43 protein-coding genes (1 of these 43 running past the window's edge) are annotated in these 57,671 nt (G+C 44.5%); 22 read left to right on the top strand and 21 right to left on the bottom strand.

The genetic code is table 11. The features are described from left to right. Positions 1–2,044, top strand: partial view of a phosphoenolpyruvate carboxylase gene (gene ppc, locus WA381_RS11400; RefSeq protein ID WP_014977467.1) — the 3' portion only. The gene continues 578 nt to the left of window position 1, outside the view; the window shows 2,044 of its 2,622 coding nt (coding positions 579–2,622); its start codon lies off the left edge, out of view; its stop codon occupies positions 2,042–2,044. 146 nt (positions 2,045–2,190) lie between these two features. Here the strand turns inward: ppc and mdh are convergent, their stop codons facing one another. After that, the gene (gene mdh / locus WA381_RS11395) at positions 2,191–3,129 is read right to left on the bottom strand and encodes a malate dehydrogenase (protein WP_014950802.1); all 939 of its coding nucleotides are present in this window, start codon (positions 3,127–3,129) and stop codon (positions 2,191–2,193) included. 237 nt (positions 3,130–3,366) lie between these two features. On the opposite strand from mdh, the gene argR reads away from it, so the two are divergent. Further along, positions 3,367–3,831 (top strand): transcriptional regulator ArgR, encoded by a 465-nt coding sequence (gene argR, locus WA381_RS11390; RefSeq protein ID WP_014977468.1) that lies wholly within the window; start codon positions 3,367–3,369, stop codon positions 3,829–3,831. Between the two features lie 84 nt (positions 3,832–3,915). On the opposite strand, the gene WA381_RS11385 is transcribed toward argR, so the two are convergent. Next, a complete protein-coding gene (locus tag WA381_RS11385) occupies positions 3,916–4,599 on the bottom strand; it encodes a type 1 glutamine amidotransferase domain-containing protein (RefSeq protein WP_014977469.1) in 684 nt (227 codons plus the stop codon). A gap of 188 nt (positions 4,600–4,787) precedes the next feature. Then, a complete protein-coding gene (locus WA381_RS11380; protein ID WP_014977470.1) occupies positions 4,788–7,997 on the bottom strand; it encodes a TonB-dependent receptor in 3,210 nt (1,069 codons plus the stop codon). Positions 7,998–8,381: 384 nt separating this feature from the next. On the opposite strand from WA381_RS11380, the gene WA381_RS11375 reads away from it, so the two are divergent. From WA381_RS11375 to WA381_RS11355, 5 genes are all read left to right on the top strand, one after another. Beyond that, a complete protein-coding gene (locus WA381_RS11375; RefSeq protein ID WP_014977471.1) occupies positions 8,382–9,275 on the top strand; it encodes a PhnD/SsuA/transferrin family substrate-binding protein in 894 nt (297 codons plus the stop codon). Next, positions 9,275–10,228, top strand: a complete 954-nt coding sequence (locus WA381_RS11370; RefSeq protein ID WP_014977472.1) for a hypothetical protein — start codon at positions 9,275–9,277, stop codon at positions 10,226–10,228. The genes WA381_RS11375 and WA381_RS11370 overlap by 1 nt, the downstream gene beginning before the upstream one ends. 208 nt (positions 10,229–10,436) lie before the next feature. After that, complete coding sequence (gene udk, locus WA381_RS11365) at positions 10,437–11,060, top strand: uridine kinase (RefSeq protein ID WP_014950808.1); 624 nt, start codon at positions 10,437–10,439, stop codon at positions 11,058–11,060. A 12-nt stretch (positions 11,061–11,072) separates the two neighbouring features. After that, positions 11,073–12,284 (top strand): NupC/NupG family nucleoside CNT transporter, encoded by a 1,212-nt coding sequence (locus WA381_RS11360; protein WP_014950809.1) that lies wholly within the window; start codon positions 11,073–11,075, stop codon positions 12,282–12,284. 169 nt (positions 12,285–12,453) lie between these two features. Next, positions 12,454–13,293 carry an isopenicillin N synthase family dioxygenase gene (locus tag WA381_RS11355; RefSeq protein ID WP_014950810.1) on the top strand — a complete coding sequence of 280 codons (840 nt, stop codon included), beginning with the start codon at positions 12,454–12,456 and terminating at the stop codon, positions 13,291–13,293. A gap of 55 nt (positions 13,294–13,348) precedes the next feature. Here the strand turns inward: WA381_RS11355 and WA381_RS11350 are convergent, their stop codons facing one another. After that, positions 13,349–14,506 carry a tetratricopeptide repeat protein gene (locus WA381_RS11350; RefSeq protein ID WP_061486586.1) on the bottom strand — a complete coding sequence of 386 codons (1,158 nt, stop codon included), beginning with the start codon at positions 14,504–14,506 and terminating at the stop codon, positions 13,349–13,351. 285 nt (positions 14,507–14,791) lie between these two features. On the opposite strand from WA381_RS11350, the gene WA381_RS11345 reads away from it, so the two are divergent. From WA381_RS11345 to WA381_RS11335, 3 genes are all read left to right on the top strand, one after another. Then, entirely contained in the window at positions 14,792–15,298 is a 507-nt protein-coding gene (locus WA381_RS11345) for a fasciclin domain-containing protein (RefSeq protein ID WP_039228607.1), read from the top strand. 222 nt (positions 15,299–15,520) lie between these two features. Beyond that, positions 15,521–15,940, top strand: a complete 420-nt coding sequence (locus tag WA381_RS11340; RefSeq protein ID WP_061486587.1) for an MAPEG family protein — start codon at positions 15,521–15,523, stop codon at positions 15,938–15,940. A 134-nt stretch (positions 15,941–16,074) separates the two neighbouring features. Next, a complete protein-coding gene (locus WA381_RS11335) occupies positions 16,075–17,055 on the top strand; it encodes a GGDEF domain-containing response regulator (RefSeq protein ID WP_061486588.1) in 981 nt (326 codons plus the stop codon). A 32-nt stretch (positions 17,056–17,087) separates the two neighbouring features. On the opposite strand, the gene WA381_RS11330 is transcribed toward WA381_RS11335, so the two are convergent. The 4 genes from WA381_RS11330 to WA381_RS11315 all read right to left on the bottom strand — a co-directional run bounded on the left by WA381_RS11330 (position 17,088) and on the right by WA381_RS11315 (position 21,686). Next, the gene (locus WA381_RS11330; RefSeq protein ID WP_014980376.1) at positions 17,088–17,777 is read right to left on the bottom strand and encodes a 3'-5' exonuclease; all 690 of its coding nucleotides are present in this window, start codon (positions 17,775–17,777) and stop codon (positions 17,088–17,090) included. 4 nt (positions 17,778–17,781) lie between these two features. Beyond that, on the bottom strand, positions 17,782–19,611 hold the full coding sequence (locus WA381_RS11325) for a putative nucleotidyltransferase substrate binding domain-containing protein (RefSeq protein ID WP_061486589.1): 1,830 nt from the start codon (positions 19,609–19,611) through the stop codon (positions 17,782–17,784). 98 nt (positions 19,612–19,709) lie between these two features. After that, on the bottom strand, positions 19,710–21,416 hold the full coding sequence (locus WA381_RS11320) for a sodium:solute symporter family protein (protein WP_336132185.1): 1,707 nt from the start codon (positions 21,414–21,416) through the stop codon (positions 19,710–19,712). 3 nt (positions 21,417–21,419) lie between these two features. After that, positions 21,420–21,686, bottom strand: coding sequence for a DUF4212 domain-containing protein (locus WA381_RS11315; protein ID WP_014950817.1), 267 nt, complete (start codon positions 21,684–21,686; stop codon positions 21,420–21,422). A gap of 257 nt (positions 21,687–21,943) precedes the next feature. Between WA381_RS11315 and WA381_RS11310 the strand changes: the two genes are divergently transcribed. Further along, on the top strand, positions 21,944–25,387 hold the full coding sequence (locus WA381_RS11310) for a PAS domain-containing hybrid sensor histidine kinase/response regulator (RefSeq protein WP_014980379.1): 3,444 nt from the start codon (positions 21,944–21,946) through the stop codon (positions 25,385–25,387). Positions 25,388–25,434: 47 nt separating this feature from the next. Here the strand turns inward: WA381_RS11310 and WA381_RS11305 are convergent, their stop codons facing one another. Further along, complete coding sequence (locus WA381_RS11305) at positions 25,435–26,058, bottom strand: mechanosensitive ion channel family protein (protein ID WP_014950819.1); 624 nt, start codon at positions 26,056–26,058, stop codon at positions 25,435–25,437. A gap of 276 nt (positions 26,059–26,334) precedes the next feature. Here WA381_RS11305 and rimK point away from each other — a divergent pair, with 276 nt between their 5' ends. The 4 genes from rimK to WA381_RS11285 all read left to right on the top strand — a co-directional run bounded on the left by rimK (position 26,335) and on the right by WA381_RS11285 (position 29,830). Continuing rightward, positions 26,335–27,240, top strand: a complete 906-nt coding sequence (gene rimK / locus WA381_RS11300; RefSeq protein ID WP_061095924.1) for a 30S ribosomal protein S6--L-glutamate ligase — start codon at positions 26,335–26,337, stop codon at positions 27,238–27,240. 48 nt (positions 27,241–27,288) lie between these two features. After that, complete coding sequence (locus WA381_RS11295; RefSeq protein WP_061486590.1) at positions 27,289–28,320, top strand: succinylglutamate desuccinylase/aspartoacylase family protein; 1,032 nt, start codon at positions 27,289–27,291, stop codon at positions 28,318–28,320. Positions 28,321–28,337: 17 nt separating this feature from the next. Next, on the top strand, positions 28,338–28,772 hold the full coding sequence (locus WA381_RS11290) for an ATP-dependent zinc protease family protein (protein WP_014977481.1): 435 nt from the start codon (positions 28,338–28,340) through the stop codon (positions 28,770–28,772). A gap of 68 nt (positions 28,773–28,840) precedes the next feature. Further along, on the top strand, positions 28,841–29,830 hold the full coding sequence (locus WA381_RS11285; RefSeq protein WP_014977482.1) for a hypothetical protein: 990 nt from the start codon (positions 28,841–28,843) through the stop codon (positions 29,828–29,830). Here the strand turns inward: WA381_RS11285 and WA381_RS11280 are convergent. After that, on the bottom strand, positions 29,790–30,434 hold the full coding sequence (locus WA381_RS11280; RefSeq protein WP_014977483.1) for a response regulator transcription factor: 645 nt from the start codon (positions 30,432–30,434) through the stop codon (positions 29,790–29,792). The genes WA381_RS11285 and WA381_RS11280 overlap by 41 nt on opposite strands. Positions 30,435–30,452: 18 nt before the next feature. Further along, positions 30,453–32,399, bottom strand: a complete 1,947-nt coding sequence (acs, locus tag WA381_RS11275) for an acetate--CoA ligase (protein WP_014977484.1) — start codon at positions 32,397–32,399, stop codon at positions 30,453–30,455. A 245-nt stretch (positions 32,400–32,644) separates the two neighbouring features. Between acs and WA381_RS11270 the strand changes: the two genes are divergently transcribed. Then, positions 32,645–33,808, top strand: coding sequence for a DcaP family trimeric outer membrane transporter (locus tag WA381_RS11270; protein ID WP_014977485.1), 1,164 nt, complete (start codon positions 32,645–32,647; stop codon positions 33,806–33,808). A 93-nt stretch (positions 33,809–33,901) separates the two neighbouring features. Here the strand turns inward: WA381_RS11270 and WA381_RS11265 are convergent, their stop codons facing one another. The 3 genes from WA381_RS11265 to WA381_RS11255 form a co-directional block, all read right to left on the bottom strand. Next, positions 33,902–35,056 carry a Na/Pi symporter gene (locus tag WA381_RS11265; RefSeq protein WP_014977486.1) on the bottom strand — a complete coding sequence of 385 codons (1,155 nt, stop codon included), beginning with the start codon at positions 35,054–35,056 and terminating at the stop codon, positions 33,902–33,904. Between the two features lie 109 nt (positions 35,057–35,165). Beyond that, on the bottom strand, positions 35,166–36,218 hold the full coding sequence (locus WA381_RS11260) for an aldo/keto reductase (RefSeq protein ID WP_014977487.1): 1,053 nt from the start codon (positions 36,216–36,218) through the stop codon (positions 35,166–35,168). An 82-nt stretch (positions 36,219–36,300) separates the two neighbouring features. Then, entirely contained in the window at positions 36,301–37,359 is a 1,059-nt protein-coding gene (locus tag WA381_RS11255; protein ID WP_014977488.1) for a hypothetical protein, read from the bottom strand. A 393-nt stretch (positions 37,360–37,752) separates the two neighbouring features. On the opposite strand from WA381_RS11255, the gene WA381_RS11250 reads away from it, so the two are divergent. The 6 genes from WA381_RS11250 to WA381_RS11225 all read left to right on the top strand — a co-directional run bounded on the left by WA381_RS11250 (position 37,753) and on the right by WA381_RS11225 (position 46,708). Continuing rightward, on the top strand, positions 37,753–40,230 hold the full coding sequence (locus tag WA381_RS11250; RefSeq protein WP_014977489.1) for a S8 family peptidase: 2,478 nt from the start codon (positions 37,753–37,755) through the stop codon (positions 40,228–40,230). 92 nt (positions 40,231–40,322) lie between these two features. Beyond that, complete coding sequence (locus WA381_RS11245) at positions 40,323–41,168, top strand: DUF6689 family protein (RefSeq protein ID WP_014977490.1); 846 nt, start codon at positions 40,323–40,325, stop codon at positions 41,166–41,168. Between the two features lie 154 nt (positions 41,169–41,322). Then, complete coding sequence (locus WA381_RS11240) at positions 41,323–42,162, top strand: GAF domain-containing protein (protein ID WP_156086953.1); 840 nt, start codon at positions 41,323–41,325, stop codon at positions 42,160–42,162. 79 nt (positions 42,163–42,241) lie between these two features. Then, positions 42,242–45,400 (top strand): serine/threonine-protein kinase, encoded by a 3,159-nt coding sequence (locus WA381_RS11235; protein WP_156086954.1) that lies wholly within the window; start codon positions 42,242–42,244, stop codon positions 45,398–45,400. Continuing rightward, a complete protein-coding gene (locus tag WA381_RS11230) occupies positions 45,393–46,082 on the top strand; it encodes a sensor histidine kinase (RefSeq protein ID WP_014950835.1) in 690 nt (229 codons plus the stop codon). The genes WA381_RS11235 and WA381_RS11230 overlap by 8 nt, the downstream gene beginning before the upstream one ends. Further along, positions 46,079–46,708, top strand: a complete 630-nt coding sequence (locus WA381_RS11225; RefSeq protein ID WP_014977493.1) for a response regulator — start codon at positions 46,079–46,081, stop codon at positions 46,706–46,708. Before WA381_RS11230 ends, WA381_RS11225 begins: the two co-directional genes overlap by 4 nt. 253 nt (positions 46,709–46,961) lie before the next feature. On the opposite strand, the gene WA381_RS11220 is transcribed toward WA381_RS11225, so the two are convergent. The 7 genes from WA381_RS11220 to WA381_RS11190 all read right to left on the bottom strand — a co-directional run bounded on the left by WA381_RS11220 (position 46,962) and on the right by WA381_RS11190 (position 57,197). Further along, positions 46,962–49,409, bottom strand: a complete 2,448-nt coding sequence (locus tag WA381_RS11220; protein WP_061486592.1) for a S8 family serine peptidase — start codon at positions 49,407–49,409, stop codon at positions 46,962–46,964. 223 nt (positions 49,410–49,632) lie between these two features. Then, positions 49,633–50,175, bottom strand: coding sequence for a hypothetical protein (locus WA381_RS11215; protein ID WP_014977495.1), 543 nt, complete (start codon positions 50,173–50,175; stop codon positions 49,633–49,635). A 108-nt stretch (positions 50,176–50,283) separates the two neighbouring features. Further along, positions 50,284–50,901 carry an ankyrin repeat domain-containing protein gene (locus WA381_RS11210; protein WP_014950839.1) on the bottom strand — a complete coding sequence of 206 codons (618 nt, stop codon included), beginning with the start codon at positions 50,899–50,901 and terminating at the stop codon, positions 50,284–50,286. 150 nt (positions 50,902–51,051) lie between these two features. Further along, entirely contained in the window at positions 51,052–52,668 is a 1,617-nt protein-coding gene (locus WA381_RS11205) for a catalase (RefSeq protein ID WP_273070703.1), read from the bottom strand. After that, on the bottom strand, positions 52,665–52,841 hold the full coding sequence (locus tag WA381_RS11200; protein WP_155279885.1) for a hypothetical protein: 177 nt from the start codon (positions 52,839–52,841) through the stop codon (positions 52,665–52,667). Before WA381_RS11200 ends, WA381_RS11205 begins: the two co-directional genes overlap by 4 nt. A gap of 273 nt (positions 52,842–53,114) precedes the next feature. Then, a complete protein-coding gene (locus WA381_RS11195; protein WP_061486594.1) occupies positions 53,115–54,467 on the bottom strand; it encodes an alkaline phosphatase PhoX in 1,353 nt (450 codons plus the stop codon). Positions 54,468–54,638: 171 nt separating this feature from the next. After that, a complete protein-coding gene (locus tag WA381_RS11190) occupies positions 54,639–57,197 on the bottom strand; it encodes a sensor domain-containing protein (RefSeq protein WP_061486595.1) in 2,559 nt (852 codons plus the stop codon). Positions 57,198–57,671: the final 474 nt, after the last annotated feature.

Below are 57,671 nucleotides of genomic sequence, written 5' to 3'. Positions count from 1 at the left end.
GGTTGATGAGGCACGCTGGGGCTTCTCTGTTATTGAAAACTCATTATGGGAAGCAGTGCCAGACTTTATGCGCGAGCTTGATGGTCGCCTAAACGAAGATTATGAAGTATCACTGCCACTAGATGCGTCTCCCGTTCAGTTTAGCTCTTGGATGGGCGGCGACAGAGACGGCAACCCATTTGTAACGTCAAAAGTGACTGAGCAAGTATTATTACTTGCTAGAAAACGTGCGGCCAAGCTTTTCGCGATTGATCTTGATCGCTTGCAAGTTGAGCTTTCAATGTACGACTGCAACGACGCGTTACGCGAAAAAGTCGGCGACGCCAACGAGCCATACCGCGCCCTTCTTCGTCCACTTGTGGACAAGTTCATCGCAACCCGCGATGGCATTAGCGACTACTTAGCAGGTAAAAACCCAGATACTTCAAACTGGGTTGAAAGTGATGATGAGCTAATTGAACCACTGATGCTTTGCTACCAGTCACTGTTAGACTGCGGAATGCAAGTTGTAGCAAACGGTCTGCTGCTAGACACTATTCGTCGTGCTCGTGTATTTGGCATTCACCTTCTGCGCCTTGACGTGCGTCAGGACTCTGAACGTCATGCAGACGTTTTCAGCGAACTAACACGCTACCTAGGTCTTGGTGATTATGCTCAGTGGAGCGAAGCCGACAAGCAAGCGTTCTTATTGCGCGAGCTTGGCTCAAAACGCCCGCTATTCCCTGCTCAATGGGATGCGTCTGATGACGTGAAAGAAGTGCTTGATACCTGTAAGGTAATTGCGAAGCACAGCAAACACGGTTTTGGTATCTATATTATCTCTATGGCCAGTGAGCCATCGGACGTTATGGCCGTTCAGCTGCTACTTCAAGAAAGTGGTGTAGATTGGCCAATGCCAGTGGCGCCATTGTTCGAGACGCTAGACGATTTGAACAACTCGCCTGACGTAATGCGCAAACTTCTGTCTATCGACTGGTATCGCGGTTACGTTAAAGGTCGTCAATTCGTTATGATTGGTTATTCAGATTCAGCCAAAGACGCAGGTGCACTTGCTGCGGGCTGGGCTCAATACCAATCACAAGAAGCCTTGGTTGCGATTGCTGATGAGTTTGACGTAAGCCTGACGCTATTCCACGGCCGTGGCGGTACAATTGGTCGTGGTGGCTTGCCAGCACATGCTGCCATTTACTCTCAGCCTCCTGGCTCGCTAGACGGCGGCTTCCGCGTAACTGAGCAAGGCGAAACTATTCGCTATAAATTCGGTATGCCTAAGCTGGCTAAACGCAGCCTAGGTATTTACGCCAGCGCCATAATTGAAGCCATGTTATTCCCGCCTCCGGCACCAAAAGAAGAATGGCGAGAGCTTATAACTGCAATGGCAGCCCAAGGTCGCGATAACTACCGTGCAACCGTGCGTCACGATAAAGAGTTCGTACCTTACTTCCGTGTTGCAACGCCAGAGCAAGAGTTAGGCAAACTCCCACTAGGTAGTCGTCCAGCGAAGCGTAAGCCACAAGGTGGTATTGAGAGCCTACGTGCGATTCCATGGATATTTGCCTGGGCACAAACCCGTTTGGTACTGCCAAGCTGGTTAGGCGTTATGCGCGCTATCGATAGCGTGAAGACACCGGAAAATGAAAAAGTGGTTAACGAGATGTTCAGCGAATGGCCGTTCTATCGTTCACGTCTTTCAATGCTGGACATGGTGTTCCATAAAGCCGATCCGCGAATCAGCGAAGCTTATGATGAGCGCTTGGTACCCAAAGAGCTTAAACACTTTGGTGAAGCATTGCGTAGCGAGCTTAAAGAAAGCATCTCGTCGCTGTTGGCTATAACCGGTGACGGCGACATCATGAAGAACGACCCGCAGGGTAAAGAGTCTATGGAGATCCGTGCAGGATATCTTCAGCCCCTTCACTACCTGCAAATTGAGCTTCTGGATCGTATTCGTAAAGCCGGTGACGATGCACAAAACACTAGCCTAGAGCGTGCCATGATGGTTACCATCGCGGGTATTGCAATTGGTATGCGTAATACAGGCTAGAGCCCAATGAACGCGTAACGTTATAATGAAAAGCCTGCTCATTGAGCAGGCTTTTTTTGTAATGTCTTAAATGCAAAAAAGGCTGGGTACGTAAGAACGTATCCAGCCTTTTCTAGCAGATGCTAGTACATCCGCTTCAGGCGTTACTAGCCGTTTACGAAGTCTACGCCTAGCTTGATGTCGCCACGTAGGCCTTCAAGCATGTCGTTTTTCGCTTTTTCTTCAAATGCGCTTAGCTCGCCGTATGGCAAGATTTCTTCAACACCGTTTGCGCCTAGGCGAACTGGATGTGCAAAGAATGCTGCGTCGTCGCTGTCGTCAGTTTGTACATAAGTGTACTCAACAACGTTCTCACCTTGCATTGCTGCAACTAGAGATAGACAGAAGCGTGCCGCTGCTTGACCCATTGATAGGGTTGCAGAACCGCCGCCCGCTTTAGCTTCAACAACTTCAGTACCCGCGTTTTGGATACGAGTAGTTAGGCTAGCAACTTCTTCGTCTGTGAACTCTACGCCTTCAACTTGTGAAAGTAGAGGAAGGATAGTTGTACCAGAGTGACCACCGATTACCGGTACGTGCACAGAAGATACGTCTACACCTTTAAGTTCAGCAACAAACGTTTCAGCACGGATAACGTCTAGTGTCGTTACACCGAAAAGCTTATTCTTGTCGTAAACGCCTTTTGCTTTAAGCGTTTCAGCTGCAATAGCAACAGTAGTGTTAACTGGGTTAGTGATGATACCAACACACGCGTTCGGGCAGTTATCAGCTACACCTTCGATTAGGTTTTTAACAATGCCGGCGTTGATGTTGAATAGATCAGAGCGATCCATACCTGGCTTACGAGGCATACCCGCTGGAATTAGAACAACGTCTGCTCCAGTTAGTGCATCAGCTAGGTCATCTTTACCGTGACCGGTTACTTTTACCGCAGTGGGGATGTGGCTCAAATCAACGGCAACACCAGGAACAACTGGCGCTACGTCGTAAAGCGCTAAATCTGAACCTGCTGGCAATTGTGTTTTCAACAACAAAGACAGCGCCTGACCAATACCACCGGCAGCACCTAACACGGCTACTTTCATACCATTTCTCCTATGGGATTACTTCACGTATTTAAACGGAACGTCACACTAATGCAACGCGGGGGAAAACTCAATCACCGGATCGTCTTATTAACGTTATTTATGGCGATTTTATCTCGATATTCATTATCATGAATGATTATGCAAAGAAATTGCGCAAAGTCTACCTGTACGGCACAATATACGCATACTAAATATAATTCCTAACGATAACCCTCAAAAAAGAAAAGAGCGCTAATGGCAAACGCAAAACAAGAGCTACTCATCAAAGCTTTTAAAGAAATTCTTAAAGCAGAAAGTTACGGTTCACAGGGTGAAATTGTTGATGCATTAAAAGCACAAGGCTTCGACAATATCAGCCAGTCTAAAATCTCTAGAATGCTAAGCAAATTCGGCGCGGTACGCACGCGAAATGCCCGAGGTGACATGGTGTATTGCTTGCCTCCAGAGCTAGGTATGCCTACGGCTAAAAGCCCTCTTAAACAGCTAGTACTGGATATCGTTCACAACAACGTAATGGTAATCATTAGAACCAGCCCTGGTGCTGCACAGCTTATTGCTCGTCTACTTGATTCATTGAGTAAAAAAGATGGCGTATTAGGGACGATTGCGGGTGATGACACGATTTTTATTGCCCCTGCTGACGTGACAAGAATTGAAGAATTAAGACAACGCGTTGAAGATTTATTTGAAAACGTTTAGCCATGGCTCCAAAAGCTGACAATCAAAAAATAAGAAACCGCATACAAGATGCGGTTTCTGACTCGGTAATTAACTGAAGCTTTCCTAAGATAAAAGCTTAATTAGCGCATCTGCTGCGGGGCGTGACGATGGTGGATTCTGTCCCGTTACCAACAAGCCATCAGTACACACTTTTACGGCGAAATCGTCGGCACTTTCATATTTTCCACCCTTTTTGACTAGCTCATCTTCAACTAAGTAAGGCACTACGTCAGTGAGTTCCATTGCCGCTTCTTCGCTGTTTGAAAATCCAGTTACCTGTTTACCATCAACTAAGTACTTGCCATCTGGAGTTTTAACGTCCTTAAGCACGATTGGAGCGTGGCACACTGCACCAACAGGCTTATTCGCTGCAATTGTGTCTTCGATTAACTTAATCGAGTGCGCGTTGTCAGAAAGGTCCCACAAAGGGCCGTGACCGCCCGGGTAAAATACGGCGTCAAATTCTTCAGCACGCACATCTTCAAGCGGTATGGTCGACGCCATTGCACTTCGCGCCAGTTCATCTTTTGTATATCTTATTGCGTCGTCTGTCATCGCATCATCTGCAAGGCTATTTGGGTCGATAGGTACTTGGCCTCCCATTGGCGACGCAAGGGTAATCGTATAGTCTTGATCTTTAAATGCGTAATATGGCGCTGCGAACTCTTCTAACCACATGCCTGTTTTCTTACCCGTATCACCCATTATTTCATGAGACGTCATTACCATTAGCATACGTTTTGTCATAAGCCCTCCTTGCGAGCATTTAAAAAATTTTCTCGTCAGTTAATTCGTGTAGTGGAGGGACTTAGATCATAAGCAAAGGCTATGCGCGGTAAGTAACAGGTGTGTGAGATAAATCGCAGACATAAAAAAGTGCCACTTCCTGTTAAGGAGAGTGGCACCTAACACTACAACTTTTTTAAACTAAGTAATTAGAAGTCGTATTTAATACCGAACTGAACTTGCCATACTGATTGGTCAAGCACTTCTAGGTTTTTAATACGTGAATCACTGTTCAAGTCAAAATATTCATATTGACCATCTACGATATTTGCAGAAACTACAGCACGCTCATATTCATAGCGAGTACGCTCGATGCGGCCCCAATCGTCATTCAGTAGGTTACCGAAGTTTTCTATATCAAAGAAAACCGTCAACTTATGCTCAGGGTAAAGCGCTGGTAGTTCTTGTTGAATACGCACATCAATGATTGTTGACCAGCGAGAGTTGTCGCCATTACGTTCAGCAATTCCACCCTTGTACTGAGCTAGCTCTGAACTATTAATATAGTCGATGAACTCTTGCTGAGCTGCTAGGTCACCACCAAATGAAGTTGCTGCAAACAATGGATCATTGATGCCATCTGGAACGTAAAGCAGGTGTCCTGCATCATCGTTACGGCTTTCACGCGCACAACGACCACCACCAACATCTAGCACACATGCGTTGTTTTCATCGAATGTGTAGCTATAAGGCTGGCCAGAGCGACGCTCGGCAAAGATTGAAACAGTCGTTTCATAGCCGTCAATTAACTCTTTCTTCCAATTGAAGCGCATTTTCCAAAGGTGCTCGGTCTGGAAGTTAGACGTGCCAGCTTGTGGTTGTTGACGATCATAAGCAGCAAAGTCGGAGTAGTTAGATGTCGCAGTTGAAGATGTACCATAGCCGATATCTTCTACGTCAGCATAAGTATAACTTGTAAAGAAGTCGAATGAGCCATAAGAGGTATCCCAAGCTTTTGAAGCAGACAAGGCGTATAATATTGAATCACCTTCATCAATTGAGCTTGTTACGATAGCTTCTGGACCTTCGCTACAGTCATAAACACCACGACCATCAGGCGCTGTACTAACTGGGTTTTCGCAGCGTTGATCATACCAGTAAGTAGCATTTTCAAGCTTGTTGTAAAGCACATCAGCAGAGAACAACCAACCTTCTAGTTCTTCCATCTCTGGCTCGTGCGCAACACCTAAGCTTACTTTCCAAGTTGTAGGTATATCAAAGTCATCTGCCAGCGCGTTCACATCGCCATCTGGGTCAATGTTAGCAAGCTGGTCAAGAATGTTCTGTGGAATGTACTGGCCTGTAGCAGCATCTGGTGTAGTAGGAACTTGGTATGTCTGACCAGAACCAAAGTCTTGATAATTGTCAGAAATTACGCCGTCATTTGAGTAGCTGTTTGATACCCAAACGCTTGGCGCCCCACCAGAGAAGCGACCAATACCACCACGTACAGTTGTATAATCAGACGCATACCACTGGAATGACACACGAGGAAGAATTACATCCAGCCCATCAACATCATTGGTGTTTGAATAGCCGTAGCGGTCTACAAAGTTTTGGTTCTCGCGGATAGAGCCTTCAGCTTCATACCAGTCATAACGGATACCAGCGTCAATAGTTAACTCAGCTGTCGCTTCCCAAGAATCTTGGAAGTAAAGTGAGTTGTAGTTGTAACCCCAGATCGCACGAAGGTCGTTCTCATCGTTTGTAATAGCATTATTGTAAAGCAGCGCAGAAGCTTCAGCATTTGCAAGGTCTTCTAGGCTGTTAAATAGGTATGAACCTTCAGAGTTTTGTGCAAATAGGTTATTTACGTCAACTTCTTCACGCTCATAACCAAACTTCATGATGTGGTCGCCAGTTGTGTAAATACCAACTAGTTTAACTTGGAAGAAGTCCTGATCAAGAGAGTTACCGTGACGGAAGCGGTCTGGACCAATCGTCAAGTAATTTTCATCGCCATCGACTTCACGTAGGAAAACGGCAAAGTTAGGGAACTCAGAACCATTTAGCGACTCTTGGCCTGTAGCTTGCGTTGTTTTTGCTACTTTGAACTGTGTAGAGAAGTCTGAAGTCCAGTCAGAGAAGACGTGTGCAATGAAACTTTCAACCTTTTCTGAGCGGTCATACCACGCAGAAGATGCGCCAAGTACTTCGTCTTGCGCTAGGAAGTTGTTACCATTTTGCTCATTGATTGAGTTACCGTCGGTAAGCATATAAGTAAACTTAGCGCGGTGATCATCGTTGATATTCCAATCGATATTTGCAAGAACTTTCTCGTCTTGTACATCGTCTTTCTGGAAGTTGCCTATGTCAAAGCCCCAAACGTCAGAAACGATTTGAGAAACTTGGGCAACATCATCTAGCGTGATATTTGGAACTTCATTAACGGCGCCTGACCCAGCAGGCCCACGATTAAGCGGTGCTACAGATTCAAATTTATCGTAAGCTACAAAGAAAAAGAGCTTATCTTTTATTAACGGACCACCTAAAGTGGCAACAAACGTTTCTTCTTCGAAATCAAGATTGAATTCTTCATCACCATTGTTATCGCCAGCGAATGAATCGTCAGTGTAATAGTAACCAACTGAGCCGTGGAATTCGTTCGTGCCTGATTTGGTTACAGCGTTGATTGTACCACCGGTAAACCCGTTATACTCAACGTCAAACGGCGCGGTCTGGATTGACAAAGATTCAATTGCATCATAAGAAATTGGAGAGCGCTGAGTAGGGTAACCGTTAGCGTTAAGGCCGAAACGGTCGTTTAATGCTACACCATCCACTGTCAAAGAATTGAACTTATTATTCGCACCCGCAATGCTAAGCTCTTTTGAACCACCGCTTTGAACGTTTACTGATGCAAAAGGGTCAAGTTGAGCCGCATCTGTAATATCACGGTCAATCGATACTACTTGCTGAAGCGCTTGAAGACCTAGACTTGTGCTAAGAGCTTCATTAGTATACCCAGTGCCTGCAGTACTACCAGTTACAGTAATAACTTCAGTGCTACGAGACGACTCAAGTTGAATTGGAAGATCCAACGCTTGGTCTAGAGAAAGATAAACGTTTTCTACTTTCGCAGGAACGAAACCATCACCTGAAATAGTGATAGTATAAGGGCCACCCACGCGAAGACCGCGCGAAGAAAAAGTGCCGTTTTCATTTGTGGTCGCGACCGAGGAAGTACCTGTAGGTTCGTGTTTAATTGTGACTGTCGCGCCAGAAAGGTCTGAGCCAGCTTCAGTGACAACATTGCCTCGAATAGACGACGTTGTTGTCTGTGCCGTGGCTGTACCAGCCAAACCTGCAGCAACAGCAACAGCGATCGCTACGCGACTTAGCTTTGCTTTGAAGTTCATGTGTGTGTTTCCCTTTTGTTTAAAATTCTTTTTTACTCGGCCTAGTGTAGTGCAAAAAGTACTACATAAAACCTATGACTTTCACTGAACCCGACAAATTGTCGTAAAGGTTCGTGTCAAATTTATTACAATTTTATATTTTTATTTAACAGCAATCGCCCGAGGCTATTGAGTTTGCAAAATAATACTTGACCATATGGTCAGGTTAATTTACTTGTTATTATTATTGTCAATCTGCGACGAATAGCTGATTCTATTCTTGGCAGATATGCTACTAATAAACAGCGTTTAATAAAAATCAGGTTTACTCATAAAAATACATAACTTTTCAATGAGTTAACACAATAAAATAAATTTACCTATTGCAATAAATAACCTTAACTGATGAAATCACTATATAAATCGTTAATTCATTTGGTCGTTTTTTTGACGAATTTCAGAATTGTTGCTACCGGAAAGTGGATAATTTTTATCTTAGCTGCACTTGTGTGCGGTTCGATAAACTATTTTCAAAATTCCGATGAGTATAGTGACATCGCCCCACAAACCGGTCAATATTTGACCTGCAAAACTGATTTACAGGGCAATAGCGACGTCTTTTCTGTGTATGTTACTGACGGTAGAATTGCTGAAATGGCAAGCGAGCGCCTATGCAATGATAAAACGATTAAGCGCCAATACGGTGAAGTTAAAGTTACAATAGGCCAAAGTGATTACGATACCTTTCGATACATTAATCATGGCGTTGTTGATTTAGCGCTGGTGAAAAGTAATGTCGTAGATGCGTTCGGGGCTGACCAAATTTATGGATTAACCAAAGTAGCATCGCATCCTGACTACTCAGCTTTTTTTATCGCGCTAAGAGAACGACCTCTACTATCTAAAGAGTACTTGCTAGGTAAAAAGATAGGATTGCTCGATTATCCGAGCAGCCGTTCTGGTCATATTGTTCCCAAAACTGTTTTGCAGAACCTCGGACTCAGTGACTCCAATTTAGATATTGTTTACTTCAGTTCTCACCAAGAACTGCGACGAGCTTTGCTCGCGGGTGATATTGATATTATCTCCTCATATTGGGCAGAAGAAGACAAAGACAACTTCTCAAGAAACTATGCAACGCCGCTGCAGGAAAGTGTAAGTGGAATGCAATGGTATTTGAAAATGCAGACGCAAAACACAGACTTATTTTGCGCTATACAGTCGGTAATTCATGAAGTTGCAATGTCTCATCCTAGACCTTATTACAAAACTATTACATTAGAGGAAGGGTGTAACTAATGGGTAGTAAGAGAATATATTTTAAGCCCAAAGCCTTTATCATCTTTAATGGTCTTGTCTTGTTAGCATGTTTCCAATGCATCGCTTTGACTGCACAATACTTTTCACACCATACTTCTCTTCACCGTGCACTTGATAAGGTAGAGCGAAGGGTAAGCCTAGACAGCGCGTTTTTAGACGTTGGAAACAACACCCTTAACACGCCTGTAAATCAGTTCGCCATTTACCGTTATCTTGGAAAACTAAACGGCACGCTTAAGGACGAAAACTACCCCGTTCTAGTCAGAGGAATCCAAGATATTGTGACGAGCAATGAAGACTTTACGGGTTACCCTTTGTCTTTTACGGCAAATTTCGTCAACGCTGAACAAGTCATTAAGGTAGAGATGCGAAGTAAAGCCGTCACCAGTACTTTTGCTTTTAGTTGGACTGCGCTTATCGCATCATTACTCGTTACACCATTTTTTGCTGTTTCGAGTAAAACCAAAAGGAAACGCGCAACCTTAGAAGAAGTTATCCCTCCTTCCCCAAAACTCGTAATCAACTTAAAAGATAAAACGATTTCTAACGGAATCGATGACAAAGCCATCACGTTGCAGAATAAACCACTGTGCTTTTACACGGCTCTAGTAAAATATTGTATAGAGCACCCCGATCAGCCTCTACAGCCACATAAAGACGTTCCGACTGAACTACTGGCTCTGGCCAACAAGAGTTTTGGTCGATTAATCGAATTGGGCCATACCAAGCGAAAACGCCCAGATTTCAATGCAAATTTAGATAAAACCCTCAGCGAAATACGCGCAGCACTTGACGATGTATTTTCTGGTTATGTTGATGAAAAAGAGACCTACTACCCACCCAGAGCGCAAGGTGAGGGCTCTCGCTCAAAGCAGCATTCGTATGCATTACCGAGTATTAAGGACGACGATATAGAGATAATTGGTAACTAGCGATATTTTGACTTGTTCAGTTAAAAACTGACCACTTGGAGAACTTTTTGGTATTTTTTGCATGCTGACTAAACACCCTGCAATACCTTGAAAATACGATAAAGTTCTAGCAAAGACCGATCCAAAAACCGAGAACTTGTGAATATAACATTGATTCGCGAGGCCTAAACGCGTATCTTTGCACCAACAAAATCAGCTTTATAGTACTATGCAATCGCCACTTATTATTGCCATTTCTGGAGCTTCTGGCTCTGGGAAGTCTCTTTTTACAAAAAATTTGTTTAACGGCTTCAGTGCTCAAGGCCGCCCTGTTCAAGTGCTGCGCGAAGATCACTACTACCGTGCGCAAGATCATCTTCCCATGGAGCAACGTGAGAAGAACAACTATGATCACCCGAATGCCTTTGAACATGAGCTTTTGAAAGCACACTTGCAAGCATTGCGCGATGGTCAGCCTATTGACTATCCACATTACTGCTATAAAACGCATACGCGTTTGCCTGAAACTGAGCGTCTAAATCCTGCGCCAGTCATTATTCTTGAAGGTATCATGCTACTTGCTCGTACTGATCTACTTCCTTTGTACGACGTGAAGATCTTCATTGATACTCCTCTTGATATTTGTTTGATGCGCAGAATGATGCGCGACCTAAAAGAACGCGGTCGTAGTATTGAATCTGTGGCAAAACAGTACGAAGAAACTGTTAAGCCTATGTATCATCAATTTATCGAACCTAGCCGCTTCACTGCCGACGTAGTAGTGACGCAAGGTGGCAAAAACCAAATTGCATTAGATGTGATCAAATCACACATTCAGCAAGCGCTTCTTTAAGGGAACATTACTATGGTGAGTTTACTGGGCATTGCAGTCCTTCTGGGTATTGCCTTCGCGTTATCATCGGCGAAACGCAATATAAATTGGCGCACCGTTGGTGGCGCATTTGCTATTCAAGCATCCGTTGGCGCGTTTGTCCTGTATTCTGAACCTGGTAAAGAAGTATTGTTGAGCGCAACGCGTTTTGTCGCCAACATCATTGCTTATAGCCAAGAAGGCATTAATTTCTTGTTCGGTCCTATTGGTGACAAGTCGATCGCGTTTATTTTTGCCTTTAACGTGCTTCCAGTTATCGTGTTTTTCTCGGCGCTTATTGCCGTTCTTTATCACCTCAAAGTAATGGGTTTGATCATCAAGGTTATCGGTGGCTTTTTACAGAAAGCGCTGGGAACTAGCCGACCTGAATCCATGTCTTCTGCTGCCAACATTTTTGTGGGCCAAACAGAAGCGCCTCTTGTGGTTCGCCCTTTTATTCCACACATGACGAGCTCTGAGCTATTTGCCATTATGGTGGGTGGTTTGGCGTCAATTGCTGGTTCAGTAATGGCGGGCTACGCTGGCATGGGGGTAGATCTTAAGTATTTGCTAGCAGCTAGCTTTATGGCTGCGCCAGGTGGCTTACTTATGGCAAAAATCATGTTGCCAGAAACCAGTAAGCCAAATGAAGATTTACATGACGTAGATGCGGAAGATACCGGCTACGCCAATGTATTTGATGCAGCCGCCAGTGGCGCTGCATCAGGCATGCAACTTGCGTTAAACGTAGGTGCAATGCTACTCGCTTTCATAGCACTTATTGCCATGTTTAACGGCCTTATTGGCTGGACAGCAGGATTATTTGGCTATGAAAACGTGACGTTTGAAGGGATCCTGGGTTATGTGCTTCAACCTCTTGCATGGGCAATCGGCGTACCATGGGAGGAAGCGCAACTTGCAGGCAGCTTTATTGGTCAGAAAATGGTAGTTAACGAATTTGTTGCCTACCTAAACTTCCTAGAGAACCAATCACAGCTATCTGAAGCATCTCAGGCCATTATCACCTTTGCACTTTGTGGTTTTGCAAACTTCTCTTCTATCGCTATTTTGATGGGTGGAATTGGTGCCATGGCACCAACACGCAGAAAAGAAATTGCGAGACTGGGGTTAAAAGCTGTTATTGCTGCAACGTTATCTAACTTAATGAGTGCCGCGCTAGCGGGCTTTTACCTCTCTCTTGGTTAAATTTCATTAATTTGGACCAGTTGGTCAAGATTTTACTAGACTAACTGGTCAGGTTTCTGTAAATTACGCGCAAATTCCTCGCGGGGTTGATTTATGTCAATTTCTGCGACTTTTTTCTGTAGCCCGTCTACCTTTATAATGCCGCAGTCAAAATATACGGGATAAAGTTATGCAATTAGTTGCTGTTGATTACCAAGCGGAAAACGCACAAGAAGAATTCGTGAAGTCACTTCGCGAGACAGGGTTCGGTGTTTTAAAAAATCACCCTATCCAACAGTCATTAGTTCAAGGTATTTACGACAATTGGCAGGGCTTCTTCGACAGTGAAGAGAAGAACGATTACCTGTACAACAAGGGTAAACAAGACGGATTTTTCCCTCAGAGCGTATCTGAGGTAGCCAAAGGCTTTACGAAAAAAGACATTAAAGAGTATTACCACTTCTATCCGTGGGGTCAGTGTCCAGAAGCGCTACACCCGCAGATTTCCCAGTACTATGGGGAAGCAAACACACTAGCGAAAGAGCTATTGGGTTGGATAGAAAAACATTCTCCTTCAGAGGTGAGCGATAAGTACAGTCAACCGCTGGGTGACATGATCAAAGATTCTGATCAAACCTTGCTACGTATACTGCACTACCCACCACTAAAAGGTGATGAAGAAGTAGACGCAATTCGCGCAGCTGCTCACGAAGATATTAATTTGATTACTATCTTGCCTGCAGCCAACGAGCCTGGATTGCAAGTACAAGCTAAAGACGGTAGTTGGATTGAAGTTCCGTGTGATTTCGGGAACTTGATTGTGAATATTGGCGACATGCTTCAAGAAGCATCTGGCGGATACTTCCCATCAACTACGCATAGGGTTGTAAACCCAGATGGTGCTGACATGACGAAATCTCGTATTTCATTGCCGCTGTTCTTACACCCTAGACCAGATGTTGTTCTTTCAGAACGTCATACCGCAGGGTCATACCTGCAAGAGCGCCTTCGTGAGCTGGGCGTTATATAAATTAAGTTCCTTTTGTAGTGTTATTCTTTTGCCGCAGCTAGTCTGCGGCTTTTTTTTAACTGCTTGCTATCGTTGCCAGTTTTGACGAATAGCGTTGCTTTTCTTGCTCATTGGGCGAATACCTGACCGCTCGCTCTAAATAACGTTGAGCTTCACTTACATCACCTAACTCGTGATAGGCCTTTGCCATCCCAAATAGAATCTCATGGCGCGCGTTATCAAGTCTTAGTCCTCTTTCGTAATGAACTATTGCCAATGCAATATCACCTGCCTCAAGTGCCTGTTCTCCTAAAATGTAATGGTAATATGGATTATGCTTCCGCTTAGCTTCTACCATTTGCGTTATTTTTAAAGCCTCGTTATCTCTATCTTGATAAGTGTAAAGAATGGATAAATTTTCCCATGCGGTTAAGTTTTCTTCATTTAACGATAGTGCGTGTTTGTATGTCATTTCAGCCTGTTCATATTCATCCACCATCCTATAAAGCACACCTAAGTTCACCCAGCTCTGCTGAAGTTCGGGAGCGACTTTTGCTGCTGCACGAAAATAGCTATAGGCCCGAGTGTAGCTGTTCGCCACTAAGGCATCCGCTCCTTTGTTGTTGTAATACATTGCTATTACTTTGTTTTTGGAAACGGCATTTCTTGGGAAGTAATTTCGCAGCATTTGTGGATCAAAATCAACGTCTGCCCACGTTCCTCCCACAGCTGCAACAGGACTTTCATTTGGCAATGAGAGTCGAAGGTTAATGTGCCCATTCAGTAAGCTATACCCTTCTCGTCGTGTCCAATATTCCGGAATTTTCACCTCGTAAAATGTTGCATTGAGTCCAACGTGTTCTGCCAAAGCGTACGTCATAATAGAAAGAGACAGACAGTTCGCGGCTCGGTTATTAAATGTTGTATTTGCCGTTGTATTTGCGCTGTTACGATAAAGCATCCCATGATCAGAATGATCGAAAATTGCTTTTACTAACCCTTTTACATTCTTTTGCAGGATACTTTTTTCGTAAACTGCCCTTTCGGCAAAAAACTGTGCGTCTTCGTCTAAGTAAAAAATTTCATCTGAAGACTCTACGGGAAATAACGTATAGGAAGGAAAGAGACTGTCGTTTAACAAAGTGGGCGCAGCTTTTACATGCTGATTATCAGTAGATTGGCAAGCGGCAAGCACTATGCATAACAACAAAGGAACAGCGAGTCGAGCATTCATAATAGGCACCTTTCTTATTTACTCGATAGATTAAGTATAGCAGTGCGCCTTGAATTTACATTTTATTTACAACTCAGTTTAAAGCTCATTCAACGCATAATTTTACTCGCTTCCTTAGGTGCTCATACATTGCGACTTGGCATTACACAAAGTTAATCATCAAATTTCCCTGAAGTGCCGTAACAATTCTCAATTCAGTAGCTTTCAGTGGCGTAGGTCAGTAGTTGGCTAAACGAAGGATGTTGAATTTCACTTAACGTAATGTAATAGGCAAAAGGAAAGAGTATGAAAAAGTTAATTAGTGCGTTCTTCTTAGTTGTATTGAGTGCCTCAGCGGTTGCTGGCCATCATGCAAAGGATGGACATAAAGATATTGTCGACACGGCAGCAAGCAACGACATGTTCTCAACACTTGTCACCGCAGTTAAGTCTGCCGACTTGGTCACTACACTAAAGGGAGATGGGCCATTCACTGTTTTCGCTCCCACCGATGAAGCTTTTGCTGCACTCCCGGCAGGCACCATTGAAATGCTATTGAAACCTGAGAATAAACAAACCCTTGTTAAAATTCTCACTTATCACGTAGTAACGGGTAAAGTCACAGCAAAAGATGTAGCTGGGCTATCTGATGCCACTACCGTCGAAGGAAGCAAGGTAATGGTCTCAACTGATATGAATAAGGTTATGATAAATGACGCAAATGTGATCAAAGCCGACATCATGACGAGTAACGGTGTTATTCACGTGATCGATACTGTGTTGCTTCCAAACGATGTTAAAGCGGCGCTGTAATCCCTCTTGCAAAGAAAAGCGCTGAAAACGAAAGCACTAAAAGTTGGTGCTTTCGTTCATCGATTTATGCATGTGCTTCGATCTCTTCAACAAGTCTCGGCGTAGAAACATTAAACGGTTAGTTAGTCACGGGCATGTTTAACATACGCATGTTTAAACAGTCCTTCGTTGTCATCTAACCAGTTGTCTGAATCCATTCAAGGAATAAAGAAAGGAGTTCACGTGTTCACAGTCTACACATATAGTATTGCGGGCCTTTTGCTTATAAGCTTTACCGTTTTCGTGCAAAACATCGTTGCCGCTATCGCTCACAGAAAACAGTCTCGCTATATTCCAGGGAAAGTCAGGGAGGAATTGAGTCATGATAGTTTCGTATTCAGAAGCCACAGAACATTTCACAATTCGCTCGAAAATATTCATCAGTTTACGCTTCCAGCTCTTCTTTGCATTTTTCTTGGCGCATCAACCAGCATACTTGCGGCTCTTGTTTGGATTTACGCGCTAAGTCGCATCATTCATATGGGGCTGTATTACGCAATCGCTACAGAAAAAAATCCAAGCCCAAGAAGCTATTTTTATATGATAGGCACACTGTGTACCTTCGGCGTATTTGGTCTTGCAGTGTTTAATTTGTTTTCTTAGAAACGATATAAAATAAGAAGATAAGAGTGAAATTGAACCAAATGGTTAAATATTAAACTTTTGGTTAATCCACATTTTCTAAAATTAGGCGTACTCTTGAACCTGAACACTCACCTTTGTGTTTAGGAGTACTTGTGTATATTGAACAAGTTGGCGACCGAACTTTAGCAGATTGCAAAGTACTGATTGTCGACGACCAAGCCAGCAGCAGACTTGTTCTGGAAACTTTACTTGAAGACACAGTCGCCTGCGCCTCTGTGGGCTCAGGTAAAGAAGCAATTGAATATTGCAAGTACCATACGCCTGACCTAATCCTCATGGATGTTTCAATGCCCGAATTAGACGGGCATCAGACCACCGCATTGTTAAGAAAAAAGCCGTTGTGTGCTCACATTCCTATTATTTTCGTAACCTCTTCGTCAAGTGATGAAGAAGAGTCGAGATGTTGGGAATCAGGCTGCGTTGACTTTGTGGTGAAGCCGGTAAACGCTTGTACCCTACGCAACCGTGTAAAATCACACATCAATCACAAGCTTAGAAACGATTTGCTCGAAAAGCTTATCTATGTAGATAAGTTAACAGGTGCCTACAATCGCCACTATTTAGACGACTATTTACCCCGTTTAGTGAGAGATGGGTTGCGTAATGTTACTCCTCTCTCCTTGGTTATTTTTGATGTTGATCACTTTAAACTGTTCAATGATATGTATGGTCATATAGATGGCGATAGCTGTTTGTGGAAGGTCAGTAAAACGATCAACGACGCCCTACTTCGACCTATGGACAAATTAGTGAGAATTGGCGGTGAAGAGTTTTTGGTTATTCTGCCTAACACCGATGTAAACGGCGCGAAGGCCGTCACTGAGCGCTTATTGCGAACGGTTTATGACCTGAATATTCCTCATGCGTCATCTGAGTATGAACGCGTTACGCTAAGTGCTGGCTTAGCCGTCAAGCATGCTGATGACAATAAAACTATCGACTACGTCATGTTAGAAGCAGACAAAAATCTGTATGTGGCCAAAACCTCTGGGCGAAATCAACTCGTGGCGCCGACAGCAGTAAGCGCTGGCAAAATAAAAGCATCGAGTCATTCCACAAAACTTAAGGCTTAGGCACTATAATTAGCGTTGCCTTGCTCTAGACGCTAATGCGGTACTCCCAGCTTAAAACTGCCGACAGCATTCGTGTGAGCCAAAGACTCGAGTGAATTCTCCAAAGTAATTCCCAATTCATTTAGCTGGGCGTAAAACAACTGCATTGTCGCTAGCGCGTCATCTAGTGCGTTGTGTTCAGGAAACGCGGGTAAGTCTAATCGTTGCCTACAAACCGTTAGCGTTGCACTATTACTCGGTAACACCTGATGTTGTTTGTTTAACTGATAAAGTGCGAGCTGAAGCGTATCAATATAGAGCACTTCCATCTGCGGTAATCCACACCGTTTGAAGGCACTATCAAGCGCCATCAAATCTAATCGCGCATTGTGAAAAATTAGAACATGTGTCTTCAGTAGTGGTAGCAATGAATTGATGGCGTCTGCTAAGCCTTCGCCTTGTTGCAAAATATCTAAGGTCAATCCGTGTATTACAGGGCTTTGTCCTAAGTCCGCTGACGTATTAATAACGTGATAGCCACTGGAGGAAAGCGTAATTTTTCCAGCTGAACCACTTACATAGCCAATCGATGTAATTTGAGTTGTCACAGGGTCTAACGATGTGAGCTCTAAATCAACAGACGCCAAAGGGGTGTCGCCCAACGTTTTATCACGTAACGACTTTCTGAATTGACGCTTCCCAAACAGTACCGATGCACAGGCTTCGATTATTCGCGTTATCATGGAGTTAACTTACGCCGCCAGAAAACTTCATAACCATTGCTTGATTGGTTCGCTCTATAGCCTTGAATGCGGCTTTTAGCTGATGCTTTTCTATCGATGATAAACTTGAAACCGACACACGATTGTCCGTTACTTTATTTTCCAACTGATGACGCCAACGCAAACGATTTAAAAACAGCCAAATATCACGTAGGTTAGTCGCATCTCTTTTTGAGAGCTGTGAATTTTCCGATAGCGCGTCTAACCGAGCAAGTGTGTTAGGCAACGTCACGCCATCAGCTAGCGCGTATATACGGGCGATATTGTTAATTAAGGCCACGGCTCGGGTTTTAAGGTCGATCACGTCCTTCTCTTTACGGCCTTTTTCATAAATGAACTTTTGAAACATGGAAAGCGGAACCGATATTTCGTTACTATTTCTCGTAAGCGCTGCTAAGAACATATTTTGCTTCATCAAGGGGGCCCTTTGACGCTGCAACTGCTTAAATAAACTTATATCCCCGGCTGCGCAGCGAACATCAAGAAAAATATTAAAGTGCATAATCGCATCTTTAGTTGGTGCTTTTACCCATCGCTTCGCTTCTTCAATGGCTTCCTCAAGCGAGAGTCTAAGTTTAGAATTGCTCGCCATAATATTACCATCGCACAGTTTAATGCCGCATTTGGCCAAACCGTTACACACATAATCAGCCATTTTTGCGAAATATTCTGCTTGCGCTTCGCTTGGCCGCTCAGCAAGAAGCAGTCCATTGTCTTGATCCGAACCCATCGTCTGATCTTCTCTTGCCTGCGATCCATAAACAAGCCACGCAAACATCATGGGGGCTTTCCCGTTAGCCTGTTGGAAAAAGCCAATAAGCTTTCTTGTCATAATATCGGTAGCTTGAGATAAAATTTTGCCAGCAATGTCATAGTCCCCTGCTTTTTTCGCATGAGCAGAGAAATAATGCGGCAACTGCCAGGATAGCCGTGTTAGTTCGTAAAGGTTCTCCGCTTTGCTTAGCTCTCCAATAATAAAAAGAACGTTACCACGCTGATGACGAATGATATCGCTGGCTGTCACCATACCCAATGGCACAAGGGTTTTCTGGTCGATAACCGGTAGGTGATGGATGTTCCTTTCGGTCATAAGCGCCAAGGCATCAAATAGCGTTCTATTTCCCATTATCTGCGCAGGATTAGGCGTCATTATATGGCTGACTGGATGATGAATATCGAGAGAGGTGGCAACCACTCTTGAACGTAAGTCTCGGTCGGTGATAATGCCAATAAGTTTATCTTCTCGTGTAACCAGTAATGACGATACCTTTTGATTCGTCATGATCTGCGCCGCCACTGTTATTGACGTTTCTACGTCCACCGACACGGGAGACTTATTAATAACATCCTCAAGCCCTTTATAAAGCCACATGGAATTACTATCGGAAATAGCATGGTTTTGAAGGGCATTATTGCGCAGCCCATCAAAAAAATTTCGAATTGCTGGCAGTTCAAATAACGGGATAACAGCAGACGCTTCAAAACAGTAAACCAGACCTGGACTGTCTACACTGATGCTTAATGAAAAATTACGTTTTTCCATTATATTGGTGTAGCCGAAGTAGTCGCCCTCACTTAAATGGCGCAAAGGGGCATCTGAATCTTGGACGGAAAACTGTCCATTTTGAATAAGAAAAAGTGACGCTCTGCCCTTTTGCAGGTCGCCCACATTATCCGCTGTCAGGTAAATCAATTCAGTATGTTTTACTAGCTCAAGCTTCTGCTCTTTATCCAGCACGTCAAAAGGTGCTGATGTGTTGAGAAAGTCTTCAACTTGTTTAGCCATCGCAGTCATAGGGAATGTCCAGTTCACAAAAAGAAAAAACCAACCTACTCACTTTCGCCAGTAGATTGGTTTTATTTTGCTAAAGCCTATCTTAAGGCAACATTAGTTTAGTGGGCTGATGCTTCACCCGCTCCTTTAGGATAACGAATGCTTTCAACCAGTTCTTGGATTTCTTCTGGCGCTTCATCTGTTGCTTTGAACACAAGGAAAGCCACAATGAAGTTCACCATCATACCTAAGGTACCAATACCCTCAGGAGAAATACCAAACCACCAGTTGTCAGGCGTATTGGCCGCTGGGTTTACAAATTTGAAGTAAATAATGTAAGCCGCAGTGAAGGCAATACCTGAAATCATACCAGCAATAGCACCTTTATCGTTCATGCGCTTGCTGAAGATACCCATAATAATTGCCGGGAAGAAACTCGACGCCGCTAAGCCGAAGGCAAATGCTACCACCTGTGCAACAAAGCCTGGCGGATTGATACCGAAGTAACCTGCTATAACAATGGCCACCCCAGCAGCAAGTCGCGCATACATGAGCTCGGCTTTATCGGTTATGTTTGGCATAAAGTTTCGTTTCAGTAAATCATGGGAAACAGAGGTTGAAATAACCAGCAGCAAGCCTGCGGACGTTGACAGTGCTGCTGCCACACCACCCGCTGCAACGAGTGCAATAACCCACGCAGGTAAGTTCGCAATTTCAGGATTAGCCAATACCATGATATCGCGGTCAACTTTCATTTCGTTGCGCTCGTCACCCGAATAGAACATCTTGCCATCACCGTTCTTATCTTCATATGAAATAAGGCCAGTTTGTTCCCAGTTTTTAATCCACGACGGCGCTTCTTCATAGCTGGTTCCCGTCATTTCAGGTCCATTAATGGTTTCGATCATATTCACACGGGCAAACGCTGCTAGTGACGGTGCTGTGGTATATAGAATTGCGATAAACGCTAGTGCATAGCCTGCAGATTTACGCGCATCGTGAACTTTAGGCACAGTGAAGAAGCGAACGATTACGTGTGGAAGACCCGCTGTACCTACCATTAACGTAAAGGTGATAAAGAATACATCAATGGTACTTTTTGTTCCTGAGGTGTACTCGTTAAAGCCTAACTCGACAGATAAATTATCGAGTTTCTGCAGCATATGCACCCCCGAACCGTCTGCTAAGGTTGCACCAAAGCCGGTTTGCGGCAGGATATGTCCTGTTACCATCATAGAGATAAATACCGCCGGCACAATGTAGGCGAAAATCATTACACAATACTGTGCAACTTGCGTGTAAGTAATGCCTTTCATACCGCCAAGTACGGTGTAGAAGAACACGATAACCATACCGATAACCACGCCAGACACAATATCAACCTCTAAGAAGCGGCTGAATACCACACCTACGCCACGCATTTGACCTGCAACGTATGTAAAGCAAACGAAGATTGCACAAAATACAGCAACTGTACGCGCGGTTTGTGAGTAGTAACGATCCCCAATGAAGTCAGGTACCGTGAATTTGCCAAATTTACGTAAATAGGGAGCTAAACAAAGCGCAAGTAGAACATAACCACCTGTCCACCCCATTAGATATACTGCACCGTCATACCCCATAAATGAGATAAGACCCGCCATTGAAATGAACGAGGCTGCCGACATCCAATCTGCTGCCGTTGCCATCCCATTCATAACGGGAGGTACACCGCCACCTGCAACGTAAAAATCGTTAGTTGAGCCTGCGCGAGCCCAAATAGCGATGGCGATATAAAGCGCAAACGATGCGCCAACGATAATAAACGTTAAAGTTTGAACGTCCATGATTTACTCCTCATCTACGCCGTAGCGTTTGTCCATGGCGTTCATCTTCGCCATGTAGACAAAGATCAATGCAACAAATACGTAAATTGCGCCCTGCTGCGCAAACCAGAAGCCTAATTTAAAGCCAAAAAATTGGATTTCATTTAAGATATCGACAAAAATAATGCCGGCACCGAATGATACGATAAACCAAACGACTAAAAGCTTGGCGAGAAGAGCGAGATTCTCCCTCCAATACGCTTTTTTGTCCTCTTCGTTTCTAAATGCCATTGTTTCACCCTCATGTCAGGTTAATTGATTGTTATGATTTTACATATTCCTAACGCCCGGCTTTGTTAACGTTATTGCTGCGTGTTACGTGGTTGAGGAAAAACAATCACAGGCAGCAAAGTCAAGCATTTAGGAGCTCGCGTATTACTCTAGACCTGCCTTTAAAAATTCAAAATGAGACCATGGTCGTAGGTAGACCATGGTCGAAATGATTATAATAGCGACAGCATTGTTAAAACTAAGTTAAAAGGAACGTTATGGTTTTTGGTTGGGTAACACTTGCAGTACTGTACCTCTTCTTGCTGTTTTCACTGGCGAGTTGGGGTGAAAAGAACTCGCCCACCGCTAGAGCACTAACGTCACATCCCGCTATATATTCGCTGGCCCTCGCTATTTATTGTACCGCATGGACTTTTTTCGGCATGGTAGGCCAAGCAAGTAGAGACACCTGGATTTACCTGCCAATCATGCTTGGGCCTATTCTCGTTTACGTCTTGGGTTATAAGTTTATTTACAAGTTAACCCTCGTCAGCAAGAAGCAACACATCACTACCATTTCCGACTTCATCGCGTCGCGCTATGGCAAGCGCCAAACCGTAGCTTTGGTAGTTACACTTATCGCGCTCCTTGCCACTATTCCTTATATCGCGCTTCAATTAAAAGCAGTGGGCGCTACTTTCCAACTCCTTACTCAGCAGCCTAACAGCAACGGCATTATTATTGCCGCCACTGGCTTCATCGCGGCATTCGCAATATATTTCGGTACCCGGCAAACGGACGTCACCGAATACCGACGGGGTTTGATGCTGGCTATCGCCTTCGAGTCGACCATTAAATTGCTGGCGTTAGTGCTGGTTGCCATTGTTGGTTATAGTGCGTGGAAGCGCACCCAGTCTGGTCCATTCTTCGAAAGTTTCACCAATGAAATAGCCTTGGCGCAGTTTGGTTCGTTTACTTTCATCGCTCAAACTATCATGGCGGCAGCGGCCATTGTTTGTTTGCCTAGGCAGTTTCACGTTGCCATTATTGATAACCTAAGCCTAGGTCATCTGCGCACGGCAAGGTGGTTATTCCCTCTCTACCTGACCATTATTTCAGCGGTAATTCCTATTATCGCCATTGCAGGCAAAGCCATTTTTGCTGGCGCTAATATCGAGCCCGACTCTTACGTACTGTCGCTGGCTGTATTTTCAGAGTCAGTTCTTCTTCAAGTGATTGTCTTTGTAGGTGGGCTCTCTGCCGCAACAGCTATGATCATTGTGGCAACACTCACGCTGAGTACTATGCTCACCAACGATGTGATTTTGCCGCGCATTCTTGCATTTACAGGCAATACCGATGACAAACAGGACGTGTCGAGCAAAATCAGGCTTATTCGCCGTATCGTCATCGCGTTTATCTTGCTTATGGCGTTTTTGTACCACCAGCAAATGACCAGCAGCCGCTCGCTTCATTCAATTGGGCTTATTGCGTTCTCGTTAGTTATCCAGCTTATGCCAGCCATTGTTGGCGGACTTTACTGGAAGCGCGCGCATGCGCACGGGGTTTACGCAGGGCTAATGGTGGGATTAGTGATTTGGGTATTGTGGCTTGTGCTTCCCATTGTGAGCGAGCAAGTTTCACAAATGGAACAAAATGAACTCATTAGCCAAGGCGCCATGATTAGCTTAGCGGCGAACAGTTTTGTTTACATACTCTTTTCACACTTTGCACCGCAGCGTCTTATCGACAGAATGCAAGCTGAGGCCTTTGTATCTCCTGCCATTTCCACTAACAACACCGTTAAAGCGCAGGCAACTAACGTGACCGTCTCCGATCTCATAACGTTATTGTCGACCTTTATGGGATCCGGTCGTTGTGAACAATTATTAGAGCAATATCAGCAACTCAATAATTGCCAATTAAAGCACGACGATACGCCAAATGAGTCGTTTTTATCATTTTGCGAACGCGCCTTGGGTGGCGTTATTGGCGCGTCGAGTGCCAAAGTACTACTAGACAGTGCATTGCGTGGTAAGAAGATGGACTTTACCGAGGTTATCAACTTCTTCGATGACACAACGCAAGCCATGCAATTTAATATGACTGCACTACTCACGTCACTTGAAAACATGGACCAAGGCATTAGCGTAGTCGACAAACACTTAAATTTGGTAGCGTGGAATAAACGCTATGCCAACCTCTACCCTTACCCTGATAACTTGTTGGCAGTAGGTACGCCTATAGAAAAGCTTATTCGGTATAACGCTTCACAAGGTGAGTTCGGCACAGATAACGTAGACGGTGAAGTGGAAAAAAGGCTGGCTCATTTGCGCTCTGGTATGCCCCATCGCTTCACGCGACAACGAATGGATGGACGGGTTATTGAGATGGTAGGTAATCCTTTACCTGGCGGAGGCTTCGTAACAAGCTTCAACGACATCACCGGACACGTGGAAATACAGCAAGCGCTTGAAGAATCAAACATTGACCTTGAGGCTCGTATTAAGAAGCGTACTGAAGAAGTACACTCCATAAACGCCGAGCTTCGACTTGAAATAGAACGGCGCTCTGATGCCGAGAAAGAACTGATAAGGGCACGAAAGGCTGCAGAAGATGCCAATGCTAGTAAAACCCGCTTCTTGGCGCTCGCAAGCCATGATGTTTTGCAGCCGCTAAATGCGGCCAAGCTCTACGTGAGCGCCCTTGAAGAACAAGAACTGACTGAGTCAGCGCTAGCCATTATTCAAAAGCTTAGCCATAGCGTGACGTCTAGCGAAACACTGATTGGCACTTTGCTGGATATCGCACGCTTAGATCAAGGTGAAATGAAACCCGATATTGAGTCTATTGATGTAAGGACCCTGCTGTCACCACTTGTGGACGAAATGGCGATGCGCGCGCGGGAAAAAGGACTTGGTTTTAAAGCGATTATACGCCCGTGCTGGGTAAAAGCTGACAAAACGTACTTATACCGAATAACGCAAAACTTGCTTTCAAATGCGGTGAAATACACGGAAAATGGCCGCGTCTTGTTCATTATCAAGCCTGTCAAAGACACCGTTTATTTCAAAGTTATCGACACAGGCATTGGCATATCTACCGATAAAAAAGACAGCATTTTTGGTGACTTTTTCCGCGCAAACGAAAGCAAGGAACATGGTATAGGTCTTGGCTTGGGGGTTGTACGACGTTTAAGTCTGCAGTTGAACAGCGATATTAGTGTTACCTCAAAAATAGGCAAAGGCAGCTGCTTTGCGTTTAGCTTGGATAAAGCTGAGCCAAAACAGGTATCCAACGTTACAGCAAAGCCCCGCAGTACAACATTTACAGGAATGGACGTGCTTTGCGTGGACGATCAAAGAGAGAACTTAGATGCCATGCAGACCCTATTACAGAAATGGGGAATCAATGTGGTGCTTGCAAACAACTGGGATGACGCGTTGAAAGTCTGTGAGACTATTCAGCCTCAAATCTTACTCATGGATTATCAGCTCAGTCATGACAGCGAGAAAAATGGGCTAGCTTTGATTGAAGAGATAAGACATCGACTTAATATTGTGGTGCCAGCAGCGCTTATTACGGCGACACCAGATGAAAGCTTAGTTACACAGTGTAAAGCCCAAGGCGTAAACTTCTTAGCTAAACCGCTAAAACCAGCGAAACTGCGCGCACTACTTCAAAGTATGACGCGCTACATCAGGGAGGCGAAAAACGTGTAGCTAGTAGCTCGCTGCAGGTTTTTCGCTATGTGAGTAAGGAAAGACGTCTAGAGTAATTCGTCGTGTGGTTTACTTTCTTCAATTTTAACCACCGGCGTTTCTACGCTCGACTTCGCCACCACTTTTCCCATTGCTCCCCACTTCTCTTTAGGGTTGAGCAAAACAGGACGGGTTAAAATTAGGTTATTAGGATACATGAGGGTTTCACGCTCAGCAGTAAGCAAGCGCGTGCTAAACGGCCCTACATCGGCAATCACACCTTCAATGAAGTTATCGCCGTCGAGAATGCGCACATAATTACCTCTGCGATACGCTACGTTTGTGAGCAAAATAAAATACGCAGTGATGTTACTGATGAGTGACCAACTAGCAAAAAGCGCAACACCGGTTACCGTGATGATAGAAGTGGAAAGCACTAAGAGCCCAGAAAAATCGATCCCCCATGCTAGCAACAACAAGGCTAACGATACTGTAGCGACAATAACCCGTGCAGCAAAAAGTCCTTTAATAGCACTATTTGATTTTAGCTTTGACTTTACGATGTTGGTTTCTAATTTTGGTAGCAACTTACGAGACATCGCCAAATAAATTAGTAAAACCAAACCACTCCACACGACATTTGACTGGTACTGAGTTAACCACGCCAAAAACCCATGCCACCACTCATTCATTAACCCAAATCCTTACATTTTTTCGTTAAGCAGACTGACCTTAAATTCTGATTTTACGTTAGAAAGGCCAACGCGCTCTAATGCTAACGTGAAAAACACTCAAGTTCATGCATTAAAAGCAATCGACACAACAAGAATTATTCGTAAGACACCCCCGAACACTTACATTAGTATGCGCGCAAAAATGACTTGTCTATTTAACAATCACGTTCTAACGTGGTAATAGATTGGTCGATAAAACGACAAAATAAAACACAAACTACAGGCTTTTTTATAATGCGCATTGCAATTCTTTCTAGAAATCCTCGTCTTTACTCTACTTCACGCTTAGTCGAAGCTGGGCAGGCTCGCGGGCATCAGGTTGACGTTATCGATACCATGCACTGCTACATGGATATCACCAGTGCGCGACCGTCAGTTCGCTATAACGGTAAGCGACTACCCTATTACGATGCAGTGATCCCGCGAATTGGCGCATCGGTTAGCTTTTACGGCACATCGGTCGTTCGCCAATTTGAAATGGTGGGCACATACAGCCTTAACGAGTCGGTTGCTATCAGCCGCTCTCGAGATAAATTGCGTTCATTGCAGCTTTTATCACGTAAAGGCATAGGTATGCCTAGAACAGGCTTTGCACACCACCCTGACAAAATCGACGATGTTATTAAAACGGTTGGCGGCGCCCCAGTGGTTATTAAGTTACTTGAAGGCACGCAAGGTATTGGCGTGGTATTGGCCGACACGCAAAAAGCGGCAGAGTCGATCATTGAAGCCTTTATGGGCCTTAACGCCAGTATTTTAGTGCAAGAGTTCATTAAAGAAGCGGGCGGTGCAGATATTCGTTGCTTCGTGGTAGGTGGAAAAGTTGTAGCAGCGATGAAGCGCCAAGCAGCACCTGGGGAATTCCGCTCTAACCTTCACCGTGGCGGTCATGCAAGTTTAGTTCGCCTAAGTCCAGCGGAACGCAAAACAGCGGTAGATGCGGCTAAAACGATGGGACTAAATTGTTGTGGCGTAGATATTCTTCGTTCGAACAACGGTCCAGTCGTTATGGAAGTAAACTCTTCGCCGGGCCTTGAAGGCATTGAGAAGGCGACCAATAAAGATGTCGCCAGTATGATCATTGAGTTCATTGAAAAAAGTGCAGAGCCGCACAAAACAAAAACCCGTGGAAAGGGCTAGCGCCCTTTACCCTTTGCTATGCAATAACGTAAATATAGGAAAACGTTAGTGGTAAATGATGTTTTAAGAATTGGGGGTGAAAACATTGCTCCTGGCGAAACAAAAAAGATTGAGTTAGAAATGCCGCCGCTGTACACGGCCACCAATATGAGCATTCCGGTTTACGTTAAACGAGGAAAGCGACCAGGTCCCATTATGTTCGTCAGCGCAGCCATTCACGGTGACGAATTAAATGGCATCGAAATAGTAGGCAGACTTATCCGCTCAAAAGCGATTGAGCGGATAAGAGGAACCCTTATCGCGGTGCCTATGGTTAATGTGTACGGCGTACTAAACCAGTCTCGTTATTTACCCGATAGACGCGATTTGAACCGCAGTTTTCCAGGGAGTAAAAAAGGTTCGCTTGCCGGTAGGTTAGCCAACTTGTTTTTCAAAGAAGTGGTAAGTAAGTGCGATGTCGGCATTGACCTTCACACCGGCGCTATACACCGTAGTAACTTGCCACAGATTCGCGCTGACTTAGACGACCCAGAAGTACTGGAAATGGCAAAAGCGTTTGGCGTACCTGTACTACTTAACGCAGAGTTACGCGATGGCTCTTTGCGCGAAGCGGCCAGTGAAAGTGGCGTTAAAATTCTGCTTTACGAAGCAGGCCAAGCGTTACGTTATGACGAGTTTTCTATTCGTGCCGGCGTAAGAGGCATTATTAATACCATGCGTCATTTGGGCATGCTGAATAAAAGCCGCAGTAAGGGCCACAGTATCGAGCGTTTTATAGCGCGCCAAAGTGGATGGGTTCGCGCGCCAGAAAGTGGATTTGTGACGCATTTAGCACAGCTAGGTGACCATGTTGAAAAAGGTGACAAACTGGCCATTATTGCTGATCCGTTTGGCAATTATTTAGATAGCCTTGAAAGCCCTGCAGAAGGTGTTGTAATTGGTAAACAAAATATTCCACTTACCCAAGAAGGTGAAGCGGTATACCACATTGCATACTTTTCAGAGCCTGATACTGTTGCAGAACACGTAGAATTATTACAAGACAATTTATTGCCACCAGAACAGGGTCCTGTTTTATAAAATTGGTAGAAAAACTGATGAACAATAAAAAAATTGTTGGTGCGGTAGAGCTGTGCGATTTACCAAAACTCGCCATCTCTGATTTGAACGTACGCGTTGATACAGGGGCGGCAACGTCTTCACTTCATGTTGACAACATTGAAGAGTTTGATCAAGACGGTGAATTATGGATTAAATTTGATATCCATCCCGACATTCACAACGTTGAACGCGTGGTTCGCAGAGAAGCACGTGTAGAAGGACAAAAACGCGTAAAAAGCTCAACGGCTACACTTGAGAAGCGCTATGTTATAATTACGCCTATAATAATGGACGGGTACCAGTGGGATATTCAGTTAACCCTAACGGACCGCTCTGAAATGACCTATTTGATGCTGCTCGGAAGAGAAGCGATGAGGGGTCAATTTATTGTAGACCCCGAGCACGACTTTTTGCTGACGGGAAAAGACTAGCAATACAAGTTTGCCAATGGATATTCAGCGTTAAAACCTGCGGCAACTTGCAGTAAGGCATGCGTTTAGTGCATGAAATACAAAATATGGACGTTACGAAAAAAGCCCTAAGTGTTGCCTCTCTGCTGTTGAGTGTATTTACACTATTGAGTGCTAATGCTCAGCAGCAAAACACAAACGAGGTAAGTACTGACTTACCTCACACCGTTCTCCGCCTGCCAAATATTCACCCTGGGCGAGACGCCGTATACGCCTACGCTAAACGTCTTCTCACAGAATCACTGCGCGTTACTGAACCTCAATACGGCTCTTTTGAACTGATTGTCAGCGACCAAGAAACGGCGCAAGAGCGTCAACTACGCAGCCTTGAACACCACATGCTAGACGTGACGTGGAGCGTTACCTCGACAGAGCGTGAACGTCAGTTCCTGCCCATTCGCATTCCCATTATGGCGGGTCTTTTTGGTAAGCGTGCACTGCTGGTCAGAGAAGGCGATACGCGACTTAAAGAAGTAAAGTCATTAAACGCGTTACGAGCATACCGAGCGGTTTTGGGCTACGACTGGCCCGATACGAAGATATTTCGCGCAAACGATATCCCGGTGTTGGAAACGACCTACCGGGCGTCATTTCGCATTGTTTCGGAAGGCTTCGCTGATATGTTTCCAAGAAGTGTTATGGAAATTAAAGAAGAACTCGCTGACAAGGCGCTCTCACGCGGTCTGACTATCGACGATCACCTTATCATTTCATACCCAAGCCCCATCTTTTTCTTTGTAGGAAGCGACAATCAGGCATTAGCAGGGCGGATAGCTGAGGGTCTGTTAAGGCTCTTCGAAACGGGTAAGTTTCAGGAGCTACTGTTAGCTCATGATAACTTTAGAGAAGGTATGGCACTTACCGAAGGGCGAACGGTTATTGAAATTGACAATCCTTTGCTAAGTGAACAAAGCCGCTTGGCATTGGAAAAGTTCTTACCGGAATTTGCTACCTCAGAAGCCGTGCTTAAGTTCGACGCTACTGAGCTGGCGGCTCCAACTCAAGTTGTGAAGCAATAAGTACCGCTTGTGTGCGGTTGTTTATGCCCAACTTTTTAAAGATAGCAGTGACATGCGCTTTAACCGTGGCCTCTGCGATATCTAAATTAAAGCCAATTTGCTTGTTCAGCAAGCCGTCTCGCATGTAACAAAGCACCTTGTATTGCGAGGGCGTTAGCGAGGCAACTTTATCCGCTAATTCAGAGAACTCTTCATTCACCTCATCAACGTCTTCACTTAAGTTATCAGGTAGCCATACATCGCCATCCAGAATTGCTTCTACGGCGTTTGCAATATCTTGCGCACTGGCAGTTTTGGGGATGAACCCTAGCGCGCCCACGCTAATAATCTTTGAAATAAGTGTGGTGTCTTCTGTGCCAGAGACTACGGCAACAGGAAGTTCGGGAAAGAGTTTTCGAATATGCAGCAAGCCAAACAAATCATTGCTACCCGGCATGTGCAAATCAAGCAACAATAAGTCGATATCCTCATTGTTGAGAATATCGACTGTAGTGTTAAGGTCTCCCGCCTCTTTGAGGGTTAAGGCTGGAAGTGACAACGACAACGCGCCTCTTAGTGCATCGCGATACAGCGGATGATCATCAGCGATTAGAAGGGTTATCATTGTCTATATCCTTAGTTTCTACTTATTTAGACGTTCCTCTATCAGTGTATCAACAACCGATGGATCCGCCAACGTTGATGTGTCACCTAATTGCTCATGCTCATTGGCGGCAATCTTACGCAAAATACGGCGCATAATTTTACCAGAGCGGGTTTTAGGTAATCCACGAGACCATTGGATCATATCAGGTGTAGCAATCGGGCTTAGCTCTTGACGCACCCACGCCTTAAGCTCTTTAGTAAGGGCTTCATTTGCTTCAACCCCTTCATTTGGTGTTACGTAAACGTAGATACCCTGCCCTTTGATATCATGTGGGAAGCCAACAACGGCAGCCTCAGCTACTTTAGGATGGGCAACAAGTGCGCTTTCGATTTCAGCGGTGCCCAAACGGTGACCAGAAACGTTTAGCACGTCATCTACACGACCAGTGATCCAGTAAAAGCCATCTTCATCGCAACGAGCACCATCACCGGTGAAGTACACACCTTTGTATGCGCTAAAGTAGGTGTTGATAAAGCGCTGATGATCGCCATAAACCGTTCGAGCTTGGCTCGGCCAGCTGTCTTTAATAACAAGATTACCTTCTGCTGCCCCTTCAAGCTCATTACCGTCAGCATCAAATAGCGCTGGCTGAATCCCGAAGAATGGGCGAGTCGCTGAGCCAGGCTTTAACTCCGTAGCGCCAGGCAAAGGCAGGATCATGTGTCCACCTGTTTCTGTCTGCCACCATGTATCGATAATAGGACAACGGCTCATACCAATTACGCGGTGGTACCATTCCCATGCTTCAGGATTAATAGGCTCACCTACTGTCCCCAAAAGGCGAAGCGATGAGACATCACACCCTTCAGTTGGAACATCTCCGTGCGCCATTAATGCGCGGATAGCAGTTGGTGCGGTATATAAACTATTTACTTTGTATTTTTCTACTACTTGAGCAATACGTTTAACGTCTGGATAAGTTGGTACGCCTTCAAAGAACACTTGTGATGCGGCGTTCACCATTGGGCCATAAACCATGTAGCTGTGGCCTGTGATCCAGCCTACATCAGCGGTACACCAATAAACATCGTCTTCTTTGTAGTCAAAAGCATATTTAAAGGTCATCGCAGAATATAAGAGATACCCGCCCGTAGTGTGTACTACACCCTTTGGCGTTCCAGTAGAGCCTGATGTATAGAGGATAAACAGTGGGTCTTCCGCGTTCATTACCTCTGGTTCACACTGCGCTGACACGCCATCAACAGCGTCATGCCACCACACATCGTGCTTAGCATTCCAGTCTACGTCTCCTCCTGTTAGCTTATGAACTAAAACATGAGTAATAGACGGACACGCATCACCAGCCAGTGCTTTATCCACATTCGCTTTCAGTGGAATACTTCTTCCAGCACGACGGCCTTCATCTGCAGTAATCACGACTTTGGCGTTGCTGTCGTTGATACGATCGGCAATAGCGTTAGGTGAAAATCCACCGAAAATCACTGAGTGAACTGCACCTATTCGGGCACACGCTAACATGGCGTAGGCAGCCTCGGGTACCATCGGCATGTAAATCGCAACACGATCACCTTTTGCTACGCCCATTTCTTTAAGTGCATTCGCTAATTTACAAACTTCATAGTGCACTTGTTGATACGTGATATCTTGGCTATCTTCTGGTGAATCACCTTCCCAGTGAAAGGCAACTTTTGTAGCATTATCAGCTAGATGGCGGTCAATACAGTTATAGCTGGCATTTAACTCACCATCTTCAAACCACTTAATAGACACATCGTTTTCACCAAACATTGTGTTTTTAATTTTGGTGGGCTTTTGATACCACTCAAGCATGGATGCGTGCTCAGCCCAGAACGCTTCAGGTTGCTCTACAGATTGCTTATACATCTCATCATATTGAGATGCGGTTAGATGTGTAGACTGAAGAATGTTCTCAGGCACAGGATAAGTTTTGCTGGCGGTCATAAAGATTGCCTCCAATATCAATGATGTAAAATTCTTGTTGTATGGTGAAACACTCTAGCCATTCACCCACAAAGCAAAATGAGACTTTGGTCTTAGCAGCATACAACTAAGGTTCTACTAGAAAAGTATTACGACTATAGTCTTATGCGACCATTGGCTTATTTAATTTTTAGATAATAAGTACACAATCAGCAATGTTAACGTTGAATTTACATTTATTTAACCACTTTTTTGGAACAGACACGATGAAAGCTAAAATAAAAAATACGGTTACAGCAGTAGCGCTGTGCCTGGCAGCATCTACAGGTGCAGCACAAGCAGCAACAATCGGCGACACAAGTGTGAAATTCACAGGCTACGTTAAAGTCGACGCTATGGTTAGTGACTACTCAGATGGCACCATTGCATCAGGTAGCGTAGGTCGCGATTTCTATATTCCTTCACTAACACCTGTTGGTGGCGTTGACGAAGATCCACAATTTGACGCGCATATCAGAACGTCACGATTCCGCTTTGCAACGTCAACGCCTACGGCTGAAGGCGACACAATTAACGGTGTATTCGAACTCGACTTCCTTGTAACTAGCGGCGGTGATGAGCGAATCAGTAACTCCTACACTCCGCGAGTACGCCACGCGTACTTAACTTACAAGAATTGGTTGGTGGGCCAAACATGGACGACCTTTATGGACGTAGGTTCATTACCAGAATCACTTGATTTTATTGGTACCACTGACGGCATCACCTTTGCCCGTCAAGTTATGGTGAGATATACCAACGGCGGCCTACAGCTTGCGCTTGAAAACCCAGAATCAACCATTACGCCATTTGGCGGTGGTAGCCGAATTACGAGTGACGACAGCAGCGTTCCAGACTTTGTAGCTGCCTATACGTCAAAGTATGACTGGGGTTATGTAAAAGTAGCGGGCTTATTAAGACAGTTGTCTTACGATAATGCCGCTGGCATTGATGCGGACGAAACCAGCTTTGGTGTATCGGTAACCGGTAAATACAATTTGTCTAATGGCGACGATATTCGCTTCACGTTCAACACGGGTAAAGGTTTAGGCAGATACTCTGCGCTAAACGCAGTTAATGGTGCAGTACTTACCGAAAGCGGCGACCTTGAAGCCATAGACTCAACAGGTTACGGCGTTGCGTATCGTCACAAGTGGAGCGAAAAAGCGCGCAGTAGCATCATGTTCTCGGCGTTTGAAGCAGACAATGACGTATCATTAACGGGTTTAGCTACCACTGAAAGCACTTATAGCACACGTGTAAACTACTTGTACTCGCCAACTAAAGCGCTAACCGTTGGCGCTGAATACGCTTTCGCAAAGCGTGAAATTGAAGCCGGCCTTGAAGGCGACATGAACCGCTTCCAAGTTTCAGCAAAATACGCATTCTAATACATGCACTAAGTTAAAAAAGAGAAACGGCACTGAGCTCATCAGCGCCGTTTTTTTGTGCATACAGAAAAATAGAATGGCGCGCTACATTAGCTACATAGTAGTGAAGATAATACCCAAAGGCATAATAAAGAATAAGCCACCGATATAAGCTGCGCCGTACATTTTCCGCTCTGCCGCTATCACTGATAATTGATAAGACAAATTGAGCGGAATATTGCGCAATAAAGGCAGCCCGTAAATAAGCGTAACGCCCAGAACGTTATAAATCAGGTGCACAAGCGCTATTTGTAGTGCAAATCCACTATTAACCCCCACTACACCCAACGCTGCGATAAGCGCAGTGATACATGTGCCTATATTTGCGCCCAATGTGAACGGATAGATATCCTTAGCTTTTAAAATTCCACTGCCAACCAAAGGAACCATGAGCGATGTGGTGGTTGACGAGGATTGCACTAGCACTGTCATCACAGCACCCGACGTTATTCCAGAGAGTGGCCCTTTTCCTATGCTGGTATGCAATAACGCCTTTGCCTTGCCTACCATAAGTGATTTCATAATTTTACCCATGTAGGTAATTGAAAACATAATAAGGCCGATACCAAGAATTATTTTCGCTACGCCCGGATAAATAGAAGGTAAAAAGGAGAATGCTTGTGTAACTATGTCTGTTACCGGTTGCGTCATCGCTTTAATAGGATTAACACCAGACACACCGATGGCTTCACCTGTATGGATAAGCGCAACCAATTGGGCACTTAAAAACTCCAAAATACCAAACGCCATTTCAAGAGGTAAGAAAATTAGTACCGACAGTACATTGAAGAAGTCATGAATAGTGGCCGCATTGAAGGCTCTTTGAAACTCATCTTTTTTTGCAACATGACCAAGGCTCACCAAGGTGTTGGTAATACTGGTCCCAATGTTGGCGCCCATCATCATGGGTATAGCGATAGTTATGGGTAAACCACCCGCTACCATTCCGACAATAATAGAGGTAACCGTACTTGAAGACTGAATAAGTGCGGTACACACCATACCAATAATCAATCCCATGACAGGATTAGAAGCAAAACTAAAAAGAGATTTCGCGTGGTCGCCAGTAGCAAATTTGAATCCGCTGCCAATCATGCTGACAGCTAATAACATCACATAGACTAACAAGGCTAAAAGAAGCCACTTACGCCAGTTATGTGCTTTTTCTAGCACGCTGTTCTGGGCTAGTTGAGGGTCAATCATTGACATAATACGCACAAATTCATACTTGAAAAACACATAATATGACGTGCGTATTACACAAAAATGACGGGGGAGTGAAGTGCTACCCCGCCATTCTTAGGAAGAAAAAATTCGCTTAGAAGCCTAAAGGATACTGCCTTAGTACACCGTGAATGTCGTCTAATGTTTCCTTCGAAAGTGAAATATCAAACGCGTCTATATTTTCTTTAAGTTGAGGCACAGTGGTAGCGCCAATAATTGTTGAGGTAACACCAGGCACTTGCTTACACCACGCCAACGCGAGCTGCGAAGGTGTTATTCCTGCTTTTTCTGCAATCTTCATATATTCAGCTGTAGCTGCCTGCGCTGGCGCTTTATCTCTAAATAACCCCATACGCTGAGCTAGTGTCCAACGACTACCTTCCGGTCTGGCTCCATCCTGATACTTACCACTTAACATACCCGTTGCTAACGGCGACCACGGAAGGTAAGCAATGTTCTCTAGTTCACACATTTCAATTAAATAAGGCCAGTCTTTCGCATGAAGTAAACTGAACTCATTTTGAATAGAAACTGGAAGCGGCATATCCAGCTCTTTGCAAAGTGTAAGAAAGGCGTGAATGCCCCAAGGCGTGTCATCTGACAGCCCCCAGTGTCTAATTTTCCCTTCATCCAGCGCGCGCTTAATGCCTAAAAGGATATCACGCATACCATCCAGTTCTTTTTCTCGATTGGTTTTGGTTGGATCAGCACCATCCGGCCAATGCTTACCGAAATGAGGTGTAACTCTATTCGGCCAATGAAGCTGGTAAACGTCGATATAATCGGTTTTTAAGCGCTCTAATGAATAGGTGAGTGCGTTTGCGATAGCGTCAGCTGTAATGGGCCCTGCGTTGCGAATGTACTTCAAACCGCTGCCAGCAATTTTAGTCATTAAAACAATGTCAGAGCGCTTTGATTCGTTCCGCGAAATCCAATTACCGATAATGCGCTCTGTATCGCCATAGGTATCTACATTTGGGGGAACAGGATACATTTCGGCCGTATCGACAAAGTTCACGCCTTTATCCAGGGCAAACGCCATTTGCTCGTCTGCATCTTGCTGGGTGTTTTGAATGCCCCATGTCATTGTGCCCAAACACACATCCGACACCTGTAAGTCGCTATTTCCTAAGCGGTTAAACTTCATTTTTGCTTCTACCTTGCTTGGCTTATACCTTATTGATGCAATAATGAGTCGACCGCTTAAGAAATAAAAGTGCCCTCTGTGGTTATGAGGCTTTCTTAGTGGCCAACTCGGCTTCTACACTTGCTAGCCGCGCCTCAATATCTCTTTTGGACTCGACCATTTCATTCGCCAATTCTGCGAGTGATTTTAACTCTGCAAACCCTAACTTTCTCGTATCAATCATTTGATACTGACGCTTACAGCGATAAAAGAAAGTAAGAAAGTTAACAAAAGCGCGGTGAAATGTCGCAAAACTCTTGATCAATACCAGAATTAACACGATAGACGTGAGCGCAGCAATACTTAGACTGTAAATACGCACTTGGCCTTCTTGTTGTTCAATCATAGGTTTCAAGGCGGTATCGACACCCTTTAGCTGTGTCTCCACATTATGTGCGCTTTGTCTGAACTCTCCGCGAAGGCCTTCATTGTGAGTTACACCAAACGTTGTGAACGCATCAACTAATTGCAACAGCGCTTCTCTATATTGTATCAATGACTCATCAAGCGCCGAACTATTGCGGTAATCAGCAACTAAACGCTCAGTCATTTCGTTCATCAACTTCGCATAATACCCTTCTTGGGTTATTTGATAATTTCGCGTGGCGAGTTGAATATTGGTTAACAACTCTCTTGATAATGGGTCTTGAGAAAGTGCCCCTTCGTTGAGTACCTTTTCTAGCTCGGAAATACGCCCTCTCAGCCCGTCATTTTGCGTGAGCCCAATTCGCTCTTGAAGAGAGACAACCTGTTGGAATACCCCACTGTAGGCCTCCATTGAGGCAGACAGGCTTTCGACATCGGCCACAGGAAGACGGTATTCATTGAACATGGGGACAAGGGTAGTAAGTCGCCCCTTGAACAAATAGGACTGCTGAAGAAACTTGTCAAAGTAATCGGTGCCGTGGCGAAGTAAGAAATCCTTTTCGTGTCGTCTCATCTGAAGCAAATCTTGCCCCATTCTCAGTAGCGCATCTCGCTGCTGATTTAAGCCAATTAAACGCTGAGTGAAATAATGCTGACTTATCACCAGCATAGCCATTCCAATCACACAGATAAGGGTCATTAAAACCAATCGAGACTTAATTGAATCAAACTTCATGACAAACTCCTCTTGGGAGAAAACAGAGCGAACAAGACATAAACAAAAACTAATAAATGTTTAAATTTCGCCAACATACGCCATTACTATAGGTGCTTAACGTGACATTTTTTATTAAACCTTTGTAGCAATTTTGCACATTATTACATCAAAAAAAGTCACACATTTAGGGTGAAACCCCTATGTTCGAACAAAATTCAAACGGCCACTATTAGTGCGTACTTTGCTGCGATGACGTTAATCAAAAAACGCCGCGTTTTAATTAAGTACATGGCACGAATGCCATGCGCTTCAGCAACATAAACGCGTTCGGTAATGCTAACGACACAACAAGTCAAATGATTGTCTTAAGCATCTAAGAAAAAGCGCAGCCTCAAGAATTTGGAGAAGAATATGAAGAAGTTCGCCCTATCTACGTTAGCTGCAGCTATGCTAGCAAGCCCGTCAGCCCACACACTTGCCGATGCCTACATTGGCTCACAAATGGCTGAGAAACTTGTGTCGCTCTCCCCTGCTGAATCGCTGATGGCTGTTGTTACGTACGATCAAATGTCACCACTTGCCGAGTCACAAATTACGCAATTATTAAACTTGGGTATTACAGAAGGCGTGCAATTTAAGAACCTTCCAATCATTGGTGTGGTGGCAACGAAGGCGCAAATTGAGGCTATTGCTCAATTCGACGGTGTACGATCAGTTTTTGCGAACCGCGAAATGAAGCTATACAACGCTGATGCACGTGAGATCACAGGCGTTGCTGATTTGCAGGGCGAAGGATTTGCTTCAAGAAACAACGTTGAGTTCACTGGTAAAGGCTCAACTATTTTAGTGATTGATTCGGGTATTGACGCTTCTCACCAAGACCACTTCTTTGGCGATACTGTGGTTGATAACGTGCAAGCAATATTGAATCCGGGTGCGCTTTCTATCGTTGGCGTAACGGGTCCAACACTATCAAACCAAGTGAATACCGACCTAAACTCAGGACACGGCACACACGTTGCCGGTACTATCGCGGGTAGCGGTGTAATGTCTGATGGCAAGCACCGTGGAGCAGCCCCAGATGCTGACATCATTGGCTATGGTTCAGGCGCAGCAGTGCTGCTTTTAGATACTATCGGCGGCTTCGACTACGCAATTAGCAAGCAATACACCTTCGACAACCCTATCAAAGTTATCAGCAACTCGTGGGGTTCTAGCGGCAAGTACGAACCACTCGGCCCTGTTTCGTTGGCAAGTTACAAAGCACATAACATGGGAATGATTAGTGTATTCGCAGCAGGTAACGATGGCCCTGGTGAAGACTCGCATAACCCATATGCACAAATTCCTTGGGGTATCTCTGTAGGTGCGGGTGACAAGTTCGGAAAACTCGCTGGCTTTTCATCTCGCGGATTAAAAGGCGAGACTGGCGACTTTACTATGCCTGACGGCACGCAATGGACATATAACAACGAAGTCTCTGTTGTCGCTCCAGGTGTGGACATTATCTCTACTCGCGCCGTACTGAACGCCGCCGCGAATGGTGGAGACGCAGACATAGATGCAATTGAACCTCAGAACCTTCCTTTCTACACCATGATTTCTGGCACATCTATGGCGACACCGCATGTTTCAGGCATTATCTCATTGATGCTGGAAGCGAACCCGAATCTTGATAACGCGACCATTAAGCGCTTGCTGCAAGAGACAGCCACTAACATGCCTGGTTATGAGCGCTGGGAAGTCGGAGCGGGTTACGTTAATGCACGTTCAGCAGTTGCTGCTGCCCTACTTGAAGATATGGGCCATAAAGTTACGGTTAATAACTTAGATGGTAAAAGCTTTAAGGCAAATGCACTTGTAACCACCAGCGATCGAGTAGAAAACTTCGATGTTTTTTATTCACCGGTAGGAGAGCCTGAAGTTATTCCTTTTGAAGTAGGTTCGAAAGAGGTACTTGTCAAAGCGTCTGCCGATAGTTTTGCAAACTTAACCAAGCTTGTTCTTGTAGCCCCTGACGGCACTGAATATCGCGGTAACTTAACTACGCCAGTACTTTCTACCACCATGCGTGTTGCTGCACCAGCCATGCCTGGTACGTGGGGCGTATATGTTTATGGTTTAACATCACTCTCTGGTGTAGAAGCTGACCCATTAGGTTTAACTAACGGCCCAGGTTTACCTGAAACATTTAACGTCACCGTGTCGTTCGAAAATAGCGGCGGCTTTGAAGGTATGGACGACGTAGAAGGTCACCCTCAACAAAACGCCATAGAGTTCGCGGTAAGTGAGCGCTTAATGGACGCCATCAATAGTCGAGGCTTCTCACCTGATGCTCGTCTTAAACGCAAGGACTTTGCGCGCTATGCGGTAATGGGTGGAGCCGTTAGACAGTACCGTGACCTTTTGAATGAAGAACGTCCTAATATTGGTTCAGTACCTGGTTTTGACAAAGCGTTCGTTGAATCAGTAATGGTTAAAGGTGGCGCACTTAAAGATAAGCTTCGTACACAGTCTCCTGTACTTCGCAGCGAAAATGGTAGTGCTGACCCGTTCGCTAGTGTTACTAAGCTAGATATCGCTTACTCACTGGTACAGATGCTTGGCTTGGAAGAAGCAGCACTTAGTTTTGACCCTAACGCCGACATCGTTGTTGACTATAACGGTGAGCAAATTGTGCTAGAAGATCAAGACAGTATTCCGGCTGATATGAAAGGCTACGTTCAGTTAGCACTTACCTTGTCGTTGATTAACGCAGAGTTTGGTGTAGAGCAAAGTCCATTCAGCATCACGCCTACTATCACTGCGAGCTTCGCGCCAGATACGGTTATAACCAGAGCGCATTACGCTGTATTGGCTTCGCGCTTCTTTGCTCAGTATTTCGAATAAAATCGCAAACCACTGAAAACGGTGCCATTATATTAATTGATAATGGCACCATTTTAGGTTAAATTTTAACCAATACTGAAAGAGGTCATCCTATGATGTTTACTGCGATGAAATTCAGACAACTTACCACCGTTGTTGCCACCACAGCTCTACTTTTGTTTTCCACTGCACAAGCACAGGTAGTCACGCCTGCAACTCTCACTGTCGACGACAATAAGATTCAGGCCAAACTGACGCTAAGCAGCTTAATTGAAGTAGATTTAACTGTAGAGTTCGAAAACAGTATTGGCCTTAATGCTAACAACATTGACATTACCGCTGAGCTGCTTGATCCCACAGATTTGACCATTACAGACCGCCTGCCCTCAGCATTAACAAGCGCTGTTTCGGGTTTTCCGGTTCTTGTATCAATCTCTCCGAAAGCTGACGCCGGTTTTGGGTTTGAAGGTTTAGCGATGGTTGAGCTTTACACTAAAGCTATTCACTACACGCCAACCATTCCATGGCGCTTGTTTACGTCTCACGACGGTGGCGAGTTTGAAGACATAACAACGTTAACGTCATCAGGCAGTTTTCGTGCACGCGGCAGCACAGGACAATTTTCAGATTTTATTATCTTATTAGATAATCGCCCATCAGGTTCTGTTATCAATGACAAAGTTGCTTCTTTAAGCACGATCGTAAATGGCAATCGCAATAAAATTGCTGCGCTATTAGAGGCAGCCATAGACAGCGGAATAAACGATGTCCAATCGGCATTGGCGGTAAACGATGACGATGCGGCACTGGCTGCTGTAGATAGCCTTATATCGCTTATTGATAATGCGTCTGGCAATGAAATTGCAGATGTATGGCGCTCAAGTGGTGACGTTGTGAACGTGAAAGGTTTACTACTTACTCAGCTACAAACATTACGCTTTAGCTTAAGAACATTGTAAATCAAGCTGGAGACTGAAACGTTTAATTGCGTTGAAATCGACGCAATTAAACCAGCGTTTGGCGTCACTGATAAGCAAGAAACTCTCTTATTTGTGTAATTTTATACAAACAGATGGGAGGAGATGGCACCAGTGACGCGACGAGGAATATGCCATGCCGTTACAAATAGCCTTTACAGAAAATAACGGAAGCGTAAGTAAGCACTTGCTTTTTGAAGGTCGAGAGTATCAGGTCGGCCGCTCTGAAAGCGCGGACATCGTTATACCCCACCCCCAAGTTTCTCGCTCTCATATTGTATTACGAGCAAACAAACAAGCTGACAACGATCACGTTTGGCAGCTAAATGACATGAGCTCTACAGGGTGCTTCAGTGCGGGAATTCAAATAAAGCACCTGACGCTAGACAAACCCCATGTATTACAGCTTGGTCCAGTACCCTGTGAATTTACTCCCCTTGCGCTCAATAATGTGGTCAAACTTGACAGCCAACGAGAGTGGAGAAAGCAACAACTAAAGCAGTACCAAACGCAGCTTCAACAGTGTAATAGCAGTACTGCTCTTATTAACCTTGCCAGAGAATGTTTAACCCAATCATTAGGGTGTGAACGGGCATCACTCATTTTGTTTGATAAGATAAATAACTATCAACTCGGGATAGGCTATGAAAGCTGGATGCAAGGTGAGGACTTTACCGGTAGCCGTACTATCATCAACCAGTGCATGCAAGCTAACGCTGTTCGTGCCATTGGCAATATTGTTTGCGACAAATCGTTAAACAAGCAGCATAGTATAATCAGTCACGGCATTCAGGCTGCCATCTGTGTACCTGTTTGTATTGATGAAAAGCCCGTTGGCGTATTGTACGCAGACTCGACGCTGGGACGCCGTTACTTTACCCAAACGGACATAGATTTTGCCACCTCTTTAGCGAATATGATTTCGATGCGTTTGTTATTCCACACAATTGAGCATAAACTTTCACTTATAAGCTAAAATAAAAATAACAATTTAGTGACGCAATTCGTCTATTCGATTGCGTCGCTGTAGTGGTTAGTGAAGTGTGGAGAAGGCTTTGAACAGGCCCGATGTATTCTCGTCGCAAAACAATTCTCTTAAAACTGAGGCGCTTGCTTTAGGGACTTCTATTGCGCCAAATTCCCGTCTAGCTAACCGGTTTCAAATTGTTGAACAACTTGGCTCAGGTGCTCAGGCCACCGTTTTCAGCGCCATCGATGAATTACTTGATGTGAAAGTTGCACTTAAGGTCATTGAGGGTGGCGCCAGCGACCCGGTTAAAATGCAAACCATCCGCAATGAAGTCAACATTGCTAGGCAACTACAGCATCCTAATATCATCCGTGTTCATGACGTTTTCTCTGATGGAGATACCGCCTTTTTTACAATGGCGTTTATTGAAGGCGAGCCTCTGTATACACGCATTCAACAACCTATCAGCAAAGCCGATTTCGACAAGTGGCAGCAACAGCTCGTTGAGGCACTGTTGGCCTGTAAATCGATAGGCATTAAACATGGCGATATAAAGCCAGACAATATTCTTCTTGATCACAATGAAGACATTAAACTGATCGACTTTGGAATTGGGCAGAGCGCTGCATCTGGCGCTCAAACGAGCGGACACCAACACTATACCGCTCCTGAAGTCATCCAGACTGGAAAAGCGAGCGAACACTCTGACACCTACAGCTTAGGAAGAGTGTTAGAAGATATGCTGGGCTGTGTACAAAAGGAAGGACTGGGCTTTTCTCAATACCTGTGGACGAAAAAACGCAAAGCTTGTATTGATCAATTAACACACCATTTGCCCGCGAAGAGACTCTCTTTGGAACAGGCACTTAACATCAGCTCATCAAGCGATAATGGCAGTGCTAATGTAACTTACAAAACCCTTGTCACCTTTTCCGCCATTGCCATATTGGTACTTGTGATTAGCGCCAGCATTTTTTCTTACTCTTGGTATCAAAAAGCGCAAACCAGACTGCCCTCTGATACTCCTATTCAGCTACTCGTACTCAATGATCCTCAATATCCACTTTTAGATACGATAAACACGTTACTGCGCTATCCCCTGTCTACTCATCCTCACATTGTTTTAGATGATAAAGAGCAAACCCAAACATTGATGTCAAACTTAGCGTTATCCCCATTTAATAACGACAATGACAGAGTAGACTTAGCCGCTTCCACGTCGGTAAACAGCGTATTATTACTTGATGCTACGCCTACCAGTAGCGATAGTTACTTACTTCATGCCAGCGTACTTAGTATGCCCGCTAACAAACCTATTTTTACCGTGTCGCATAATGTAAATGCAAACACCCTGTCCGATGATTTAAGTGTATTTGCTAACAAGCTCATTAAATCGTTATTTGACGCCATCGAAACGCAATCGCCCCAACCACTTCCTGACTTACGCTACCTTGATGCCTTGGATACCGCTTGGCAAAAAGGAGAAGCGTTAAATAGCGCAGACACCGTTGAGGCGATTATAGCAACCACACCGGACTATCCGGGTGGATGGGTGGCAAAGGCTCGAAACGATTTAAATACGGGCGACTATGACGGTGCCAGGCAAGCGGTAGAAACTTTATTCCAACTCTCTGACTTGGCAGTGTATTGGCGTTTACAGGGCGAGCTATTAAGAGCAGAGCTAAACGAAGATCTGTCTCTTGCTCAACAATCAATAGATGCGCTTGTTTCTCAGTTCCCTGACAGACCAGACTTGCTGTCGATGCGTGCAGACATATATCAGTGGGCTGGCGAAGATGCCAAAGCAATGTCCGACTATAAAGCTGCTTTAGCCCTTCGCCCCAATAATGGACAACTTTGGTTTGAACTTGCTCGTCTGCAAATTATTAATGGGGACATTGAAACTGCCACCAGCGACTCATTAACTCGAGCACTCGTAGCGTTTCGTCAAGCAAAAGATCCCCGAGGCGAGAGTTTAGTACTTAACGCTTTTGGTATTGCTTACCTACGTACAGCTGACAATGTGGCTGCAGCGCAGTATTTTAAAGACGCACTGGCATTGCGTGATGCAAAAACGCAGCCCTCTCAGCGGGCTAAAACCTTAGCCAACCTCGCCATTGCCACATCTCTTACGGGCGACTATACCACTGCAGAGGCGTCATTAGAAGAAGCGGTAAAACTACTCCACGATTTAGGTGACTTGGCACAAGAAGCCCATGTAAACGATACACTAGGTTTTATGTTTGAAGAGCGAGGCCAGTTCGCAAGAGCGTTAGAGTACTACAAACGCGGTCTTGATATTCGTGTGCAAACCGATGACAAGGTGCTTCAGCCGCAAAGTATGAGCAATGTGGCCTATATGCATTTTCTAATTGGAGATATCTCTCTTGCTGAGATTTACTGGCAGCAGGCGAAAATGCTATTTGAAAGAAATGGGGACGAGTCTCACTTACTTCGAACCCATCAAAATCTTGCACAGTTGAGTTTGGTAAAAGGGGACAAGAATACCGCCACCAATTATTTAACCACTGTCGAGCAACGACTCGGTACACAGCACAATCAAGAAAAGCTTTATAACCACCTGCTATTCAGCTACTTAAACTTTGCAAACGGAAATTTGACTGAAGCCACGCAGCACGCCGCTGACGCAAGGCGCTTAGCTCAGGCTTCTGAAGATGTCAGAGCCCAAACCGAGGTATTACTATGGCAGGGAGAGATGTGTTTACTTACCGCAAACTGGTTATGCCTAGAAAACAGTCTTGAAACCGTGACGCCTACCATTAGCGAAGAGCGCCACGAGCAATTTGCCGTTTACCAATGGTTAACATTGGGATTGAAGCATCATAAAGGTACACTAAATAACGAACGAGACGAGATCTACACTACACTTGTCGATAACACCAACGTGCCGGTCATCACTGAAATTAAAATTCTGCTCGACATACAGCAGCGACTTTCTTTGAATGAAAATAGCAGCGCCATGGAGAAGCTTAGCTCGCTCATTAAACCAACCTACTACCAGCCTTACCTGCAGTGGCTATACGTAAAGGCGTCACTAGGTGATGAAGAGTCCATCGAAAAGTTAAAGCAAAAATTAGCGTTATATCCTAACTACTGGCGTAACCACCTTTACTATCGCGCCATTCCAGGTAAAGAAGACACGGTGGATGACTTAACATCCAAATGGCTATCTCAATTACCTGAGCAACAGGTTGGAGACTACAGGAACGCCTATTTTGACTGACTTGGCCACCGAGATAGAGAACATTAAAGCGTTACAGGCGACCCTTCAGGCTCGATTAGATGCCGATCAAGAGGTTTTGCAACAGCTCGCAAAACGATTGTGGGCTCAACAAGAATCAGAAAAAGCGAAGCTTTCTCGTGAATTACATGATGGGATTGGTCAGCTGCTCACAGGGCTGACACGAAGACTGCAAGCATTATCAACCTCATCGCCTGAGCTTGAGGCACTACACGGCATCGCTGAAATGGCGTTAAATGATGTCAGACAATTATCACGGCTAATGAGCCCAACAATCCTTGATGACTTAGGCCTTAAACCAGCACTTAACTGGCTTTGTAGAAATTTGCTTAGTGGTGAAGATATTGAATATCACACCGAGATTACCGTACCTCCTGATCTGCCCAAAGACATAAGCACATTATTATTTAGAATTGCGCAAGAAACGCTGGTTAATGCTATAAAACACAGCGAGGCCACCAACCTTACTTTATCAATTTCTTACCATCATCACGTTATTCGTTTGGATATTCTTGATAATGGTGTAGGGTTTGATAGTAAAGCCATAGAGCCCGGCATTGGCCTTTCTAGTATTCGCGACAGAGCAGAAGCGTTCAATGCGACACTGGAAATAGACTCTGCAGTAGGGCAAGGCACCAGAACAACAGTAACGGTACCCGTATGACAATTCGTGTAGTGCTAGCCGATGACCATGTGCTTATGCGTCAAGGCGTGTCTCAAATGCTAAATGCCAACCCAGATATCAGCGTAGTGGGAGAATGCGACGATGGTGTCGCATTAATCGCTGCAGTGTTAAAGCTCTCGCCAGATGTTATTTTGATGGACATTTCGATGCCACGTATGAGTGGTCTGGTCGCTATTGATAAAATTCTATCTCAGCGCAGTGACGCGAAAATTCTTGTGCTTTCTATGCACAACGAAGTGGAATACATTGAAGCCATGCGCGACGCAGGCGCTAAAGGCTACATATTAAAAGAATCTTCCGGTGAAAGCTTGGTTGAAGCCATCAAGAAAGTGGCCGCAAACAAAACCTGTTTTCCCGATGAACTAACCCAGTCATCTAGCGATCAATGCCAAAAGCACGTATCGCCGCTAAGCGTATTAACTAGAAGAGAGCGAGAAGTTTTTTTCTTAGTTGCTGCAGGCAACACCAGTAAGAAGATTGCTGAGCTACTAGATATGAGCCTTAAAACTGCAGAAAATCACCGCAGTAATATTTATAAGAAGCTTAATTTAAGCAGTTCGGCAGAACTTATCAGAATGGCAGGAAAAGCAGGTTTGTTAGAATAGTTGGGATTTATTCTCAGTGTGGAACTCTTTTCCATTCCCCCCTACCATATTCCATATTCAGCGAATGCTGGTTGCGGTAATTAAAGCCCTAAACAAAAAAGAGGGGCCTTACTTCAGCCACCCCTCTCTAAAAAGTGTGCGAGGGCCGGTTGTGGCATTCAAAACCCTCAGCAGCAGGGATGCTGCTGTGGAGCGCCCATGGATGGGTTTACCGCGTGTTTTGAATGTTACAACCGGCCCTCGCCTCAAAGGACTAAAGTTCTGTGTATTGCGTTAGGATAAACGCGGCTTCGCCTCTTGATACCCCATTTTGTGGATTAAAGAAGGCTTTAAGCGTAGGCTGTAGGTCAAATGGGCCTTGCTCTACTTTTACTTCTACCTGCATTAGCCCTGCAGCCAGTGCTTGTTGAACATAGCCGCGATACTCAGGAGCAATCGCATCGGTGTCTTCAACTTCCACCGCTTCACCAAGAACAATTGCGATAACCTTCTGAGAGTCAAAGCTTTGCGCTGCATCTTCAAGACCTAATGCTTGAACCATTGAGTACGCCATTTCTTCTTTGCTCACCTGCATGTTGCTACCAAAGAAGTCACCATCAGCTTGCATTACGGGCTGCGTATTCATATCTAAATCTCCCAACACCGCACCTGTCGCTGTGGCAGAGTTTACCGCTGCAGCATTTTCTGCACTCACATCGGTGTAGTTAACTGTGTTACCGTCGTTTGTTTGACGAAGGTTTGCACTAAGCGCTAGCGTATCAGCAAGCTCTACACGAGTTAGTGGTGCGTCTGGTGCAAACCCACTTTCTTTTGCATCCATTAGCTCATTAGCAACAACGTATTCAATGAAAGGTTTAGCAGGATGACCTACTGCATCATCAATACCGGTGTAACCTGATGTGACTAACAAGCGAATATTCACATCGTTAGTGCCAGGGATACCCACACCGTTTGTAACACCTAGTGGGTCAACTGACACACCACTAATGCTACCAATTCCGCGGCTATATAGTTTCCATGTACCCGGCATACCCGGCGCAGCTGTGCCAACAGAAGAACCTAAAACAGGTAGGCCGATACCAGAGCCATAACGGTTGCCTGCCGGGTCTTCTAGTACGAACGCTGTTGCCGTTTCAATTGACGCGCTCGCCACCACCATAGATACGTCAGACGTTACTTCAAACTCTTCTACAGGTGACTCACCTACGGGTAGGTAAGTCGTAGGTAGCGTAAAGCTATCGCCTTCAGCAACATTAGCAAATGCGTTAAATTCGCGATTTTTCTTCACGGTATCGCCAAATACTTCTTCACCTTCAAGCACTGCAGTTACCGCAGCATAAGCGTTAACATAACCAGCGCCCACTTCCCACTCGTCCATACCAGCCATTGGTGTTGCGGTTTCCTGAAGAATACGCTTCACATCTTCCCACTGAAGGTTTGGATTCGCTTCTAGCATTAATGCAACAATACCTGACACGTGCGGCGCAGCCATTGAAGTACCGCTAGATACGGTATAAAACGGTAGGTGTTGTGGTTCAATCATTTCCGCGTCGTCAGCTGCACTTAAACCGCCTAGGCTAGACAGTGATGCACGAGCAGAAATAACGTCTACACCTGGCGCCGTTACGGTAGGACGGTCTTCCCACGTGAACACTTCACCATCAACAACCGCTTGTCCGCCTTTTCCGTCGACACCGCGAGAACTAAAGTCAGCTAGCTCGCCTTGCTTGTTGCCCGCAGCCACTGTAATTACCCAAGGTGCTTTTTTGAAGTTACCGGTAATTGTCGATTCGCCTGGGCCTGAGTTACCTGCCGAGAACACGGTAATAATACCGTTGTCTGCCAGTGCTTTAGTCACAACGTTTGTTGGATCATCTGGATTAAATTCTGTACCCACATCGCCAGTGTTACCGAATGAGTTAGAAATAACACGAATGTTGTAATCAAACTGGTGTGTTAACGCGTAGTCGAAGCCACCGATCGTATCTAAAATAAATAGACCTGCGCCCGAGCCATAACCGATGATGTCTGCACCCGGTGCTACACCTGCATGCAAGCCACCGCTCTTGGCGCCATTACCGCCTACTGTGCCTGCCACATGCGTTCCGTGACCGCCTAAAATATCGGTGTTAGATACGTTTTCTTGGTATGTAATCGGTAAAATGCCGCTGTAGCTGTTTAAGTTTACTTGCGCTAAGACGTTTTGAACTACGTGATCAGGGAATGCTAAATCACCGTGTGTGCCGTCAACACCCGAGTCGTTTACTACTACACCAATGCCTTTACCTGATACCGGCATGCCATTTATGCGAATGTCACGGTCAGCCTGTAGTGCCTGTACACCCGTGATTTGGGTAGACTCATGGTTTTCTAGTTCTAGTGGGTCGTTGTTCCACACTGACACCACGTCATCGCGTTGATAAAGCGCTTCAACTTGCTGTTTGTTGGCTAACACACCAACAATAGGCACGTTACGTAGGCTAACACCTCCAGTGATACCTAACGATTCAAGTGCTGTAATTTGTTCTGTTGTGGCAGGTCCCTTACCTTCAAATGTAACAATAACTTGTTGTAGTTCTAGTGGCGAAGCCGCAAGCGCATCAGCCAATGTTTTATCGAAAGTTTTTGCATTCACCATGCTCGCTGGTAGGGCACAAGCAATAGCTACTGATAATACTGTTTTGTTATTAAGGAACTTCATAATACACCTCTCTTTGAGTACCCCTTGAGTATTTAACAACCAAAGAAGCAAAACTATGGGGAGTTCCCCCTATTCGATGTAATTTATAAAAGCGTTGAAAAAGCAGAAACTTAAAAAGAAAAAAGCCCTCACAAAAGGAGGGCTGAAAACACCAACTATCGAGAAACATAGATATGTTGGAGGGAACGAACGAGGTACCAGAAACACATTAACTTAAAAAGGATTACTGTTTGCGCTTTCTCATTGAAGTAAACGCAAACAGAATTAGCATCGCAGTGGCAAAAGAAGCAGGTTCACTCACTTGAGTTGAGCCATTATTAGATTCAACAGTTTTAACTACTTGAAACAAGCCACCCGCACAGCGGTCGCCACCGTCAAAGAAAACACAGGTGTCTGTTTCGCCTAGACCGGCTAAACCTGAGCTAATAGTGAATTCGTAGGGAACGCTTGAATCTTCAATGTAGAACTCAAATCCTTCACCGCTTTCATCACCAAACACACCATTATTTAAATCAACTACTGCAAATTCAGCGATGTCTTCTTCTAGAATGTTGTAAGAGACGTTATCGAACTTTAACTGAAAGAAAAACGATAGCCATGTATTCATATTGAACTGGGTTTCGTTTTCATCAAAGGTGATTTGCCCAATTAAGCTGGTTTGGTCAGCTTCGTCACCTAACACTAATCGTGTGAAATCATAGGTAATTACGCCAGCGAAAGAAGGCATAGAAAACAGAACGAACACAGCGGCAATTAATGACTTCATAGTAAACCCACTTCTAAATTCTTATGGGCTTAGTATTGAACTTAATGCATTGAATACAAATAGGGAGTTCCCCCTAGTTGTATTCAATGCTATCTAATATGACGTGGTTTAATTAGCGTTTTGTTCGCGTAGTACTTTTGCTAGTTCGTAATTACCTTGCGAAAGAGCGATATCCGCTACCGAATTACCCGCTTTATCCATGTGAGCTGGGTTAGCCCCTTTATCGATAAGCGTATTGATAATTTCTTGTCTATCGAAAAGGCTTGCGAACATCAACGCCGTTTGGCCTTGCTCGTTTTCTTCATCTATATCGCAATCGGCAAAAACCAATTGCTTAGCTACACTGACGTGACCTTTAAATATGGCCCCCATAAGTGCGGTGTTTCCGCGGTTGTCTTCTTGACATGGGTTGGCATTAGCTTCGCTGATAAGAAAGTTCACGGTGTCGGTATGCCCATGGTACGCCGCAAGAATAAGTGCGGTGTAGCCTTTTTCATCGGCCACATTAACATCTAAACCGGCTTGATAAAACGCACTCAGCATGGCGCTATCACCTTCCCGCGCTGCATCAAAATAACGTGCTTTCAAGGTCTCCATATTAGGCCTAGTTGCACTTTGTTGAGTATCAGCTTGAGTGGTTGCGTCACTTACCGCACTAGTATAAAAACTGGTGAAGGTGGCAACGACGAACAGCGCTGCCGTAAGTGTTTGCTTTAAAAAAGACATTGTGCCCCCTTACTGGTAAATCTAAATTTGGTTACTACAAAACTGTTTTCAGTAAAGCTGTTACAGAAAGATTGTTAAAGAAGAATTGTTTGAGAAAAATGGGAGTTACTCAACACTGTGATGTAACTCCCAACCCTATTGCTATTTAGCTTATTGCATTAGTGCGGTTAGGCTTTCAGCAACTTGCTTTGCTTTAGCGGCACGTGCAGCTTGCTGTTCCATTAAGTCTTTCGCCGTTTGACGAACTTTAGACATTGGTGCTTTCGCTAATTTTGCTACACCTGCACCGTAGTCTTTATCAGCGTTGTACATATAAGCACTAATAATGACGCGAATTTCTTCTTCAGGCACCGATGCCAACGCACCACCTAAGTTACTAATTAGGTTTTTCTGACCTTCTTTAGTTAGGTTTCTGAAAAACTCACCCGCTTGCTTGAAGTTCTGTTCTTTGTAGAACGGAATTTGTTGCGTCATACCTGCAAGCGGCTTGCTTGAGTAACGGAACGCTGGATCTTCGTTAAGATCAAGACGTCGACTTGGCTGATAATTCACGTCGCGCGCAGTGCTAGTCGTTCGAAGCTGACCATGCTGTTCGTGGTTATTAATAACCGTATTTTTAGGCGCATTAACCGGAATGCGGTACGCGTTTACACCTAGGCGATAGCGCTGTGTATCAGCATACGAAAACAAACGACCTTGAAGCATTCTGTCTTCTGACGGCTCAATACCAGGAATTAAATTGCTTGGTGCAAATGCCGCTTGTTCAGTTTCTTCAAAGAAGTTATCTGGTACACGATTAAGCACTAGACGACCAATCTTTTTAGCCGGCACAAGCGATTCAGGCCAAATCTTAGTGGTATCAAGTGGGTTAAACTCAAAATCATCCAATTGCTCTGGCTCCAGCTCTTGTAAATAAAGATCCCAAGACGCTGTTTCACCTTTTTCACCAATTCGCGTGTAGATGTCGGTAGTATGCGGCTGCATATCCATTCCCTGCACTTTCATGGCTTCTTCATTGGTAAAGTTCTTTATTGGCTGGTTCGACTTCCATGTGAACTTCACGTACTTGTAATTACCTTCGTCATCAACAAACTTGAAAGCATGTACACCTGAACCATCCATATTTAGATAGCTTGCCGGTGTGCCGTAGTCAGAGAAAAGCATAGTTAACGTGTGCGTTGACTCTGGTACGTGCGAGAAAAAATCAAAAATGCGCTTAGGCTCTTGCTTGTTCGTTACCGGCGATGGTTTAAATGCATGCACCATATCTGGGAACTTGATTGCATCGCGAATAAAGAAAACCGGGAAGTTGTTGCCGACGAGATCCCAGTTACCTTGTTCAGTGTAAAACTTCACTGCAAAGCCACGCGGGTCGCGCAGCGTCTCAGGTGACAGATGACCATGTACTACCGATGAAAAACGAACAAAAACGTCGGTCTTTTTACCCGCTGATTGAAACGGCGCAGCCAGTGTTTCATCTGAAAGGTCGACCAGGTTTTCATAATACCCATATACGCCTGTACCACGTGCGTGAACAACGCGCTCAGGAATACGCTCGCGGTCAAATGCCGCTAGCTTTTCAATAAGGTGCGAATCTTGTAGTAAAACCGGTCCCCATGGGCCTGCTGTTTGCGAGTTTTGATTATCGCCTACGGGGGCACCATTTTGACGTGTTAGTGTATCGGCGCTTACGCCTAAGGTAAGCATACTGGCAGCTACGCCGCCTAGGACAAACTTAGTTAACGTTGATTTCATTGAGGTTCTCACAGCTGTACTCCCACATGAAGGTTGGTACGAGGTTTAGGGGCTTTGACTTCTACGCAAACTTGGTCGCCATAATAGTTATCAGCGTAATTGCATTGCGTTCGAATGGGTTGATTAGTTGTGGAGGAAACACGGTGGCTATTCGCCGTTGTTAGCTTTTTTAATAGTGCGCTCATTTGGCTCTCCTTCTTAAGTTGAGAGCATTATCATTAATTGAACAAAACTATTAAAACGGGTTAAAACGATTCAAATAATTAATTTATTTGATTGTAAAGATGCTAGCTAATTGAGAAAAGGTATGAAAGTAAGTAAATGATGCGTGACGAAAGAAAGGTTGATAGAAATTTGCAGTTCACACTTGGGGGATAACGGCGCCATTTTAAAGTAATGAGAATAAATGACGCCAGTTTTCTAGATAACCGTAATATCTGGTCTCCAACCTCTGATCTCTAACCTTCAAGCCATGGCCCGGTTATAGCTAAGGTCTTCGTTGGAGAGTAAATATTCACGAAAAGCGTATTGCCGTCGGGCGAGAAACACGCGCCGGCAAGTTCAGTTTGCGCATGGAGCTTTGCAAAGTTATACACTTCTCCATTTGGTGTAACACCGCGTAAATGATTATCAACAATGTCGGTATATTGGTCTTCGCACACCAATAGATGCCCGTTTGGACATACGGTTAGGTTATCGCCGAAGTTATATAAGTTCTTGTCTTCACTTTCTAAAAATAGCTGCAGCTTGTCCTGTTTACCATCAGCAGAAGGAACAAGTTTCATCACCTGACCGAGCTGCTTTTGGCCACCATTAGTACAGCAAAAATAAAGCTCATTTTCACCCCAATGTATACCTTCACCGCGAGCGAATAAGGCAGCACCTTTCTCATATCCTCTAGCGCGTAAGTCATCGTTCGGGCTTTCTGGGTTGTCTAATACTATCCACTCAACGTCGAACCACGTCGCCAATGGCATAGTTGTGGAACTCCAATTACGTGTATCAAACTGAGGTTTGTTTTTTACTACCAGAGCTTCTAATTGGCCGCCAGCTGCCAGGTTAGCGTACTCGTTAGGCACAAAGCGATATAGCAAGCTGTCACCCTGATCTTCAGTCAGGTAAACAATGCCTGTTTTGGGGTCAACACATGCCGCTTCATGGTTAAAGCGCCCCATTGCTTTAAGTGGTTTAGCTTCAATGAGTGAGTCAGCATTTGCAGGTACTTCAAATATGTAGCCGTGATCTTTGTTTACTACATCGCCGTTCGGGCCATGAGGTCGGTCTACTGACTCTTCACACGTTAGCCACGTGCCCCAAGGCGTAATGCCGCCCGAGCAGTTTCTTACCGTTCCAACAAGACTGATAAACTCTCGCTCTACCATTTTGGTGGTAAGGTTATACACCATGGTTGTGGTGCCGCCTGGTAAAGCTACCCCACTATGATAGTTGTCATAGGCCAACTCGCTAGTATGCATTTGAATAGACTGTGGCTGAGCACTTAAGTGTTTGGGGTGCAGTTCGTGGTTACGTATTAGCGCAACTTTGTCGCTACTGCCTTCTACAGGCAAACAACCCATGCCATCCGCTCTGTCAGGTACATGCAAACCATCAGACATGCTATTTCCAAGGCTTGATATAACCTTATAGCTAAAGCCTTTAGGTAAATCGAGCAGCTTTTGAGGGTCGGCGACTAGTGCACCATAGCCTTCACTAATCGGCATAGACGCCAAATTTATTTTCTTACCAAAAGCACTGGTCGCTAGGCCACCAAATGCCAAAGAGCCTACTAAAAACTGGCGTCGTGTTATCATCAAAGTCTCTCACAGCACTAAATTCAAAAATTATAACTCGGTATTGTTACAGTATGACAAAAGGAGCTTATAAAACTTACAAGAAAGCCGCTTTTTCAGGTGAAAAAGAGAACCTAGAACACGATCAAGACTGGCTAGCCAATAGCGGATAATTGCAAACTTTCTTTAAATTTAGGGTAGTTTTGTGTTTTCATTGATTCCCGCCCAATGTGCTTCCGGTTCAGGCCTTGAGAAGTAATAGCCTTGAAATTTTCCACAGCCTTTACCTATTAGGTATTTTAGCTGCTCTTCACTCTCTACACCCTCTGCAATACATGTGACATTCAGTGCTTTGGCCATTTCAATAATTGCATCAACAATCTGCGCCGCTTTTCCATCAAAGTCTTTTCCTATGTCGTCCACAAAGTACTTATCTATTTTAAGCTCACTGATTGGGAGAACTTTCAGGTATGCAAGACTGGAATATCCGGTACCGAAATCATCAATTGAAAAGCGAAAGCCGAATCTTGCGAGTTCAAGCATGGTTTCCTTAACCAGCTCAATATCCACCACTAAAGCGGTTTCTGTTAATTCCAGCATTAACATGTGAGGTGGAATACCGTATTGATTTACGCGAGAAAGTAGCGAATTTATAAAGTCAGGCACAACTATTTGTCTAGCGCTTATGTTGATCGCAATACTGGTATTTAAACCGCTTTTCACGAAGTTACTAATAACGCTCAGCGTTTTTCTTAAAACTATGTCACCTATTTCGCAGATAGCGTAGCTCTCTTCGGCAATAGGAATAAATTCACTTGGGCTTACTGGACCTAACTCTTTCGAGTACCACCGCACCAACGCTTCGAAAGAAGAAACCGTTCCATCATGAGTAACTTGAGGCTGAAGTACTATTGATAATTCATCGCGTTCTATCGCTTGTTCAAGCTTAGATTTTATATCTAAATAACGGTCGAACTCTTTAAACCCATCCTCTGAAATATGACAAAGACCAAAAGGTGCCGACCTTTTTGCCCTTTTAACAGCCTGTTCGATTACATTGATGATTGACTCAAAGCTTTGACCTTGCGGGTTAAAGATAGCACTGCCAAGTGACGCAGTAAGAGACCATTTCACTGAATTTATGACAATATCGAAATGACGTGGACTAAGGAGTGCGCTTTCCACTAAGTTCGCATCAAATTTATGAAGGTCTTCTTTTATGTACGTTTTTTTAGACAGTACGACAAAACTATCACCGCCATATTTAAAAATTTCATAATCGTGGCCGATGACGAAAAGCAACTGCTCTGCAATCTTTCTTATAGCATAGTTGCCGTTACCAAAGCCGAAACGCGTATTGATTTGCGCCATATTATCGATATCTAACAACAAAATATGTATATATTCTTGCTTTAACGATGCGCGTAACATCAAGTCTTTAAAGCGTTGATGGAACCACTGCTGATTTCGAAGGCGGGTAACAGAGTCAGTATAAGCGAGGTTATAAATGGTATCCTGCGCTTCTATACGTTCACTAATATCCCGTATAACACCTATAAATCCCCTTTCACCCTGGTCAAAACTCTCCGACAATGACAATTCCATCTGGAATATATCGCCGTTTTTTCGCTTAGCCGGAAGCTGACGACCTACTCCTATAATTTTACCTACCCCAGTCTCCATATAATTGCGCATATAAAAAGCATGGTTAGACGCATAAGGTTCTGGCATTAGAATCTCTACAGACTGAGCGATTAACTCGCTTCGCGTGTAACCAAACGTTTTAAGCGCAATGTCGTTACAATGTGTGATTGTGCCCTTGACGTCGATACTAAATACAGCATCATTGATATTATTCAAAATATTTTGAATTTTCATCGCTCGCTCTTCATTGAGAGTAAGCGCGGTTTTATATTCAGTAATATCTTCAAATGCACCGAAAAGACGCTTCACTGCGCCATTCTTATAAAGCTCCGCTTTCCCAGAGGCTCTTACCCATCGAATAGTGCCTGACGAATCGATAATTTTGCACTGAATGTCATAGGGCTGTTGGTGAAAACGGAGGTTATCAAATGCGAGCGTTAACTCCTCAGTATATCCCGGGGCGAAAGAGTTGATGGCTTTTTGGACGTTTATGGCACTACCGACTGGTAAACCGAAGATACGGTATGTCTCTGATGACCATATTAACTTTTCAGTTTCAGGATAAAACTCCCATGACCCTGTTTTCGACATACGGCTTATTTCATCAATAAGGCTTAGGTTACGCGCGGTTTTTATTGCGAAAAAGTCCTTCTGCAGTTGTGTAGAAAACAACTTAGCTTGAAGTGAGAAAACTTGTAACCACTTATTGATGTCATGCTTGGGAGTGTTAAAAATAGCAACGAGTAAACCAATATCTTGGTTTTTCTCATTAAAGAGGCCCGCGCCTAAATACCCTTGCGCATTAAGCTCACTGAGGGTTTGATCATCGGGAAAATGCTCGCAAATGTCCGACTTGTAACCACACGCTCCAGTTAGCAAGACAGTTTCACAAGGCGAACCCTTCAGGTCATATTCAATTTGTGAAATTGGAGAGTCGTGCGCAAGCCCTACTAATACGGAAATTTTATCCGCTTTTTTGACGCCTAAAAAGAGATAGTCAGCGTGAAGTAACTCATTAAACCCTAATAAATCTTGCTCATAAGCACTACGATTTTCCAAAACAATTGTGCTGAACTCCGATTCATTTAAAACTGACTCGAATGACATTACTTATAAAACCTTGTTAAAACATTAAAATGGAGTTTGCCACTTCGCACTGACGGAAAAAAGGCAGGACGATAATAAGTTTCAAATTTATCAATGCCTAAGCATAGCTCAACTTGCGATTAAGGCTAGCCTCGAACCTAGTCATTTTGAAATAAGTTTGTCCGCTTCCCCATAAAACCCGCCGGGCCTTAAGTTATTTCTGTATTAGAGAGTGAGTGCTGTGCCCTCTGAAACTCTACAACGCAGGGGAGGCGGTGTCGAAGCTCTAACTTAAAAAGAAGGGTAAGTTTACGGCGTGTTTCCTTCTCTCCCCAAAGCTTTCTGTTATGCAGATTGCGAGGGAGTGACGTTCTAAATCGCAGGCATAAAAAAGCGCACCTAAGTGCGCTTTTCTTGGCTTGTGTTGCTAAGTCTAGATTAGTCTAGGATCTTAGATACAACACCAGCACCTACTGTACGACCACCTTCACGGAT

Source organism: Alteromonas sp. CH_MED4-4 (assembly GCF_037029575.1).
Taxonomy (GTDB): Bacteria; Pseudomonadota; Gammaproteobacteria; order Enterobacterales; family Alteromonadaceae; genus Alteromonas; species Alteromonas macleodii.
Note: the sequence above shows the minus strand (reverse complement) of the source record. Positions and strands in the feature narration are given on the sequence as shown.

Coding starts and splice junctions, on each gene's coding strand:
- mdh (WP_014950802.1), bottom strand. CDS start 3,129: ATGAAAGTAGCCGTGTTAGGTGCTGCCGGTGGTATTGGTCAGGCGCTG.
- argR (WP_014977468.1), top strand. CDS start 3,367: ATGGCAAACGCAAAACAAGAGCTACTCATCAAAGCTTTTAAAGAAATT.
- WA381_RS11385 (WP_014977469.1), bottom strand. CDS start 4,599: ATGACAAAACGTATGCTAATGGTAATGACGTCTCATGAAATAATGGGT.
- WA381_RS11380 (WP_014977470.1), bottom strand. CDS start 7,997: ATGAACTTCAAAGCAAAGCTAAGTCGCGTAGCGATCGCTGTTGCTGTT.
- WA381_RS11375 (WP_014977471.1), top strand. CDS start 8,382: ATGAAATCACTATATAAATCGTTAATTCATTTGGTCGTTTTTTTGACG.
- WA381_RS11370 (WP_014977472.1), top strand. CDS start 9,275: ATGGGTAGTAAGAGAATATATTTTAAGCCCAAAGCCTTTATCATCTTT.
- udk (WP_014950808.1), top strand. CDS start 10,437: ATGCAATCGCCACTTATTATTGCCATTTCTGGAGCTTCTGGCTCTGGG.
- WA381_RS11360 (WP_014950809.1), top strand. CDS start 11,073: ATGGTGAGTTTACTGGGCATTGCAGTCCTTCTGGGTATTGCCTTCGCG.
- WA381_RS11355 (WP_014950810.1), top strand. CDS start 12,454: ATGCAATTAGTTGCTGTTGATTACCAAGCGGAAAACGCACAAGAAGAA.
- WA381_RS11350 (WP_061486586.1), bottom strand. CDS start 14,506: ATGAATGCTCGACTCGCTGTTCCTTTGTTGTTATGCATAGTGCTTGCC.
- WA381_RS11345 (WP_039228607.1), top strand. CDS start 14,792: ATGAAAAAGTTAATTAGTGCGTTCTTCTTAGTTGTATTGAGTGCCTCA.
- WA381_RS11330 (WP_014980376.1), bottom strand. CDS start 17,777: ATGATAACGCGAATAATCGAAGCCTGTGCATCGGTACTGTTTGGGAAG.
- WA381_RS11325 (WP_061486589.1), bottom strand. CDS start 19,611: ATGACTGCGATGGCTAAACAAGTTGAAGACTTTCTCAACACATCAGCA.
- WA381_RS11320 (WP_336132185.1), bottom strand. CDS start 21,416: ATGGACGTTCAAACTTTAACGTTTATTATCGTTGGCGCATCGTTTGCG.
- WA381_RS11315 (WP_014950817.1), bottom strand. CDS start 21,686: ATGGCATTTAGAAACGAAGAGGACAAAAAAGCGTATTGGAGGGAGAAT.
- WA381_RS11310 (WP_014980379.1), top strand. CDS start 21,944: ATGGTTTTTGGTTGGGTAACACTTGCAGTACTGTACCTCTTCTTGCTG.
- WA381_RS11305 (WP_014950819.1), bottom strand. CDS start 26,058: ATGAATGAGTGGTGGCATGGGTTTTTGGCGTGGTTAACTCAGTACCAG.
- rimK (WP_061095924.1), top strand. CDS start 26,335: ATGCGCATTGCAATTCTTTCTAGAAATCCTCGTCTTTACTCTACTTCA.
- WA381_RS11290 (WP_014977481.1), top strand. CDS start 28,338: ATGAACAATAAAAAAATTGTTGGTGCGGTAGAGCTGTGCGATTTACCA.
- WA381_RS11280 (WP_014977483.1), bottom strand. CDS start 30,434: ATGATAACCCTTCTAATCGCTGATGATCATCCGCTGTATCGCGATGCA.
- acs (WP_014977484.1), bottom strand. CDS start 32,399: ATGACCGCCAGCAAAACTTATCCTGTGCCTGAGAACATTCTTCAGTCT.
- WA381_RS11270 (WP_014977485.1), top strand. CDS start 32,645: ATGAAAGCTAAAATAAAAAATACGGTTACAGCAGTAGCGCTGTGCCTG.
- WA381_RS11265 (WP_014977486.1), bottom strand. CDS start 35,056: ATGTCAATGATTGACCCTCAACTAGCCCAGAACAGCGTGCTAGAAAAA.
- WA381_RS11260 (WP_014977487.1), bottom strand. CDS start 36,218: ATGAAGTTTAACCGCTTAGGAAATAGCGACTTACAGGTGTCGGATGTG.
- WA381_RS11255 (WP_014977488.1), bottom strand. CDS start 37,359: ATGAAGTTTGATTCAATTAAGTCTCGATTGGTTTTAATGACCCTTATC.
- WA381_RS11250 (WP_014977489.1), top strand. CDS start 37,753: ATGAAGAAGTTCGCCCTATCTACGTTAGCTGCAGCTATGCTAGCAAGC.
- WA381_RS11245 (WP_014977490.1), top strand. CDS start 40,323: ATGATGTTTACTGCGATGAAATTCAGACAACTTACCACCGTTGTTGCC.
- WA381_RS11240 (WP_156086953.1), top strand. CDS start 41,323: ATGCCGTTACAAATAGCCTTTACAGAAAATAACGGAAGCGTAAGTAAG.
- WA381_RS11225 (WP_014977493.1), top strand. CDS start 46,079: ATGACAATTCGTGTAGTGCTAGCCGATGACCATGTGCTTATGCGTCAA.
- WA381_RS11220 (WP_061486592.1), bottom strand. CDS start 49,409: ATGAAGTTCCTTAATAACAAAACAGTATTATCAGTAGCTATTGCTTGT.
- WA381_RS11215 (WP_014977495.1), bottom strand. CDS start 50,175: ATGAAGTCATTAATTGCCGCTGTGTTCGTTCTGTTTTCTATGCCTTCT.
- WA381_RS11210 (WP_014950839.1), bottom strand. CDS start 50,901: ATGTCTTTTTTAAAGCAAACACTTACGGCAGCGCTGTTCGTCGTTGCC.
- WA381_RS11200 (WP_155279885.1), bottom strand. CDS start 52,841: ATGAGCGCACTATTAAAAAAGCTAACAACGGCGAATAGCCACCGTGTT.
- WA381_RS11195 (WP_061486594.1), bottom strand. CDS start 54,467: ATGATAACACGACGCCAGTTTTTAGTAGGCTCTTTGGCATTTGGTGGC.
- WA381_RS11190 (WP_061486595.1), bottom strand. CDS start 57,197: ATGTCATTCGAGTCAGTTTTAAATGAATCGGAGTTCAGCACAATTGTT.